At 50.1% G+C, this 57,671-nt stretch carries 45 protein-coding genes and 1 tRNA gene (2 of these 46 only partly in view); 29 read left to right on the top strand and 17 right to left on the bottom strand.

Translation table 11 applies throughout. The features are described from left to right. A protein-coding gene (locus tag SH451x_RS05980; RefSeq protein WP_479361534.1) for an SMP-30/gluconolactonase/LRE family protein crosses the window boundary here: on the top strand, positions 1-348 show its 3' portion. The gene continues 639 nt to the left of window position 1, outside the view; only the last 348 of its 987 coding nucleotides appear in the window; its start codon lies beyond the left edge, outside the window; the stop codon is at positions 346-348. 345 nt (positions 349-693) lie between these two features. Here SH451x_RS05980 and rpsG read toward each other — a convergent pair whose 3' ends face one another. The 3 genes from rpsG to SH451x_RS05965 all read right to left on the bottom strand — a co-directional run bounded on the left by rpsG (position 694) and on the right by SH451x_RS05965 (position 1,781). Beyond that, positions 694-1,164, bottom strand: a complete 471-nt coding sequence (rpsG, locus tag SH451x_RS05975; protein WP_479361533.1) for a 30S ribosomal protein S7 — start codon at positions 1,162-1,164, stop codon at positions 694-696. A gap of 82 nt (positions 1,165-1,246) precedes the next feature. Further along, positions 1,247-1,615: a 30S ribosomal protein S12 gene (gene rpsL, locus SH451x_RS05970; protein ID WP_479361532.1), complete on the bottom strand. Its 369-nt coding sequence runs from the start codon at positions 1,613-1,615 to the stop codon at positions 1,247-1,249. Between the two features lie 83 nt (positions 1,616-1,698). Further along, positions 1,699-1,781: transfer RNA gene (locus tag SH451x_RS05965), tRNA-Leu, on the bottom strand. 503 nt (positions 1,782-2,284) lie between these two features. Between SH451x_RS05965 and nusG the strand changes: the two genes are divergently transcribed. The 16 genes from nusG (at position 2,285) to SH451x_RS05885 (ending at position 22,936) form a co-directional block, all read left to right on the top strand. Beyond that, complete coding sequence (gene nusG, locus SH451x_RS05960; RefSeq protein ID WP_479361531.1) at positions 2,285-2,839, top strand: transcription termination/antitermination protein NusG; 555 nt, start codon at positions 2,285-2,287, stop codon at positions 2,837-2,839. 335 nt (positions 2,840-3,174) lie between these two features. Further along, a complete protein-coding gene (locus SH451x_RS05955; RefSeq protein ID WP_479361530.1) occupies positions 3,175-4,926 on the top strand; it encodes an archaeosortase/exosortase family protein in 1,752 nt (583 codons plus the stop codon). Positions 4,927-5,234: 308 nt separating this feature from the next. Next, positions 5,235-6,515 (top strand): nucleotide sugar dehydrogenase, encoded by a 1,281-nt coding sequence (locus SH451x_RS05950; RefSeq protein ID WP_479361529.1) that lies wholly within the window; start codon positions 5,235-5,237, stop codon positions 6,513-6,515. A 252-nt stretch (positions 6,516-6,767) separates the two neighbouring features. After that, entirely contained in the window at positions 6,768-7,937 is a 1,170-nt protein-coding gene (locus SH451x_RS05945) for a lipopolysaccharide biosynthesis protein (protein ID WP_479361528.1), read from the top strand. A 129-nt stretch (positions 7,938-8,066) separates the two neighbouring features. Then, complete coding sequence (locus tag SH451x_RS05940; RefSeq protein WP_479361527.1) at positions 8,067-9,419, top strand: hypothetical protein; 1,353 nt, start codon at positions 8,067-8,069, stop codon at positions 9,417-9,419. Positions 9,420-9,464: 45 nt separating this feature from the next. Further along, complete coding sequence (locus SH451x_RS05935; RefSeq protein ID WP_479361526.1) at positions 9,465-10,592, top strand: glycosyltransferase; 1,128 nt, start codon at positions 9,465-9,467, stop codon at positions 10,590-10,592. Between the two features lie 30 nt (positions 10,593-10,622). Further along, positions 10,623-11,177, top strand: coding sequence for an acyltransferase (locus tag SH451x_RS05930; RefSeq protein ID WP_479361525.1), 555 nt, complete (start codon positions 10,623-10,625; stop codon positions 11,175-11,177). A 48-nt stretch (positions 11,178-11,225) separates the two neighbouring features. After that, entirely contained in the window at positions 11,226-12,371 is a 1,146-nt protein-coding gene (locus SH451x_RS05925) for a glycosyltransferase (protein ID WP_479361524.1), read from the top strand. Next, on the top strand, positions 12,355-13,053 hold the full coding sequence (locus tag SH451x_RS05920) for a class I SAM-dependent methyltransferase (RefSeq protein WP_479361523.1): 699 nt from the start codon (positions 12,355-12,357) through the stop codon (positions 13,051-13,053). The genes SH451x_RS05925 and SH451x_RS05920 overlap by 17 nt, the downstream gene beginning before the upstream one ends. Positions 13,054-13,283: 230 nt before the next feature. Continuing rightward, positions 13,284-13,613 (top strand): LbetaH domain-containing protein, encoded by a 330-nt coding sequence (locus SH451x_RS05915; RefSeq protein ID WP_479361522.1) that lies wholly within the window; start codon positions 13,284-13,286, stop codon positions 13,611-13,613. Between the two features lie 14 nt (positions 13,614-13,627). Further along, positions 13,628-14,341: a class I SAM-dependent methyltransferase gene (locus SH451x_RS05910; protein WP_479361521.1), complete on the top strand. Its 714-nt coding sequence runs from the start codon at positions 13,628-13,630 to the stop codon at positions 14,339-14,341. A 4-nt stretch (positions 14,342-14,345) separates the two neighbouring features. Next, positions 14,346-16,028: an exosortase U gene (gene xrtU, locus SH451x_RS05905; RefSeq protein ID WP_479361520.1), complete on the top strand. Its 1,683-nt coding sequence runs from the start codon at positions 14,346-14,348 to the stop codon at positions 16,026-16,028. 101 nt (positions 16,029-16,129) lie between these two features. Continuing rightward, positions 16,130-16,984: a glycosyltransferase family 2 protein gene (locus SH451x_RS05900; RefSeq protein WP_479361519.1), complete on the top strand. Its 855-nt coding sequence runs from the start codon at positions 16,130-16,132 to the stop codon at positions 16,982-16,984. Between the two features lie 758 nt (positions 16,985-17,742). Continuing rightward, a complete protein-coding gene (locus SH451x_RS05895) occupies positions 17,743-18,432 on the top strand; it encodes a PEP-CTERM sorting domain-containing protein (RefSeq protein ID WP_479361518.1) in 690 nt (229 codons plus the stop codon). A gap of 143 nt (positions 18,433-18,575) precedes the next feature. Further along, entirely contained in the window at positions 18,576-19,871 is a 1,296-nt protein-coding gene (locus SH451x_RS05890; RefSeq protein ID WP_479361517.1) for a glycosyltransferase family 4 protein, read from the top strand. Between the two features lie 1,211 nt (positions 19,872-21,082). Then, a complete protein-coding gene (locus tag SH451x_RS05885; protein WP_479361516.1) occupies positions 21,083-22,936 on the top strand; it encodes an ABC transporter ATP-binding protein in 1,854 nt (617 codons plus the stop codon). A 47-nt stretch (positions 22,937-22,983) separates the two neighbouring features. On the opposite strand, the gene SH451x_RS05880 is transcribed toward SH451x_RS05885, so the two are convergent. Beyond that, positions 22,984-24,786 (bottom strand): DEAD/DEAH box helicase, encoded by a 1,803-nt coding sequence (locus tag SH451x_RS05880; RefSeq protein WP_479361515.1) that lies wholly within the window; start codon positions 24,784-24,786, stop codon positions 22,984-22,986. A gap of 99 nt (positions 24,787-24,885) precedes the next feature. Next, positions 24,886-25,491, bottom strand: a complete 606-nt coding sequence (locus SH451x_RS05875; protein WP_479361514.1) for a hypothetical protein — start codon at positions 25,489-25,491, stop codon at positions 24,886-24,888. 221 nt (positions 25,492-25,712) lie between these two features. On the opposite strand from SH451x_RS05875, the gene SH451x_RS05870 reads away from it, so the two are divergent. Beyond that, a complete protein-coding gene (locus SH451x_RS05870) occupies positions 25,713-26,171 on the top strand; it encodes a hypothetical protein (protein ID WP_479361513.1) in 459 nt (152 codons plus the stop codon). Positions 26,172-26,315: 144 nt separating this feature from the next. On the opposite strand, the gene SH451x_RS05865 is transcribed toward SH451x_RS05870, so the two are convergent. Beyond that, positions 26,316-26,714 (bottom strand): DciA family protein, encoded by a 399-nt coding sequence (locus tag SH451x_RS05865; RefSeq protein ID WP_479361512.1) that lies wholly within the window; start codon positions 26,712-26,714, stop codon positions 26,316-26,318. A gap of 196 nt (positions 26,715-26,910) precedes the next feature. Between SH451x_RS05865 and SH451x_RS05860 the strand changes: the two genes are divergently transcribed. From SH451x_RS05860 to SH451x_RS05850, 3 genes are all read left to right on the top strand, one after another. Beyond that, positions 26,911-27,303 (top strand): response regulator, encoded by a 393-nt coding sequence (locus SH451x_RS05860; protein ID WP_479361511.1) that lies wholly within the window; start codon positions 26,911-26,913, stop codon positions 27,301-27,303. A 99-nt stretch (positions 27,304-27,402) separates the two neighbouring features. Further along, on the top strand, positions 27,403-29,079 hold the full coding sequence (locus tag SH451x_RS05855; RefSeq protein ID WP_479361510.1) for a hypothetical protein: 1,677 nt from the start codon (positions 27,403-27,405) through the stop codon (positions 29,077-29,079). Between the two features lie 95 nt (positions 29,080-29,174). Beyond that, positions 29,175-30,983 carry a SulP family inorganic anion transporter gene (locus SH451x_RS05850; protein WP_479361509.1) on the top strand — a complete coding sequence of 603 codons (1,809 nt, stop codon included), beginning with the start codon at positions 29,175-29,177 and terminating at the stop codon, positions 30,981-30,983. Positions 30,984-31,249: 266 nt separating this feature from the next. On the opposite strand, the gene SH451x_RS05845 is transcribed toward SH451x_RS05850, so the two are convergent. Continuing rightward, positions 31,250-32,680: an undecaprenyl-phosphate glucose phosphotransferase gene (locus SH451x_RS05845; protein ID WP_479361508.1), complete on the bottom strand. Its 1,431-nt coding sequence runs from the start codon at positions 32,678-32,680 to the stop codon at positions 31,250-31,252. A 364-nt stretch (positions 32,681-33,044) separates the two neighbouring features. On the opposite strand from SH451x_RS05845, the gene SH451x_RS05840 reads away from it, so the two are divergent. The 6 genes from SH451x_RS05840 to SH451x_RS05815 all read left to right on the top strand — a co-directional run bounded on the left by SH451x_RS05840 (position 33,045) and on the right by SH451x_RS05815 (position 41,935). Further along, positions 33,045-33,785 carry an ABC transporter ATP-binding protein gene (locus SH451x_RS05840; RefSeq protein ID WP_479361507.1) on the top strand — a complete coding sequence of 247 codons (741 nt, stop codon included), beginning with the start codon at positions 33,045-33,047 and terminating at the stop codon, positions 33,783-33,785. Between the two features lie 130 nt (positions 33,786-33,915). Continuing rightward, positions 33,916-36,807: a Gldg family protein gene (locus SH451x_RS05835; protein WP_479361506.1), complete on the top strand. Its 2,892-nt coding sequence runs from the start codon at positions 33,916-33,918 to the stop codon at positions 36,805-36,807. A 59-nt stretch (positions 36,808-36,866) separates the two neighbouring features. Further along, complete coding sequence (locus SH451x_RS05830; protein ID WP_479361505.1) at positions 36,867-38,840, top strand: DUF4340 domain-containing protein; 1,974 nt, start codon at positions 36,867-36,869, stop codon at positions 38,838-38,840. A gap of 171 nt (positions 38,841-39,011) precedes the next feature. Continuing rightward, positions 39,012-39,557 carry a hypothetical protein gene (locus SH451x_RS05825; protein ID WP_479361504.1) on the top strand — a complete coding sequence of 182 codons (546 nt, stop codon included), beginning with the start codon at positions 39,012-39,014 and terminating at the stop codon, positions 39,555-39,557. Next, positions 39,558-41,153 carry an arylsulfatase gene (locus SH451x_RS05820; protein WP_479361503.1) on the top strand — a complete coding sequence of 532 codons (1,596 nt, stop codon included), beginning with the start codon at positions 39,558-39,560 and terminating at the stop codon, positions 41,151-41,153. Continuing rightward, on the top strand, positions 41,150-41,935 hold the full coding sequence (locus SH451x_RS05815; RefSeq protein WP_479361502.1) for a biotin--[acetyl-CoA-carboxylase] ligase: 786 nt from the start codon (positions 41,150-41,152) through the stop codon (positions 41,933-41,935). Before SH451x_RS05820 ends, SH451x_RS05815 begins: the two co-directional genes overlap by 4 nt. Here the strand turns inward: SH451x_RS05815 and SH451x_RS05810 are convergent. The 5 genes from SH451x_RS05810 to SH451x_RS05790 form a co-directional block, all read right to left on the bottom strand. Beyond that, positions 41,922-42,608 (bottom strand): RNA polymerase sigma factor, encoded by a 687-nt coding sequence (locus SH451x_RS05810; RefSeq protein WP_479361501.1) that lies wholly within the window; start codon positions 42,606-42,608, stop codon positions 41,922-41,924. The two genes, SH451x_RS05815 and SH451x_RS05810, sit on opposite strands and share 14 nt — an antisense overlap. Before the next feature lie 41 nt (positions 42,609-42,649). Then, entirely contained in the window at positions 42,650-43,594 is a 945-nt protein-coding gene (locus SH451x_RS05805) for a hypothetical protein (protein WP_479361500.1), read from the bottom strand. Positions 43,595-43,644: 50 nt separating this feature from the next. Then, positions 43,645-45,774 (bottom strand): serine/threonine-protein kinase, encoded by a 2,130-nt coding sequence (locus SH451x_RS05800; protein WP_479361499.1) that lies wholly within the window; start codon positions 45,772-45,774, stop codon positions 43,645-43,647. Positions 45,775-45,882: 108 nt separating this feature from the next. Then, positions 45,883-46,497 carry a hypothetical protein gene (locus SH451x_RS05795; protein ID WP_479361498.1) on the bottom strand — a complete coding sequence of 205 codons (615 nt, stop codon included), beginning with the start codon at positions 46,495-46,497 and terminating at the stop codon, positions 45,883-45,885. A gap of 179 nt (positions 46,498-46,676) precedes the next feature. Then, on the bottom strand, positions 46,677-47,525 hold the full coding sequence (locus SH451x_RS05790) for a hypothetical protein (RefSeq protein ID WP_479361497.1): 849 nt from the start codon (positions 47,523-47,525) through the stop codon (positions 46,677-46,679). A 577-nt stretch (positions 47,526-48,102) separates the two neighbouring features. Between SH451x_RS05790 and SH451x_RS05785 the strand changes: the two genes are divergently transcribed. Next, positions 48,103-49,257: a helix-turn-helix domain-containing protein gene (locus tag SH451x_RS05785; protein ID WP_479361496.1), complete on the top strand. Its 1,155-nt coding sequence runs from the start codon at positions 48,103-48,105 to the stop codon at positions 49,255-49,257. Between the two features lie 88 nt (positions 49,258-49,345). After that, positions 49,346-51,424 carry an excinuclease ABC subunit UvrB gene (gene uvrB, locus SH451x_RS05780; RefSeq protein WP_479361495.1) on the top strand — a complete coding sequence of 693 codons (2,079 nt, stop codon included), beginning with the start codon at positions 49,346-49,348 and terminating at the stop codon, positions 51,422-51,424. A gap of 74 nt (positions 51,425-51,498) precedes the next feature. On the opposite strand, the gene SH451x_RS05775 is transcribed toward uvrB, so the two are convergent. The 5 genes from SH451x_RS05775 to SH451x_RS05755 form a co-directional block, all read right to left on the bottom strand. Then, positions 51,499-53,130 (bottom strand): hypothetical protein, encoded by a 1,632-nt coding sequence (locus SH451x_RS05775; protein ID WP_479361494.1) that lies wholly within the window; start codon positions 53,128-53,130, stop codon positions 51,499-51,501. A gap of 21 nt (positions 53,131-53,151) precedes the next feature. Further along, complete coding sequence (locus SH451x_RS05770) at positions 53,152-54,681, bottom strand: secretin GspD/PilQ domain-containing protein (protein ID WP_479361493.1); 1,530 nt, start codon at positions 54,679-54,681, stop codon at positions 53,152-53,154. Positions 54,682-54,990: 309 nt separating this feature from the next. Then, the gene (locus SH451x_RS05765; RefSeq protein WP_479361492.1) at positions 54,991-55,518 is read right to left on the bottom strand and encodes a hypothetical protein; all 528 of its coding nucleotides are present in this window, start codon (positions 55,516-55,518) and stop codon (positions 54,991-54,993) included. Between the two features lie 454 nt (positions 55,519-55,972). Then, positions 55,973-57,331: a sigma-54-dependent transcriptional regulator gene (locus tag SH451x_RS05760; protein WP_479362887.1), complete on the bottom strand. Its 1,359-nt coding sequence runs from the start codon at positions 57,329-57,331 to the stop codon at positions 55,973-55,975. Between the two features lie 10 nt (positions 57,332-57,341). Beyond that, a protein-coding gene (locus SH451x_RS05755) for a sensor histidine kinase (protein WP_479361491.1) crosses the window boundary here: on the bottom strand, positions 57,342-57,671 show its end. It continues 1,338 nt past the right edge of the window; only the last 330 of its 1,668 coding nucleotides appear in the window; its start codon lies off the right edge, out of view — the gene reads right to left on this strand; its stop codon occupies positions 57,342-57,344.

Raw genomic sequence — 57,671 nt, 5'->3', positions numbered from 1 at the left:
AACCAGTTGTGGGTGCTCTCGCAAAACAGCGAACAGCTATTGCGTTACGATTCGTCAGGCAAGGAAACAAAGGTCGTTGAATCGCGAACTTTCCAGTTTCCCAATAACGTCGCAGTCGACAAGTCTGGCACGGCTTGGGTCAGTGACGGCTACGCGAAAGCAGTTTGGAAAATTGCGCCGGGTGCTGCCCCTGAAAAAGCCATCGAATCGGACCTGTTCCAAAATCCAGTTGGACTCTTCTGGGTCAACGAGGAACTAGCGGTGGTCGATCCACATGCAATGAAGGTCTTTGTCGTTGACGCTCAAAATAGTGTCAGGGAATGGATCACAATCTCCGATCCAAAATAATTCAGACTGACTGGAGCGCCGTCGGCTTGCATCCGGTGGCGGGCTAAGCGGCGGTCGCAACTGCCCAAGGAATCAGCGCCGAACGCAGTCAGTCTGCAAGCCACTGCCATAACAATTCGACAACCGCTCGCAGTCCAACTTTCCTCGGCGAGCTCGACAACGCAGCGGATTTCGGAAACCAATAACCAATCCTGCGAGCAGCTACAAAAAAAGCGAGCCGCAGTAGGCTCGCCATGTTTCAGGAGTCGCTAACGACTCGCTCGAAAAGCTAAATATGATTCTCGGTTTGAGCGGTTGCCGAGTTGGAAGATACTGTGCAACCCCGAATGCAAACCGCTAGCAAAATTACCAAGCAAAGTGAGCGAACGCTTTGTTAGCGTCAGCCATACGGTGCGTGTTTTCACGTTTGGTGATAGCAGCACCTTCTTTGCGGAACGCACCCAGCAGTTCATCAGCAAGCTTGAGATGTGTCGCGCGGCCTTTTTTGTCGCGTACGGCAGCAAGGATCCAGCGGAAAGCCAGCGATTGTTGGCGATTGCGATTTACTTGCATTGGAACCTGGTACGATGCACCACCCACACGTTTCGAACGAACTTCGATGTACGGCTTTACGTTTTCGATCGCTTGTTCGAAGACTTCGATTGCAGGACGATCAGGAATCTTCTTTTGAATTTCGTCCAAAGCGTCGTACAGCACGTTGTATGCAGTCGTCTTCTTGCCATCGTACATCAAGCAATTAACGAACTTTGCAGCCAGCAAAGAATTGAACTTCGGGTCTGGCCGGAGCGTGGTACGAGAGGCAGTGATCTTTCCCATAGATGTAACTTGATCGAAAACGACGAAAAGCAGTAAGGATGTACGGAGAACGGAACGTTATAAAATCAAACGGCGACCAACACTAAGGCTTCTTCGCACCGTAACGGCTGCGAGATTGCTTACGGCCAGTCACGCCCAGTGTATCGCGACTACCGCGAACGACTTGGTAGCGAACACCTGGCAAGTCACGGACACGACCACCGCGGATAAGAACAATCGAGTGTTCCTGCAGGTTATGGCCTTCCCCAGGAATGTAAACGGTTACTTCCTTGCCGTTGCTCAAACGAACACGGGTGATTTTTCGCAGAGCCGAGTTAGGCTTCTTAGGAGTCATCGTACGGACCAACAAGCAAACGCCTTGACGCTGTGGACATTTGTCCAAAACGGGGCTCTTGGTGGTCTTGCGTTGAACTTGCCGAGATCGGCGAACCAATTGATTGATGGTTGGCATGGAAAGCTTCGAAAACGTTTAACAAATTAAGTTTGCTGTGAGTCATTCCTGGAATGCTTCAGGAAATCCCCGCAACAGGCGAATACCAAAGGTGGGACTCGAACCCACACGGGTGTTACCCCACTGGATTTTGAGTCCAGCGCGTCTGCCATTCCGCCACTTTGGCCCGTAGACCGGCAGCAATGACGCCACTGGTTGCCCGGAAGGATCGAAGAGTTTAACCGCAGGGAGGCTTTTCGAGCAAGGGCTATAAAGCAGCTTTTTCAGGGAACTTTGCCTACTTCTTGACGCGATCGGTCCTAATCAAGTTTTCCAGGTCCATTGCTAGCAGTATCGTCATCACGCTGCAAACGTGAACAAGCTGCCCAGCATGTTTTATCAGCGCACGGAACGCCATTCGGACTGGACGCCCAGCAAGTGGCTGCGGAAAACTCCGAATGTCCATTAAACGCCATCTCTGCAGCCGTACCTTTTACGGGTTGCGCGAGTCCTGAGGATGCTTCAGCATTTTCGGCGATTCGAGGTGCGCACAGTCATGCCGTTTTGTTACTTTTTTGCGAAATCGCTCGACGCCACCAGACTCTGGGCAATAATTAGCTGTTGAAAGCCATCTGGAATCCGACTTTCAGCGGACATCAGGAAATTTGGCGCAATTTTAGGGACGGGTACATGCCTCTATTGGATGCAGAAATCGATCAATGGCCACCAATTCTTTTGATGGCCGACGATGCTGCCGAAAAGCCGTGGTGGGCGATGTATACCTTAGCACGCCACGAAAAAAAGCTCATGCGGATGCTGGTTGAACAGCAAATCGCTTTTTATTCGCCGGTAATCCGTCGCCGATATCGCTCGCCCAATGGCCGGCTTCGGGTAGCGTACGAACCGCTATTTACGAATTACGTTTTCGTCCAAGGCGAAGAAGATTCGCGTTACCGAGCGATTTGCACTGGTTGTGTCTCCCGCTGTTTAGAAGTTACCGATCGTAACAATTTTATCGACGACATGCGGCAGATCCACCAGTTGATCGCTACCGGCGAAGCTGTCGCGCCGGAAGCCAAAATCATCGCCGGCCAACTGGTTCGCGTTAAAAATGGTGTGTTTAAGGGATTCGAAGGGCGTGTGCTCCGACGGGAAAATGAAGTTCGGTTGCTTGTCACGGTCCGTTATATGGGACAAGGAGCAAGTGTTGCACTCGATGACTGCCAACTGGAAGTTATCGGTTAGCCACGGAGCGCAGCGGCAAGCCTACGGACGGACCTAGCTTACTCCGGCTGGCCGCTGAATCAGTCGTCGCTCCGACTTAGAAAAGCGGGTGGTCGTCGAACTTTACGAGTGTTTCGGCGACCAATGCTGGACATCTTGCCCAAATGGATTCGTCACCGAAATCTTCCGCGAGAAATCGTGAATGAAGTTTTCATGAACGGGTGACGAATTTGAATCTCAATATCTACAATGCTCGTAGAGATGGTAGTGAAAGTCACATCGTTCTCGAACCAATGCCAACTTGTCTATCTGGAAATGGGAATTGAAAGCGAATAGTATTCGCTTTGAGTAATCGAATGGAACTTACCACAGAGCAACTGTCTGCCTCCCAAGAGATCCCGACGACCGTCGAATCAGGTAATATACAAAGTTCTGAAGGGATCGATGGATTTTGGGTTACGTTCGCGGCCGTTCTCCCGTTGCTCGGCCTGCTGCCAATGCTGTTTGTCGAAGCGATCTTTCTTTGGAACCGAGCTCATTATCGGTACGTGCCACTGGCTCTCCTTGCCCTTCTGACGCTCATCTTCTTGCATTTCCGCCCCGCCGCCCCTGACAAAACGCGAGTTATGGCGGGCGCTATACTTACAGGGTTGGCGGGCCTATTCGGCGTCGCTTCGGTATACTTTTTCATTGCCACTTTGGCGCATCTCGCCGTAACGCTACTCCTATGCGGATGGCTGTTAGGCCAACTGGGTGAAACGCGTATTAGCCGCGTGTTGGCATTAACTCTGCTCCTCGCTTCCACAATCCCGCTCCCCTGGGGGCTCGACACAGCGACGACGGGAAGCTTGCAAGATGTTGCTGGCAGTTGGACAAGCGGCGCTCTTGATGCAATGGGCATCCTTCACTTGCACGAAGGGCAGTGGATAAATTCCCGATTCTTTCAGCTTCCAACCACGCGTGTCGGGGGCGGCCCCGACAGCGTATTCCTGCTCTTTTCCTTTGCCGCGTTACTCGTCGCCGCGCGGCGTCACGGAACACTTGCCGCCGCGATCATGCTGCTCAGTGTCCCCCTCTGGTTTCTATGTTACGGGACTCTCTCGCAACTGATCTTGGCAGTTTATGCAGATGGACAACAAGTCACTGCGCCCGATTTGCCGGTGCTACCTGTTCGTATTGGAGTGTTGATTCTGGTTGGCGTTGCAATGATACTTTTTGACGTCGCTACATCCTCACTGTTGCGGCCGGCAGCGTGGTCAAGCTCGGTCGACGACCAATGGCTTGAGGAAGAAGAGACGCTCGCAAGCAAGCCGCCGATTACTGAAACCAGCAAGGTGCCTGTCTGCCGGTTTATCTCGATCCCCGCAGCCGCGGCGATGTTCCTAAGTGGCTTGCTCGCGACTTACATGATCGCAACCAACTCCGACACCGCATTAAGTTCTACAGCGATCCCCGTCGCATCGCTGGCTAACATCGCCGTCGCCGACACACTTCCGGAGTCTCTTCAGGAGTGGCAGCAGAGCGACTACCAAGCGAGCATGGTGCAGGTGAAGGATGGCGGGATCGCTCCTGTTTTTGACTGGAAGTACGTCAGAGGTTTGGACCGCGTCGAGTTTGTTCTTAATGTAGGGCAAAAACCACCCGCTTTGATCTCGGGCTACGAGCAGCAAGGCTGGCGTGCAGTAGTTTGGTCAGACAATGAGCCAGATGCAGGGCAAGTCTTGCAGACTCCGAGCGGCGTCCCATATCGTTTTATGAGCCTACGCAATAGTATTGGCCAACGGGCGTTTATATTGGCTTCGGAAATCTCGACGGACGGGCAGATCACTGCAGGTGACGCTCAAGCGGCTGAAGAGTCGTCAGCTTTTGAATCGATATTCAGCAAACTTTCCAAAGACGAAGAGCAGGCGCAGCGTGTCGCATTCCATGCCCACTTGATTCATATCGCAGTTTCCGACCTAGCGACGCTGCCTCCTGATGTAGCCCAAATCTATGAACAGCTGGTAGCTCGGATCAGCCAAGAGACTGTAGCTGGTTTTGCCGCAGGCACAACGGAACCTCCCTTGACCGAGGCGTCAACTCAAGTTGCAGAGCCAAATCCGAATTGAGTACCTAATTAAAGACGCCGTTGCTTGGTCGGTCTGCAGTGCGTGCGTTTCGCTAAACCATGCAATTGGTACAACCGTACCGACCTGAACGATCGCCCTGCATATTGGTTAGCCATCGAGAAAACAGTGCCGTGCATCTGACTTTTCAACCAAGCTCCAATTAGCTTTGCAGCTAGAGCCCGACAGCAAGTTCCCAGGAAGGATTGTGTTAACGGTGTCGGCTCGATTTTGAAATCGAGCTGCCACCGACGGGCACGAAGTGCGCCTTGACGTGGCTCGGGCTTTAAAAATTCACATTTGAGACATCGATGATTTCTATCATAGGACTCGGCTACGTAGGTCTTCCGCTGGCTTTGCAATTTGCTCGCAGCGGAGTTTCCGTCGTTGGATTGGACGTTGACGCAGCCAAAGTAGCTGCGATTTCGAGTGGTCGCTCGTACATTCATCACATTGAATCGTCGGAGATCGAGGGGCAGGTCTCTGCTGGCATGCTTCGCGCATCGACCGATTTTTCAGAAGTGTCTCAGTGCGACGCTGTGATCATCTGCGTTCCGACACCATTAAATAAGAACCGTGAACCGGACATCTCTTATATTCTGAAGACCGGTGAGTCGATCGCTCCTCACTTGCAGCTAGGGACGCTGGTGGTCCTAGAATCGACAACTTATCCGGGGACGACGGATGAAGACCTGCGTGGGGTATTGGAGTCGATTTCTGGCTTAACAGCTGGCACAGACTTTCATTTAGCATTTTCGCCAGAACGGGAAGACCCAGGCAACCCTGATAGCAAAGTGTCGAAGATTCCGAAGGTGGTTGGTGGACTGACTCCCAAGTGCCTTGTGCTTGCCGTGAAGCTTTATAGTAAAGCTGTTGAGCGCGTGGTAACCGTGTCGAGTTGCCGCGCGGCAGAAGCGACCAAGTTACTTGAAAACATCTTTCGCAGTGTCAACATTGCGTTGGTGAACGAGTTAAAAGTCGTTTACGGTTCGATGGGCATTGATATTTGGGAAGTGATAGAAGCGGCCAAGACGAAGCCGTTTGGCTACATGCCCTTTTATCCAGGCCCTGGGCTAGGCGGCCACTGTATTCCGATCGATCCATTTTATTTGACGTGGAAGGCACGGGAATACGGTCACGCAACGCGCTTTATCGAGCTGGCGGGCGAGATCAATACTTCGATGCCAAATTACGTAATTGGAAAAGTCGCGGAAGCGTTAAACAGCGTCAAGAAACCCCTCAACGGCAGCCGCGTGCTATTGATAGGATTGGCCTACAAGGCCAACGTCGATGATGACCGCGAATCGCCCACTTATATTTTGCTAGACAAGCTCAAGAGTGCAGGTGCCGAGGTTGCATATTACGATCCTTACGTCCCTGTCATTCGCCCAAGCCGCGAGCATTCTCACTGGGCCGGGACCAAGTCGATTGAGTGGACACAAGAAACGGTCTCAAGCTTTGACGTAACGTTAATTTCGACGGCTCATAAAAACGTGAACTATCAAGAACTAGTCGACTGGTCAAACCTAGTAATCGACACCCGCAACGCTTGCGCGGGGATTAAGGGCCAGAAGATGGTTTTTCTCGCGTAGTAGCACACTGCCGGGTCGATTGAATCGTCACAACTGGACATGCCAAAATACGCATTTTCCAACGAAATGAACTAATCGCAGAATATGTCAGAATTGAAGCGACGATTAATCCGCGGATTTGGCGCAACTGCTGCGACGCAGTTTAGCAACGCAATGATTCAGTTCGCTAGCGTACCAGCGTTCCTTTCGGTCTGGAATATCAACTTATACGGAGAATGGTTAGCTGTATCTTCCCTTGCGTCGATAATTGCAATGAGTGATTTAGGTTTCACTGCTGTCGCAGCCAACGACATGACAATGGCAGTCGGAATGAATCAAAAAAACAAAGCAATTGTAACTTTCCAGTCAATGCTTGTACTTCTTCTGATTATCACCATTGTGGTCTTTAGCCTCATCGTCGCCCTCGTAAATACAATTGATTTTACTCAGTTAATGTCGCTGAAATCGATCACCCAGGGAGAGTTTACCAGACTAACAATTATATTAATTTTATTGGTCTTTGTTGGCCTACTTCATGGACTTATTGCAGCTGGATTCCGTTGTGATGGAAACTTGGCTATGGGAGGTTGGCTTACTTGCGCAACAGGAGTAGCAACTTGGATCGCTCAAATGATAGCGCTTTTCACTACACAGTCTATGACCTACGTAGCGATTGGCGCCTTGATCGCCTCGTTCTTGATGTTAATTGTTTCGGCGAGGCTATTATTAAGAACAAGCCCTTGGTTCATAATTGGAGTTCGACAGTGCGACAAGAACGTTTTACGTAGCCTGTTCATCCCTGCAATGGGCTACATGGCCTTTCCTTTCGGCTATGCACTAAATAACCAAGGCGTCCTCCAAATAGTTGCATGGATAGGAGGACCGACAGCCACCGTTATTTTCAGTACGCATCGCACATTGGCGAACACGAGCATCAATCTTATGAATATGATCAATCATGTAATGCGCCCTGAGTTTTCTCGCGCCTTCGCTGACGGAAGCATTGAGTTATTTCGTAAGCTTCATCGACTCGCATGCAGAGCATCGATCGGGGGAGCAATTGCTTGCGGCACAGCGATACTTCTCATTTCCGAGTACTTCATACCTTTTTGGACAAATAACTCAGTACAGTGCAATTGGCAACTTTCAATTGCATTCGCCGCAATTGTCCTGGCCCGAAGTTTCTGGATGACGAGTGCTGTCACAATGATGGCAACGAACAAACACATGAAAGTCGCCGCAGTGTTTGTTCTTGGAATGGCATTATCTTGCCTCCTTGCTCTAATTATGATGCAGTCGTTCCATTTACCGGGAGTGGCATTAAGTGCATTGGCAGCAGAAGTTGTGATGTCAATCTTTGTCATTTATCGATCGCTCAACCTGACAAACGATCGTTTTACAGACTTTTTCTACTTCATAGTCTTCGGAAAAATTGTCACATAATATATTTTCAGTAGTACGCCTGAAATGTCTTGATTTGCTTGAAGACATGCTATTCCAAAAAACGCTGATGGCAGCAAAAGGCATTAACGCTGCATTCACTTACACGCAAAGACGGCCGGTCATCTGCAGATGAACGAAATTCTTTTATTCATAGTACTTGTGTCGTTCATTGCGGTTATCTTACGTAGTTTTCGGGCGGAGCAATGGATTTTCAATACCGGTCTATTGCTAGGAATCTTTTACATTTCTGTAATACCTCTTTTTATACTTTTCATTAAAGGCAATTTGGATATAGGTAGCGGCGGAACAAGCTTGGGGCCATTGCGGCGAATTTCTTGGAGCAGAGACACATATGCTGTAAGTCAAATTTTGATCACGCTTCTACTTTTTGTAATTACTAATTTCGTACTCCTGACCATAGTTCAATCAAAATCTTTTCCGGGACAGAGAAATTCGTCTTGGTTGTCGAAAATCCCAAAAGCAAAACCGATAGTACTGATTTTTGTCTTTCTGATTTCGTGCATAGTTTTCTTTTACGCAAGTGGTCTCTCAACCGGAGCAGGCCATTGGGCTCGTACAAAAGACGACGTCTTAAGCGCTGGCGTTTTCGGTTCGCTTATTCTTTCACTTTTCGCTGGACTGAGGTTGGCGGCCTTGATTGCAGTGGCAGCCTCCTGGCAAAAATCCAACTGGAATTTTCGTCGAACTTTGATCGCGCTGGCAGTTTTGTGCGCATTTGACCTGTACGTGACAGGTAATCGGGTTTTTACACTGCAGTCTATTTTCTGCGTTGCAGTCATTCTTTACGAAAAACGACAATTTCTACATTTAGTAGTTACCGCGATGGGGGCCATTCCCGTGGGCTACGCAATGGTCCTTTTTGGTACGTTTCGCGCTTCAATGCATAAGTGGAATAGTGGCGGCATAGACGGGCTTGTAGAAGGGCTTCAGAATGGTTTCCGCGCAGTTAAACGGGCAGGAGATTATTCGCTCTTAGAATACGCATTCGCCGCTTGCGAAGGATCAAGCCTCAATATCTTTATTGGTGTTGTAAATGCGTTCCCGGAAAAATATAATTTTCTTATGGGTTCAAGCCTGATTAAGCCGCTCGTGTTTTGGATCCCGCGGAGCATTTGGCATGACAAACCCAACTCTATCTCAGTCGTTTTTGGAAATATCTTCCTACCGGGGGCAGGTGTGAGCTTAAACGGCACTTCGTTAGGCGAATATTATGCGAATTTCGGCATTTACGGTGGTATTGCTCTGGGTATTGTCAGTGTTCTGCTGTCAACATTGCTTGCTAAGATTCCGCTGGAATCGAGCATGAGGCATCTTCTGTGCGTCGTTCTGGGTTTCACGCTCGCCCGGCTTGACATGATCAACATTATTTTACCAGGTATAATAGCTTTATGCGTGCTCAATTTTGTCACGCTTGTGAACGAGCCACAGGCAGATGAATTCCAATACCTAGACGAAGCTTGATGCGTCCATCAACTGTCGATGTTGACACAAAAATCGATACAGACGATGAAGACACTTGTTGTATACCACTTCTTTGCTCACTACCGCGAGCCAATAATTCGTGAGTTGACCGAAAATAGCGAGCATGAGTTTGAGTTCTTGGGGGCTCGTACCGACCCATACGGTAGCATCCGGGCTGCAGATTTTGAAAGTAATACTCGCTTTCGAAGCGTCTCGACATATTTATTCCGACCGGTAGTATTGCAACCCCGTGTTATATGGTATGCCTTTTTCGGTTCGCATCAAGCGACGATATACCTAGGGGACCCAGCTTTTTTGACGACATGGATTGCCGCGATCATTGACCGAGCAAGACGGAGAAGAGTCTTGTTCTGGACGCATGGATGGACAAAGAAAGATGTCGGAGTAAAGCGGTTTTTACGCCGACTGTTCTATTCAATTCCCACGGGGCTTTTACTTTACGGCAACCGCGCCAAGTCCATAGGAGTCGCTGAAGGTTTCTCGAGTGAGTCCCTTTACGTAGTTTACAATAGTCTCGACTACCCGCTTCAAAAGAACACTCGTGAATCACAGACAGAGAAGGATCTGCGAGAGCTAAAATGTTCAATGTTTGGAGAAAGTGACGCGCCAATCGTCGGATGTGTCACACGACTCTCACCGCAACGTCGTCTTGACACACTAATCGAAGCGCTGGCATTGCTGAAGCAAAAAGGCAAACATTTGAACCTACTCTTGATTGGCGAGGGTCCGGAGAAAAAGAAGCTAGAATCTCTTGCCCTGCAAAATAAAATCAACGTCGTATTCACCGGTGCATGCTACGAAGAGAGCTTGCTATCAAGATACCTAATGCTCTGCGCAGTCTGCGTGGCACCGGGAATGGTTGGCCTAACCGCCGTGCACAGCCTTGCATACGGCGTACCGGTAATAACTCATAACGACCATGACTCTCAAATGCCTGAGGCAGAGGCTATAGTCGAAGGCGAGACCGGAGGGTTTTTCGAGCGAGACAACATTAGTCATCTGGCAAGCGTCATTGATTACTGGACTAGAGAAACTAAGCCTATAGCTGCTACACGGGCAGCTTGCATTGAAAGAATTGAAAGATTCTACAATCCTCAATTCCAGCGAATCGTTATTGATATGGCACTAAACGCCATTTCTGCACCCGATTGAACTATCAATCATTGACCGTCGCTCCTTGCCATGAAAACAATCCTTCGAAGGTTTCCAGAATATTATTTCGCCGCAAGGCAGTTTCTCTTTCGGGCGCGCGCCGCGCGAATGGGATGGAAGGAAGTACATCCGACTGCGTACATTGCAAAAGGAGCCGTTGTTCACCCAAGTGTTAGAATGGCCGAATACAGTTTCATAAATCGACACTGCTTGGTAGAGAGAGGAGTTACGATCGGCAAGTACAGCATGCTCGCACCACGTGCGGCAGTTGTCGCGTCGGACCATCTGTTCGACCGCCCTGGTACGCCTATTATTTTTAGCGGTAGACCTCAAATTAAAGAGACGAAAATCGGTGCTGATGTGTGGCTTGGCTATCAAGCAATTGTTATGGCGGGAATTTCGATAGGAGACGCCACTATCGTGGGCGCGGGTTCTGTCGTGACGAGTGATTTAGAGCCATACAGTATCTATGGTGGAATCCCCGCTAGAAAACTGAGAGACCGGTTCACAATAAGTGAGCGCAGGATTCATGAAGAAATGCTGTCACGTCCCGCAAGTCGTGGAGAGTATTGCGATTTGAGATAAGTTTTTAATCGGTTGAAACTTACTTCTCCATTCGCAAGATTTCCCCAAATGCACATCCTCCATATTGCACCTTGTTTTATTGACTTAAAGGCCGAAAGCGGCGGCGTGTCCAATATAGTACGCGAACTCGCGACGAATGCCGCAAGAAGAAACGCCAATGTTTCAGTTCTCTCGACAAATTATGAGATGGGAAAACAGAAGGGGATCTCAGGCACATGGCATGTTAATGGAGTCAAGCAGACTGTTCTTGACTGGAAAGGAATCACTAGACACGCCTTAGAATCCACATTGCGCCAAACTCTTGCAGAAGCTTCTTCGGAAAGTATTGTCCACATTCACACATGCTTCAGTTTTACGACCGAAAACTCTATGAAATTTCTTAAGCAATGTGGAGTGCCTTACGTTTTCACTCCACATGGCAAGCTTAGTAGTTCGATGATGGCAAAAAGACGGCTTTCAAAGATGGCTTGGTGGCACCTCTTTGCTAAACGAAAAGTCGCATCTGCGGCTCAAATAGTGGCATCGTCTCCATACGAAGCACGTGACATAAAGACTCTACTAACGAAGGTTTCAAGTATCTCAAGTGTACCAAATGGATTTACGCCGGCATCGACAGCACCTCCCGAAACAAAATTTGCGAATGAAAAATATATTCTTTTCCTAGGTTATCTTGACCCTAGAAAGCAGCCAGAACTACTCATCCGAGCATACGCTAGGTCAAAATGTAAAGAACACTTCAAACTTCTATTGGTTGGTCCAGACGCGTACGGCTACAGAGCGCGGTTGGAAGAGGAAGTGAGTCGACTTCGACTAACGGAGAAAATCAGATTCCATGGACCTGCTATTGGCCAGGAGAAGTGGGAAATACTTCGAGCTGCCAGATGTTTGTGCCTAGCATCGAAGGGAGAGGGGATGCCGGTAGTCCTAACTGAGGCTTTAGGGGCGGGTGTCCCAAGCTTGTCTTCGCAAGAATGCAATTTCAGGCACATCGCTGAACTGGGCGTCGGCATCACGCTTGAATCGTTCGACCTACGGCAATGGTCAGATGCAATCGATTCATTGTGTTTGGATAATCATTCGTGGCAGCAAATGAAACTATGTTGCGAGAAATTTCGCCCAGAATTCCAATGGAATTATATAAGTGACCGATGGCTTCAGGTCTATGAGGATGTGCTAAATGCGAGTCGAAACTAAATCTGATCTGGTAAGTCTGGTTGATTACAAAAGCGATGACTATCACCTTAAAAGGCATCCTGAGCTTATCGCTGATGATGAGATATCGATCGCCTGGTCTCACTATGCGGACCACACCTATTTCTCCAACGTCCATTCGGGACAATCTGTCCTGGAGTTTGGTGGTGGAATGGCAAATAATCTACTGACCGTTAAGCAGCGAGCAAGAGTTGTAATGATCGAGCCCGCTTCGATCGGACGACAATATGGTGAACGGGCGGGAATAGAATGCCACGAAGCAGCAAACACTTTGGAAAAATCTTCTTTCGATTGGATTCTGTGCAGGCACGTTCTAGAACATCTCGACCATCCGCTTGAAACCCTCGTAACCTTGCGCCACGTGCTTAAGAAAAAGGGTACTATTATTGTCGCGGTACCATACGAGCTTGCAAAAATGAAAGTAGATCGTAACGACCTGAATCATCATCTTTACACATGGAATCGACAAACAATTTACAACCTATTAAACCGGGCTGGCTACGAAAAAGTTGAAACTTATTTCGAATACTACGGGGGCCGAAGAATTCTCTTGCCGCTCTATCGCCGTTTCGGCGGTCGCGCGTACGCAGTATCGGTCAGAGCACTTGGCAGAATATTTCGATTCCGCGAAATCATTGCTTTGGGAAGCAACCCTATAACGTAAGCTCAAGCACTGTGAATTATACTACATCCGAGCAAGTAAAGCGCCTTTTATGGTTGCTCATTTGGTACACAATTTGGCAACTCTGCTGGCATAGGATCTATTTTTTACGCCCTCTCATACTTAAGTGCCTTGGAGCAGAGGCGGGTCGATTATCAAACATTTTCTGCTCTACTTGGGTTGAAATGCCGTGGAACTTAAAGCTGTCTACATTGACAACGTTAGGCCCCCGGGTGACCATTTACAACTTAGGAACTGTCTCGATCGGCTTAGGCACTGTGATATCACAAGACGCATATTTATGTGCAGGTACGCATGATTATAGAACTCCGGGAATGCCGCTCATGAAAGAAAACATTGAAATCGGTAAGCACGTTTGGATCTGTGCGGGAGCATTTATCGGACCCGGCGTGACTATTGGAGATGGTGCCATCGTGGGGGCACGTTCGGTCGTGATGAAGAATGTGGAGCCCTGGACAATAGTAGGTGGAAATCCAGCAAAAGTAATCAGTCTGCGGACGGATAAAAGCGCAACCGCAATCCATGACAGCGCTGCAACATGAAAGTAGATTTGCTAATGCCATATCGACAGGGAGCCAATGTTGACCGTGCTAGACCACACTGGTTTCATCGTGAGTACTGGCCACTGCATTACATATACATCGAATTGAAACAATTCGCATCAAAATATGGTGCCCAATTTTCAGGTAAGAAAGTTATCGATTTCGGATCCGGCGATTGCCCTTATGGAGAATTGTTCCGAAAATACGGTATCGATTTAACTCCGGCCGATATTCCTCCCACGTTGCCGCATCATTTAAGTATAAATGAAGAATCCGGTCGGATTGACAGCTTAGATGATGGTTCCTGTGAAGGGGTAGTCAGCACACAGGTCCTCGAACACGTAAAAGATGTTCCTGGCTATCTAAAAGAAGCATACCGCCTCTTACGTCCGGGAGGAGCAATGTTCCTGAGCACTCACGGCACGTTTAGGCTTCACCGACATCCAACTGACATGCGTCGTTGGACAATTGATGGACTAAAATATGAAATTGAAAGTGCGGGTTTTGAAATTGTCCGAATCGTCCCGAGAATTGGATTACTTGCAACCTGCACTCATATGCGTGCCATGATGTTTGGCCTTCTATCTCGCAACAAAGCTCTCCAGTGGATCCCGCCGATCGTATACCTGTTCTCGAATTTACGCATGGGACTAGAGGACATGATAACTCCGCAATCCACGATGGAATTGCTTCCCGAATTGCTCATAGTAGAGGCGGTTCGACGTTAATCCGATGGAACTTTCGCTTACTAAATTAACTGATGAAAGCAAGTACTGCGGGTTATTCACGAAATGGAATGTGTTTGCGATACTGTTGCCAATTCTCGGCGTATTGCCGCAGCTAGTGATGGAGTTTCATTTTCTTAATGATATTAAGCATCTCCAATTCTATCCTCTAGCGATAGCCGCTTCGCTCTACTTCTACTTTCAAGAATACAAATCAGGAAGCCACGGAGACCCTCTTTCAACCAGGCGCAAAGCATTCACATATGTTTTGCTTCTCCCGGTGTGGATCTTTGTATTTTTGACGTCGATCACCGATAGTCAATGGATTTCCCATCTAGCCTTTTCGACTGCGTTGCTAGTCTGGAGTATCGGAGCGTTTCCTGGCACAAGCCTTCCCGTGCTTGCTGGAATTGGATCTTTAAACTTTGTAACAATTCCTATTCCGTTTGGTTGGGATCATCGCTTAGTACAGTTTTTACAGAATGTTTCATCGACCTGCGCAAGCTCAATCGCTGATATCTTCGGAATAATCCATCTTCCAACGGGAAACGTCCTTCATCTTCCAGAGAAGCAGCTATTTGTAGAAGAAGCTTGTAGTGGCGTTGATAGCCAATACGCATTGATGGCTATTGCGTTGGTTATGCTCATAGTTCAACGCCCGCACAAGATCGTCTGCATTGTTACACTATTGACTGTGCCATTGATTGCTATTCTTGGAAATGTATTCCGAATTGTAAGTATCATTTTTGCGCTTCACTTTTTTAATATCGATTTAGCCTCAGGCATACCGCACACGGTGCTTGGACTTTTTACTTTTTCTTTTGCGGCCTGGATTCACTTTAGCTCTGTTCTTTTTATGGAATATATCCAGAACGCCACAGACAGAAAAGAAAGAGCTGGATTATTGCGTTCAGCGGAAGCCAAGAGCGAAGGGAATTGTAGCACACCCAACGTTCACGGCATTTTTTTCATTGTCGCACTTCCGGTACTATTAATGTCGTCGCTAGGATGGATTAGCACATATAAGAAGCTTTCAAACCACGTCGTGACAGACTTAAAGGCTGAATGGGTTGACAATCTACCAAAATCTCCTGATTTACCGCCCCAGATCCACAACTGGAAACTAGTTGGGTTTGATGTAATTACTCGAGAAGTAGGAAACTCCCAGGGCGAAAGGTCGCAAACTTGGCAGTACGCCAGTTCGGATTCGTCGCTTACTATCTCACTTGATATGATGTTCCGAGGATGGCATGCGTTATGGGAGTGCTATATCAATATTGGCTGGGAGCGGGAGTACACTCGTTTAATCTATATTGATGACGACAAGTCGAATCGCCGCTGGCCGATTTACGAGGTAGGCCTGAAAGGCAGAAATGGAAGATTCGGGATATTAATATTCTCATTATTTGAGAGAGATGGAACTCCCTACCTTCGATCAGGTAGAACAGAGGTAGTTCGTTCAATGAACTTCGCGAACCGCGTTAAACTTAGCTTCCAAGATCTTCTTTCGAACAGTTTCTCAGCTGTCGAAAACGATGAAACGTTACAGTTTCAGCTTCTCCACACCTCTCCCAAGATGCTAAACGAATCCGAATTGCACGAGCTTCGGATAAAGTATTGCGAACTGCGAGAATTGGTCAACAAGAAAGCGGTGGACGCCATTAATACAAATGCGGCGATAGATAAGTAGTACTATTCTTGATTTTCTATATTTCCTTTGCATTCTCGTCATCCTGGAAATTTCGGAATGATATCTATATTTTTTATATTGGACATTAGACGACCGTTTCTATGATATCCGCATTGATACTCACGAAAAATGAGGAGATAAATCTAGAAGACTGCATTCGGTCCCTGTGGTGGAGCGACGACATTGTCGTGTTTGATTCATGCAGCACCGATCGAACTTGCGAAATAGCAAAGTCAATGGGCGCACGTGTATTTCAACGCAAATTTGATAATTACGGTGCTCAACGTGAAGCTGCTAGCCGCGTTGACTACAAATATGACTGGGTTTTTGCCGTTGATGCAGATGAACGAGTCGAAGAGGAACTGGCGACAGAAATCCTTTCCGTTGTTAGAGAGAATACCGAGAATGTCGCGTATCGGGTTCGTCGTCGTGATTACTTTCTGGGCAGCTGGATAAAGAACTGTACACTTTACCCGTCATGGTTTATCAGACTTTACAGACCCGATTCAATCAGCTATCCAGAGCGTTCTGTACATGAATACCCGGACGTACGCGGGAAAGTAGGAGAATTGAACGGCCACTTAAAGCATTTCAGTTTCAATAAAGGCCTTGAGGAATGGTGGCTTAAACATGTGCGATACGCACGGTTGGAAGCTACAGAAAATCTGAAGGCCCTTCGAATGGATCGCTCAAGTATTGATTGGCTAGGTGTACTTGCTTTTCAAGATCCAGTCCGTAACCGTCGTGCGTTAAAAAGGCTAAGTTTCAGTCTTCCTATGCGGCCGTCATGCCGTTTTCTGTATATGTATGTGCTTCGCCGTGGATTTTTAGACGGCTGGGCGGGCTACCAATACTGTCGGATGATGTCAATTTACGAGGCCATGATCGTGCAACATCTTGCGGAACTTAAAGTTGTTGCGATCAACGCCAAACTCAAAGAGAACTCGGCGTCTTAGCGATTACACAAGTATCTGAAACGGGTCGTATCACCTAGGAGGGTAAGACTTTTTCAGGCGTCCGTCGCACGATGCAGAGAAAGGACAACTCTGTTGCGCGTCGCGGTCGTCAGCGGCCGATTGCGTATGCGCCATGTTTTTATAAACGCGGGATCATTAACGCGACAACGGAAGAACGGCTTGACGACTATTCGGGGCAACTCGGAAGGCTAATTCTGCCAGTGTTTAAGAAATAAGGGCTGAAAGGGTTTTCGAACAATGGCTTTGGAGTTGCACATACGCTTAATCCTTCTGTCTCGCATTCTTTTCACTTTCGTGCGTTGTTTGAGTCGTTCTGCCGTACGCGGGAGATCATCGAAAATTCACCGACAGTGAATTCGCTGGTAGTTCCTGCTATTTCCATGCGCATTTTGGCGGATCAGTTTCGCATTACGACGTGCCTCTGAAATCAACTGACCCGATTGAAGCGTTGATTCCATCGAATATTCCCGTCGCCATCGTGGATGGAAGAGAAATAGGACATCTGACAAGAATTGGGAGGAATTTTCGAAATGGAAGGGCGTCGGAGTGTGCCGTCCTGTGCCTTTTACGGTGCCGCTTCGAACTTAAACACAGGGGGACATTTCTTCGTCCATTTTACGCATTTTAACACTGTTCGGCTCCATCGCGGCAACTATCATATCCCTTGAAACGGCGGGTTAATCAGTTTTGGTTCCGGTTCCCAGGCGGTCAGATCAACCGCAATTTTCGGAGGTTCTATGAAGAAGTTTTTTCTAAGTCTTTGCGTTTTGACTGCGGCTTTAGCGTCCGCAGGCACATGCAAAGCCGATTTGATTTTGACGGGTATAATCGACGGCGGACTTACTGGTGGTTTGCCGAAGGCAATTGAACTTTATGCATCAAGCGACATTGCCGACTTGAGCACTTACACGATCGATAATGCAAATAACGGCGGCGCGTTTGATGGAACTTCCATCGCACTCTCCGGTTCGATTACGGCAGGATCGTACATATACGTCGCTTCGGAAACGACGGGATTTAATAGCTACTTTGGCTTTGATCCTCAGTTCACCGGAAACAGTCTCAATGTAAACGGCGATGATGTAGTCGGACTGTTTAACAATGCGACGCTTGTTGATGTTTTTGGAGTGCAAGGTGTCGACGGCTCAGGTCAGCCTTGGGATTATCTTGACGGGTGGGCATATCGAAATGATGACACAGGTCCGTCTGCTACCTTCAATTTATCAGAATGGACTTTTTCTGGCATCGACGTCACCGATGGAACAACTACCATTGGTCAAACAGGCATGCCTATCGGTACATTCACAACCGCGGCTGCTATTCCTGAACCTTCTTCGGTGGCGGTTTTGGCTTTGGCTGGAATCGGGGGCGTTGTTGCTCGACGCCGTCGTAAGAACAAAGTTGACTCGGATGCAACTGCTGCTTAGTTCTCGATAAACCTATTGTTCAAAAATCAAAACTCTGCGGTGCCCTTGCACTGCGGAGTTTTTTTATTTGATAACCCGATTCGCTCTCGCTTCATGTTGCACGTTTTGAAGATGCGACGAAATCTCTCTAACTTGTCAAATCAATGAAGCATTCCGTCGTCCTACTCTATCATTACTTCAATCCAGACGATGTCGTCAGCGCACGGTTGTTTTCTGATTTGGCCGTCGACCTACAGGCCCACGGTTGCGATGTCACTGCCATGCCGGCGGTTCGTAGCTGCCATGACGGTAACGCAGGGTACAGCAAGAGGGAATCCTGGGCGGGTGGAAAAATCCATCGCGTATGGCGACCCGCGTGGAGCCAGAAATCGAACAAAGGTCGAGTTGGTAACGCGATCTTCGTTCTCGCTGCTTGGACCTGGCGGGCTATCACTACTCCGCGTGACAAGCCGCAAACGGTCATCATTGGCACCGACCCTATCTTAGGCGTCCTGGCAGCAATCCCGTGGCGGATTTTTCGTCCCGGTATTCGAATCATTCATTGGTGCCACGATGTTTATCCCCAAGCCGCTGTCGCTGATAACTTACTCAAGCCCGAGTCAATGACGACTCGGCTGCTGAATTGGCTGCTAAGACGGGCTTATCGTCGCTGCGATGTCATCGCGGATCTCGGCCCTTGCATGCGACGTGTGCTGCAACATGCTAGCGGTGATGAACGGCGACTTCCGAAAAGCACCATGCCAGAATTAGTTGCCACTCCAAGCGAAGTCGCTCAACGGCAATCTCTTTCCAAGCGACTTTATATCACGCTGCCTCCTTGGTCCCTTGTCGAACCTTATGAAGTGCCACCCAAAATACCGGAGGTCCGCGCATTGCTCTTTGGAGATGCGAGTCTAGGTTTGCTTTACAGCGGGAATTTGGGACGAGCTCATCTGTACAAGCCGTTCCTACAACTTGCCCGTCTCATGCGAGACGATTCAACTGCGTTCTGTTACGGTGGGCGCGGGCCTCGATTTGACGAGCTGCAACGAGAGGTCTCGCCGGAGGATCAGAATGTGCGCTTTGCCGGATTTGCACCCGAAAGCGAACTCGAACAACGACTTGCAGCCGCAGACGTTCATATGGTGAGTCTTCAAGCAAGCTGGACCGGCACCGTCGTGCCTTCCAAATTTTTTGGCTCGATAGCCGCAGGACGACCAGTGCTCTTCGCAGGGTCTGACGACTCAGCGCTTGCCGTTTGGATCCGTCAATTCAAACTGGGCTGGATCATCAATGATAGTAACACTAACCAAATTGCCGAGGCGCTGCGATTATACGGCCGAGATGACAAAGCCCAGAACGAAATGCAACAGCACTGCCAAGTCGTTTACAGGCAATGCTTCTCCCGACTAGTCCAAGCGGAAGCTTGGCACCAGCTTCTTACGCGGGGAAACCCGTAGTCTGGCAACCGCTGCGCGATTCTCGCCGCGGCAGGAGTTGACCGAAATGCACGATCCTTATTCAGGACGCGAGCGACGTGTGGAGTTGAGCCGCGACGTCAATTTGGTTTCAACTATCTGTGCTGGGCGTGTATGGACGCGGCTGTCAGTCACCATGTCGTCGTCGAACATTCCTGCATCCGCGAAATCACCGATATGGCGACTCGTGTGGAGCAGGTGACGGCGCCCGCTCGCTAACGGACTAATCGTTGACGATGCTGTTGGTGACAGCGAAGTCGAACTATTGAACAACTGAGACATTGCAAAACCTTGAATAAGATCAGATGAGGAGATTTGGACACATATCCGATGGCTTGCATCGGTTCAGCTTGAAAATTTTGGTGCCCGCGTTGATATCGACTAGAGCCGGTACTATCTCTACCACGGACCAGCGGTTCCGCAAGTTCGGAAAACCCGCTGCGGACGATCTTAAATCTACGCGTTACACCCTGTTTTTCCAGGCAGTTTGAACTGTGTACGCCTTAAGCATATTCAAGCTCAAACCGTTTGTGCAGAGTCGCAAACTGCATTCCAAAAAGCTGCTGACATATAAAAAAAGCTTTGTGTCGCCAAGAAGCACCTTAAGGCGGGGCAACGGATTGTTAGCTACAATTTGCCCCCGAATAGCCGATTGAAAATATTTCCCTTGTGGTCGTAAATTTTGCATTTCCTGGCTCGAAACCGATCGATGTCCATTTCGAACCCTTGGCTGTCACGTGCTGTTTGCCCCTTTCAAAACACTGTGGATTGGGCAACTAGCCAAAAAGTTAATAACAAGATAATTTCCGTCGAGATGCTACAAACAGCATGCACGGCAAACTTAGCACCCACAAGTGTTCACGCATTGGTAAGACGATAACAGTCAGCGTGGCTTCGCGACTGGTTCGCAAGCGACTGCGACTCGGCACTCCTGGTCGTGACGTCTAGTCTTGGAACAATGGATTGGCCGCCGCGAGGTTCTTGTTACGGGAATTGAGGCCGAGCTTTATCGCTTCGGAAAACCCGCTCGACTGCAACTCGCAGGCGTCACCCTGCCGCTATAGATTATTGCGAAACAGACTTGGCAGTATGCGCAAACCTTGTCGTTTGAGTTCTAGCCATGCCGGCCAAGAGCTACCTTATTTTGGAAGGCATCTATTAACTAAATGCCGTTCGTGGAATACCATTTCACGATGGATGAAACCTTAAATGACAAGAATCGATCAGACTTGGCTTGGCTGATCGACGAAGCAAAGTCGCTTGCTTTGTGTGGCAAACAAGCTTGGCAGATGGTGCCTAAGTGGCATCGTCTTGCGTTGGGCGGCGCATCGACGATGATGGCGCTGAACTCGCTGGCAAACATCTACCAAGCTTTCTTGCTTGGAAATTTAGTCAACCGCATTCACGACGGCATCAAGGCCCAATCCCCAGCGAACGATCTGTTCTGGCAAGCCATGGGGCTCTTGGGTATCATCGCGTTATTATATCTAATGCGTGAGTCGTTTAACGTTCTGAGACGATACACCGTTGAAAATACCTGCACTGGTCTTAACCGCGATATGCAGCTGCGGGTAGTTCGCCACGTGATGCAGTATGAGATGCAGCAGCTCAATAGCGAAAAGCTGGGGACGCTGCATGGCAAGATATTTCGCAGCGTCGACGGGCTGATCCATTTTGTACGGTTGATGTTCCTCGACTTCATGCCCGCCATTTTGACGGGAGCGTTTGCATTAAGCGCCGCGGTGCTTAATCAGCCTCTGATGGGTTTAATCATGGTAGGCGTCGTACCACTCTCGGTCTTTTTGACGTTGAGACAGTTGAAAAGCCAAAAGGGAGTTCGCTTGCAGTTGATGCGTGACTGCGAAGATGTGGACGGAACAGTTGTCGAGCAACTCTCGGGTGTTGAGTATATCCGTGTTGCGAATACTTATGAAAAGGAAATGGATCGCCTCGGCTTTTTGACCGATCGGCGCCGACGACGCGAGCTGAAGCATCACTTTGAAATGTCGTTATTTGGTTCAGGCAAAGCGTTGAACGAAGGCTTCTTTCATTTGTGCGTTCTGGCCATGGCAACTTATATGGCGATCAACGAAACGATCAGCTTTGGAGACATCCTTACTTTTTCGGCGCTGTTCGGAAGTGTGATGAGTCCGCTTAACGAAATTCATCGTGTCGTGGATGTGGGGCATGAATCAAGTCTGCGAATGTCAGATCTTCGAATCATGCTGAATCTGCCGATCGACGAATCCTTTCAGACGAAAGCTCGGGAGCAGGCGCTTGTCACTAACGAGTCGACGATCATTGATGTTCGGAACCTTCGCGCGGGCTATAGAAACTCGCATGGAAAATGGAAGGAAGTATTGCACGACGTCAGCTTTACAATCGATGCTGGCGATTGCGTCGGAATTGCGGGGCAATCGGGGGGCGGAAAATCGTCGATGATCAAAGTGTTGCTACGTCTGCTGCATCCCAGTGAAGGCGAAGTACGCATCGCAGGTGTCGACCTGCGAGAATTGGATCGCGAATCGCTCGCGTCAAACGTGAGTTACGTGGGACAGAATCCATTCGTGTTTGCAGGAACAATCCGTGACAACATCGCCTACGGTTGCAATGATCCGAGCGATGAAGACGTCAAGAAAGCGGCCATCGCGGCTCATATTCACGGTGAGATTGCAGAGATGCCGGGAGAATATGACGCGCCGGTGAGTGAACGAGGCAATAATTTGTCAGGAGGTCAGCGTCAACGACTTGCCCTCGCAAGGTTGTTGTTGCGGAATGCTCCAGTGCTGATACTGGACGAGGCGACGAGTGCTCTTGATAATATTAGTGAGCGATATATTCAAAGTTCGCTTGGCGTTCGTACTGGTCGACAGACAATTATCATGATCGCTCATCGGCTTACGACCTTGCGACACTGCGATAAGATTTTAGTTTTTGACAATGGCCGAATCGTTGAAAGCGGGCCTTATGAAAAGCTAGTCCTGGCAAATGGAAAGTTTGCGGAACTACTGCGTGCCAGCGAAAGCGAGATGACGCATATCCCATAGTGAGTCTGCTTATGTACACACTGCTGACAGGGTTGAACAGAACTTAGCTAGGCGGCTTTCGAGTGTGGTTTGAAATCGGGTGTTTGTAAGTTAAACAAGCCGAAGATTTCTTTCTGGTTGAGCTTCAAGTCTTTCGGCGTGCCTGCTTGCGAGAACAGTTCGTTGAACAGCTGACGCTTGCCTTCCAGCACGGCGTGAATCCGTTGCTCGATCGTTTCCATCGCGATCATGCGTGTGACCGTTACGTGACTTTTGACTCCCAAGCGATGAGCGCGATTGATCGCTTGGTCTTCCACCGCAGGATTCCACCAGCGGTCAAACAGGAATACGTAGTGACAGAACTGTAAGTTGAGACCGACGGCTCCGGCACCGTAGCTCATCAAGATCACCGATTTGCTTTTATCGTTCTTGAATTGGTCGATGACCTTATCACGCTGCTTGGAAGGTATACGTCCGTGATAATGCATCGGGCCAAAGCGCTGAATCTTCTCAGAGATCCGATCGAGCGTGTTCACCCACTGGCTAAAGACGATTGCTTTCTGCCCACTGGCGACGACTTCTTCCAAGTCGGCTTCAAGCCGTTCAAGTTTACTGCTTGAACCGGTCTGTGGATCGAAATTGCAGATTTGCTTCAGACGTAACACGAGCTCGAACACGTGTTGAATTGTTAAGTCTTCCTTCATGTCGGCCAGACGGATGACGCCTTCTTCTTCCGCACATTTGTAGCTGCACCACTGGTCGGATGTCAGATCTAGCTCTGCATCGCGATACATTTTAGGCGGCATTTCGGTAAGGACTTTGTCCTTGGTGCGTCGCAAGATGTAGTCAGCGGTCGCTTTGCTGAGGCTGCGAAGGTGCATATCATCACGCAGATATCCGGGCGCTAGGAACTCAAAGATGCTCACGAGGTCTTCGATTGAGTTTTCGATGGGTGTGCCGGTGAGTGCCCATGATCGATTACGCGGGATCGATCGAACTATTTCGCTGGTCGTACTATTGCGGTTTTTGATGCGTTGAGCTTCGTCCAATACGACGAGATCGAAATCCATGTTGCTCTGATCCAGCAAATGATGGTCTCGCATCAGCAGTTCGTAATTGGCAATGCGAACGGGCAAGTGCGGGTGAGTCCAGCCAAACGAACGTTTCGCTTGGTCGCCTTCGATTACGGCGACGGGAATCTCAGGAGCCCATTGGGCGAACTCTCGCACCCAGTTCGTCACGAGCGGTTTGGGGCAGATCAAAAGCACTCGATTCAGTTCGCCGGCCATCAGCAACATGCGAATCGTCGTAATCGCTTGCATCGTTTTACCGAGCCCCATTTCGTCCGCCAAAATCGCGGCAGCTCGCGGGAACAGAAACGCGATGCCTTCCATTTGGTACGGAAAAGGCTGAAAAGGGAAGCTGAGCCGGGCGGAAGCGACGATCGATTCCAGCGGCGGTTGCAAGACGTAGAACAATCGATCTTCCAGCCGCACCAAATCCCCCGGCGGCCGCAATCGCGTTAGCTTACCCGAGGTGCTAGGCAAGTTTCTTTTTGCTTGCTCGGGCGCATCCGTGTACTCGATCGAAGTTGATACGGCTGTGTCAGCCCGAGGCTTGCCGGAATCGACAGGCAAATCTTTGGCATTCGCAGAGTTGCTGACTGAGTTCTTCCACGACGAAGCATCGGCAAACGTAAACCCGACGACTTTAGGAAGTTTCGTCCCGAGTGCAATCGGAAGCACGCGAATCGGTTGCTGCTCTTGCCACTGATCGTAGCATTCGGTTGCAACGTCAATCGTCGACTTGATCGCGATCGAATTCACCTGGATCGGTTGTTCGTCGACGTTCTCTGGCATAGCCTGGTTCATCTCAAAAGCCAACGGTTAACGTGAATGGAACCTTTGCGATTGATTCTCAAAACGTGCAATGTGTTGCGAGTAAACGACACGGGCAAAGTTGTGGAAATACTAGGCGGCCTTCGTTAATGGGTTCGCCTCCATAAGCGCTTCCACAATGCGTGAAAAAGGTTCAGCTGGATTGATCTGCGGCTTGAGATTTTCCCAGATCGATACGAATTGAGCTTCGTCGGTCTTGTATTCCTCTAAAGTCGATACGGTTGTATTCACCAAGCGGAAACGGTGAATAGCGCGCGGGAAACCGAGTGGCTTTATCAAGTTCGGCCCGCGTGTGGTTGAGTCCGTGACGTCAGTGAAAGCGAGTGTGTTTCCATCGCGACTCGTTTGCTCCGAACCAGCGTCTTCCAAACAAGCAATTGGTACCGAGTGTACGTGCCGCAACGTAAGAGCGGCAGTTAAGTCAGTCAAGATTGTTGACGGAGCCTGTTTGACTTTGCTGACGATGGCCAGCGATATTTGTTCACCTATGAGAAAATCGCTGAGCGAGTCACCGTACAGGATTGTTTGGGCACGCGACGGCTTTATCGGCAGCGAGCAATGGAACTCTAGCGGGCGGCCGACGGAATTCACCGTTAACAAGCCACCGAAGTAGCCAACCGATTCGTTGAACCGGACAGTTAAGAAGCCAAAGCAGTCTGCGTTGTTCTTTTGAGTCATAGGCTGATAAATGTTTCGAAGAGGTCACGTATGGAACTCTTCGGCTAATCGACCTTACCAAATTCATCGGTTTTTCCGGTGGTAGCGAAAAGGACCCTGCTTACGCAAATTATGCAGCCTTCGTATTTCCAATCTGCTCGACTATCTGCTGGCATAGACTATACTGAGGACCTTCTATAAGCGACTGACTAAAACGCGACTGCGAAAGTAAGGAATCGGATATGGGCAATGAATCCTCGCAATATTCACCAATGTTTAGCATTGATGTTGCTGCCCAATCGACGCAAAACCAGCCGCAACCCGTCGATGCCTCCATGGCGATCGTTGCGTTGCTCCGCCAAATGGTGCAAAGCCAAGAGCGCCAGAACAAATTGATCGAGCAACTGATCGCTTCGAACAATGCGGCGCAGAAGCAACGGGCCACCGAACTCCAGCAATGGCGGGATGCTAATCCTTATCTGGCCAAATCCTGCCGACGCGCTGCTGAATCATTGTCGCGAGTACAATCGCAGTTCATCGAACAAATTGCAGATGAAATCGAAGAAAATGAAGAATCGTTGATGGAAGGCGAGTTTATGCTCAGCGAATTCGTTGACCGCTTCGGTCCTCGATTGGCACATCTTAACGGCGTTCTGCAAGTCCTTGCACAGCTGAGCAGCACGACCGCGCCAGCAAACTAAGGAATTGTTCCGAAACAGTTTCCTATTCTAGCGGAACGGCGCGAGACGTCTGGCGTCGCAAAACCGGAGGGCTCGCGCCCAACGGCTACAATTGATTTGCGGAAGTTACGTCAAGACAATCATTAAAGCGAGATCGCGGCTGGTTCAGCTGATTTTAAATCGCAACGATTTGATCTGATGCTCTGGTAGATTAGCTTGCAAATGCTTGAGTATTTCGTTTTTCCGCATGGTCAGTTCTTGCATCACCAGCGGGCTATCGACAGTCACATGCAGCACGCCACGCTTGAGATTCCCGGGACGCGTGTAGCTTGACATCGGGTCACCGACGGCGGCTCGCCACTGTTGTTCGGTCATCAGCGACGTTTGTTCGGCGGAGATATTCCGCTGAATCGTCCAGCCTTTCACGATCGATTTGATCGTTTTCGCACGCGGAATGTAGGGATTTCCGCGGTTTTTGATATCCGCAATCAGCGCGGCTTCTTCTTGCTCGGGCGTTGGATCTGGGATTCGACGCGGTCGATTCTGGAACGGACTTGGTTGCATTGCTGCGAATCCACCTTGATATTAAGCGTCGGTTAAGGATAAAAATACAATTTGGCTTTGCAATGGAGCCGTTTGGAACGATAGTTGTGTTAGTGCGTCTAACGGCACGTGGATATGCCAAACTGGCTGTTAGCCAGCAGAAACATTATTCCCGCTGCTCCCCGTTTCGTGAAGTTCGGTTTTCGAGGCTGTAGGTATGAACTGCAGTTCGGCTGGTAAAACGCCATCACTTTTGGTCACCGATGACAACATGGACTTTCGCGGAAGCCTGTGCGAAGGCCTTCGTCGACGGGGTTATCTAACTGTCGAGGCGGCAGATGGCCTTGAGGCACTGTCGATTTTGCACGAGATTCGAGTCGACATTCTTATCGCTGACATTCATATGCCGCGGCTCGACGGAATTGAAATGCTGGCTGAAATTCGAAAATTGCCGAGCTACTTGCCGTGCATTTTGATGTCAGCCGAATTGGATGAGATGCTGATCGATCGTGCGAAGCGGTTTGAACCGGAATCGGTGCTGGCCAAGCCATTCAGTCTTGCCACTGTTTCGGATACGATCCGGCAGATTCTTGCGACACGTGCTTGCTGAACTATATTAGTGTCTACTATTGGCTCTCCGTCCGCCTTGCAATTAGCTGGGCGAAGTTGCGGCGAGCGGGTTTGAATCGCCGACCTTCTTTGGACTGCCATGACACATTCACGCGCTACGGAAAATTCGACATGTATTACGGAGCCGCGAATAGATCTTTGGCGAAGTAAGCGATTCGCTGTGGCAGCTCTCGTTAGCTGCTTGTGCGTCGGTTTTTCAGCGAGCGTGGCGTCGGCACAGCAATCCGGCCCGGTGATTCGCGTTGACCTTGCCAGCCTCCCAGCTGAAGTTTTGAATTGCAATGTTTGTCGGATGCGTCTGGGATTGCAACCGATTCCAGGCGGTGGGACGACAGATTTCGCTGAGCATGATCGTCAAGCGGCACTGTCGCAGGTTCAGCCCGCCTCGGCGTCTCTCCCCAGCACGCCGAATGCTCCATCGAAAATAGTCGAGCCAGCTTCCGAGCCTCAACTTGCTAAATCAGCGAATTCGGCTGAATCCGTAACAGCTGAAGTGCAAGAGAATTCACCTGAGAGCTACGAGAAAAATCCTGCACCTGCTGACACGCTGCTTGCTCCGAAACCCGACGTTACGCCAGCAACACCTGCCGAATCGAGCGCAAATCGCTTGTCTCAGTTTTCATCGTCAGCCGAAGCTCAACAAAGTGTTGCCCCCGTCGCCGATAATAGCTATAGCACACCGACTGTCGAAGGCGATTACCGTTTCCGTTCGCCTACTGCTGTCCAAATTGAACTGGAATTAGCGAAGAAACAGTTGGCGGAACGCAATGCTTCGATCGAAAAATTTAATCAGAACCAAGCGAACCTTGAAACGCAGATCAGTCAATTAAGCCTGACCAATCGACAACTTCAAGCTGCACTTCAAGCGAGATCGGATTCGGCAGAGAAAGCAACGTCGCAGCTTCAGAAAGTTGCGACGGAGTCTTCGGAAAAGATAAGCCAGCTTCAAAGAGAGCTTGATAACACAAAACGGGAACTGAGCGTAGCTACTGGCAAGCTAAAGTTGCAAGGACAAGAGCTTGAGGTAGCTACCAAGTCAGAATTGGAATCGCTGCGAACAAAGCTGACTGAAGGTGAAGCTGCGTTGCAGAAGGCAGTTAGTGAGTTAGAGTCGATGCGTCGTCAGCGAGATGGCTTTGAACGAGAGTTGGCAACGGTCCAAGAGTCGCTTCGTAAGAACGAAAATCTTGAAGGGCCAGTCGATGCGAGCGACGATCGCACTGCAAGGTTAATTGCTGCGGCGCGTGAAAAAATTGCCAAGCTGAACGAATCGAACGCCGCTCTGACAAAAGAGCTAGAAGTGTTCCGTCAACAAGGAACAGCTTCCGCCACAACTGTTCAAGGTGTATCCATGGAGCAGTTCGGCGAGATGCGAACGCAGCTAGAGCAGCAAGCCGCGATTTTCATGGAAGCCCAGACGAAATGGGATGCCGAGCGTGCGAGCCTTTTGAGCGAACTCGCGAAAGCTAAATCCGATGCAAAACCGACCGACGTCAGTCAACAGGCGGAAGCGGTCGTTCAGGAGAATGCAGAAATGAAGGAGGCGGCGACAACGCCAGCACCGGACGCATCATCCGAAGACGAACCCACCGCCCCGACGTCTGTAAAGGGTAATGAGGCAATCAAAGAGGCAACTAGTGAGTCAGGCAGCGAGGCGAGCAAGCCGGAAGCTACTGCACCCGTCGCGGGGCCGAAGAAACCTTCACGTGCACCTCGGAAAACGGACGAAGACAAACAAGAACGCCGCGACTTCTAAATTGAATCGCTCAGCAACTCACTTATGAAATATTGCTGTTTGCTTGGCAGTGCAAAGATGCAATCATTCGGTATGGAACACCGTGGGCAAACAACATGATTTCTGAAGATTCCCGGTCGTCGTTCGGCTTGGCAACGCTGTCGAAGTGGGTGCCTGCGATAGGCGAATTGCGAACGTATAGTTGGCTATCATTTCGCCGCGATCTGTTCGCTGGTCTCACTGTCGCCGCCGTCGCCGTTCCGCAAGCGATGGCCTACGCGACGATCTTCGGCATGCCGGTCCAGTATGGGTTGTACACAGCAATCGTCATGACCGCCGTAGGTTCGCTGCTGAATGGCTCGCGACACCTGATCAATGGGCCAACCAATGCAATTTCGATTGCAATGCTAAGTGCATTGGCGGTCGTTCCAGAAGACCAGCGAATCCCAGCTGCCTTCATGATGGCGTTGGTGATTGGGCTGATTCAAGTTGCGATCACTCTGTTTCGGCTCGGCGATCTCTCGCGTTTCATATCCACAGGTGTAATTGTTGGTTTTACTTGCGGAGCTTCCATCCTCCTGCTGCTTGATCAGATTAAAAACGTGGTTGGATTCAACTACAAGGCCGATCCGCATGATCACTTCTTGAAGCGTTTTGGCGAAACGATGTGGTTTGGGGGACCGATTCATTGGCCGACGGCTGGTTTAGCAGTGTTGACCATTTTCGTTGTAATTTTCTGCCGTTGGTTAAACCGACGTTGGAAAATGGGCTTGCCCGAGCTCTTGTTAGGTATCATCGCCGCAGGGTTTACTGTTTACGCACTAGGCTTGAATGCGGAAGGTAGTGGCATCGCGTTGGTAGGTACCGTCCCGACTACATTGCCAAGCTTTAGTTTGCCGATGCTCGATTTTACGTTGATCACGCAGCTGGCTGGTAGTGCGACGGCGATTGCGTTTTTAGGGTTGCTGGAAGCAATTGCGATGGCAAAATCGCTTGCGAACAAGACGGGGCAAAAACTGGATATCAACCAGCAGTGCCTGAGTGAAGGCGTAGCAAACATGACGGGCAGCTTTTTCCAATGCTTCCCAGGCTCGGGCTCACTTACTCGTTCTTACATCAACCATGCCGCTGGCGCTGTCACGCAGTGGTCTGGCGTTATCTGCGCCGTTGCCGTCGGTATTACGATTCTGATTCTAGGTCCATTCGCGGCGTACGTACCCAAGTCAGCTCTTGCCGGCGTTTTGATTCTGACTGCGTTTCGGATGGTTGAGTATGGTGCGCTGCGTTACCACTGGAAGGCAACGACGTTTGATCGGATCATCGTACTTGCGACCGCTTTGTCGGCGGTCTTTATCTCGATCGAGTTTTGCATCTTGATTGGGGTTTTGCTTTCGTTCTTGCTGTACGTTCCGAGGGCGGCTCAGATTTGGATGAGCGAGTTGACGATCACCAAAGATCGAAAAATTCGAGAGTTGAAAGCGAGTGATCCACACAGTGAGTATTTGCGAATCTACAACTTTGAAGGTGAGCTCTTCTTTGGCTGCGGTCCGCAATTTGAAAAACAATTAGAACAGATTGAACAGGAGTCGGGCGACCAAGTTTGCGTAGTCATGCTACGTATGAAGCGACTGCGTAATCCGGACGCGATGTGCTTGGAGTTGATAGAGAAGTGGGTGCACCGTTTGCAGAAGAGAGGCGTTGTGATTCTGTTTTCCGGTGTACGCCCAGACCTCTATTCGGCGATGAAGAATGTGGGGCTTGACCAAGTCATCGGCACGGAACATCTGTTCTTTGAAGCGCAAGAGATCTACTTAAGCACGATTCAGGCACTGGAAAAGGCATATGCGATTTTGGCTGAGAAACGTTGCCCTGGTTACGAAAGCAACAAATCGCCCAAGAGCCAGGATCTGGATTACGAGATCTAGTTGGAGGCAGCATCAATGCGCTCGCGATCTCTTCCGTAGCTGCGTTCGCCTAGAACGCGGGTGAAGTTCGCTGCGGTTCCCATTACGCCACCGGCTTCTAGGCGAAGCCAGCTACGATGCGCTTGGGCGATGCGCTCGCGATCTCTTCCGTAGCTGCGTTCGCCTAAAACGCGAGTGAAGTTCGCTGCGGTTCCCACTACGCCACCGGCTTCTAGGCGAAGCCAGCTACGATGCGCGTGGGCGATACGATGCGCCGTCCTATCCGCTTAATATGCTTCGTGCTTCCACAAAACACGAACGGTGCGGAACAAGATCCGAATGTCCATCCACAGTGACCACTCTCGCAGATAGCGATGATCAAAGTCGATCCGATCCTGCATCTTTTCAATCGTATCGGTCTCGCCTCGAGATCCGAAGACCTGGGCCAAGCCTGTAATGCCGGGCCGGACTTTGTGACGCATCATGTAGCCGCGGATAAGCTTGCGGAATTGTTCATTGTGAGCGGTTGCGTGAGGACGAGGACCGACCAACGACATACTGCCAAAAAGGACGTTGAAAAGCTGTGGTAGCTCGTCCAGCGAAGTGCGTCTTAAAAACGCACCAACTTTGGTAACACGCGGATCATTCCGAGTTGCTTGAACCACCACCGGGCCGTTGTCACAAGTTGTCATCGAGCGAAACTTCCAAACCAAGATCTCTCGACCGTCTAAACCGTATCGCTTTTGTCGAAAGATGACTGGTCCAGGCGAAGACAGTTTCACTGCCACTGCGCAGGCAGCCAGGAGTGGGCTTAACAAAACGATGGCTAGAGCCGCGAGTATAAAATCAAAACCTCGTTTGACCCAGCCGTCGACACCGTAAATCGGTGTTTCGAAAACACTAACTACCGGCAAGCCGCCGAAATCGGTCCAGCGCGAATGCAGCAATTCGAACACGAAAAAGTCTGGGACGATATATACCGAAGCGGTCGTGTCGCCTAGTTCGGTCAGCAGATGTTGGATTCGACTTTCAGCGCGCATCGGCAGCGTGATCAGCACAGTGTCGATTTCGCCCGCACGAGCTGCAGCGACTAACTCGTTCAGTTTGCCTACGTATGGAGGCAGATTTTCAGGAAGCATCTTTCGACGGTTGTCATCGCGGTCATCGTAGAAGCCCACGATCTTAAATCCATTCCCGCCCGCTTCGCTCGCAGACTTGGCAACATGGATCGCAAGGTCTCCCGTCCCGGCAATAGCAGTACGTTTGGTGCCGATACCGCGACCAAACGCGAATTCTACGACAGCGCGTGTCAACATGCGGAACCACATCAAGAACAGGCAGCCAGACACGAACCAAATCGCGGCGCTAGTGCGTGAATAGGATTCTGCGACGCGCAAGAAGAAGCCCAAAATCGCCGTGAATGAAAGCGAGCAGAACCAAGCGCTCGCCACCATCGCCAGTTCCATTTCTGTACTGACCACACGCGATGTACGGTAGATGCCGAACAATTCTCCGCATACGAAGAACGCAAGGATCGTAACCACGGCCGTCGACCAAGTCGCCGAATGGAAATCTTGGTAGGAAAGGTACTGTGCGAGGTAAGCAGTGGAAACGATTGCGATGCCGTCGACCAAATGTGACAGGGCGGGCATCCAAGAGTTAGTTTGGCGAATCTGATAGGGCTGCATGATGAAGCGGCAGATGTATGTGAAATGCACCCGGGCTGGCTTGCCGGAGATCGTGCTGCCAAAAATAGGGTGTGAACGGGGAAAAGTAGGTCATGTCTCGGTGCCGAGCAAGTAAAATCGCGAGCTCGCTGCAAACCTGTTCAAATGTTAGCTTTGTAAATTCGAGCGAGTCGAAAAAGGCGTCAGAACCGGATTTTCCAGAACCGCGGCGCCGTGAACCTGGGCCGGAAAGCTTGCGTAACCAGAAATTAGCGATGGGCAACCCAAATGAGGCACTGATGGCAACAGGTATCGCCTTCGGCACTGGCAAAGCCGGTTTAAATCGCTAAACTTTCGCCATTCAAACTGGATGAAAACACTTTCCGCGTCATTTTAACTGAGGGATTCAATCAAGATGGAGTCGGATAGCGGTAGAAAGCCAATGATCGAGGCGATCGGGCTTTCCAAGTTCTATGGCCCTTTTGCTGCGGCTCGCGATATTAGCTTTGTGGTATCGGAAGGCGAGCTGGTGGCGTTTCTCGGTCCGAACGGTGCTGGCAAAAGCACCACAATGAAGATGCTCACAGGGTATTTGGCTCCCAGTGAAGGCAACGCCCGCATCGCGGGCCACGACATGTACAACGACCGCATCGCCGGTTCCAAGCGGTTAGGATATCTCCCTGAGAACGGACCGCTCTATCCTGACATGACACCGACGAGCATGCTGAACTTTTTCGCTGACGCCCGTGGAATGGATGCAGGCTATAAACGCGAAAGAATCGATGCAGTCATCGAACTTTGCGATTTGACGTCGGTAGTGCACAAGGCAATCAGCAAACTATCCAAAGGCTTTCGGCAGAGAGTCGGAATGGCCCAAGCATTGTTGCATGAGCCTGACGTATTGATCTTGGACGAACCTACGGCAGGTTTGGATCCAAATCAGATTCGAGAAGTTCGCGCAACAATGAATAAGTTGCGAGAGACGAAGACAATTCTACTATCGACGCACATCTTGCAAGAAGTCGAAGCGATGGCATCCAGAGTCATCATGATCAACGAAGGCCGTAAAGTCTTTGAGGGCAGCGTCGACGATTTGCGCGCGGTCCAAGGCGATTTGGCTGAAGCATTTCACCAATTGACCACCGCCCCAGTTTAGTCAAATTAGTGGTTATGAATGGCCGCGTTTACAAGGGCAGGGTCGCATGCAGCGGCAAGCCTTCATTTAAATCGACCGCGGCGTTTTGGACATCCGAATAATCTAGTTATTACTTAAGAACGTTTCGAAAATGGTTTGGTTCGCAATACTTAAGCTGGTCTGCTACGACATCTTCTTTTTAGCTCTCTTGCTTGGTCTAGTACTGTTGCTCGCCGCCGGGCGCCGCGCTGCGTACGCTGTACTCAAGCGGAACTTTTTGGGTTACTTTGCCAACCCAACTGGCTATGTCTTCCTTTGCTTGTTCGTCCTGTTGACGAGTATGGCCGCGTTCTGGCCGCACGCGTTTTTCAGCGATAACATTGGATCGCTTGGGCAGCTTAACAAGTGGTTCGTCTATATTATGCTTTTCTTTATTCCCGCGATTACGATGAGTATCTGGGCGGAAGAAAAGCGACAAGGCACCGACGAATTATTGCTAACATTGCCAGCAGATGATTTCGATATCGTCATGGGTAAATACACTGCGGCGGTTTCGATCTTTACGACCTCTCTGCTCTTCTCGCAGATCTCGACATTCATCGTCTTGTTGTCGTTGACGATGGGCGAAGTCGATACGGGACTCTTCTTCGTCAACTACCTTGGCTATTGGTTTATTGGATTGGCGATGATTTCGATCGGCATGATCGCATCGTTCCTAACCAGCAATCTAACTGTCGGTTTTATCCTTGGCGCACTATTCAATGCCCCGCTTGCTTTCGCTCAACAGTCAGATGTCATCGCGCCAAACAATGTCGCTTCCCGTTGGCTCAAGAATTTTTCGCTACTCGAACAGTTCGACAATTTTGGACGCGGTGTGCTCAGTTCTGCTTCGATCATCTTCTTTACCTTGATCGCCGCGTTTGGACTTTATCTATGTATGGTATTGGTCGGTCGACGTCATTGGAGCGGCGGGAAAGACGGACACGTGATGTTCTTCCACTACCTTGGCCGCGCTGCGTTGATTGCTGTCGTGGTGGTTGCTGGTAGTGAGCTACTACGCAATTTTGACTTGGTGCGAGTCGACGCTACGGAAGGACAAGTGAGCTCGCTTTCTGATACGACACGGAAGATGATTCGCGAACTTGAAGCAGAAAGAACCATCGTAGTTGATGCTTTTCTGTCGGCGGAAATGCCCGAACAATATGCCAAGGTTAAATATGAAGTCATCTCGCTGCTAAAAGAATTTGCGTCGACGGCCAGCCGAAACGCGGTGCCAATCGAAGTGCGGATCAACGGCGATATCGAACGCCGCAGTGAAGACGAAGAGATGGCGAAGGAACAATTCGGCATCGAACCACGAACAGTCCAAGTCCGCGAACGAGGCGTGCTAGCGGATCGACCGATCCTACTGGGAGCTGCCTTCCGAAGCGGTTTGGAAAAGGTCGTTGTGCCATTCTTTGAGCTTGGTGTGCCGGTTGAATATCAGTTGGTGCAAGCTCTTAATACTGTTAGCCGACCCGTGCGGAAGAAACTGGCTGTACTTAAGACCGATGTGCAAGTGATGGGTGGCATCGATATGACAGCGATGCGGCAGGTGGCTCGTCAACAAATCATGACCGACTTGGAAAAGCAGTATGAGTTGGTAGAAGTCGACGCGAGTAGCCCAATTGATATTGAACAGTACGCTTGCATGCTGGCCGTTCAGCCTTCGTCGCTTAACCCAGACCAAATGGAAAATTTTGTCGCGGCAGTCGCTGGCGGGCTTCCAACGGCGATCTTCGAAGATCCCATGCCAGTTGCATTTCCCGGTTTGCCTGGCACTGGAGAACCCAAACAAGCTGGTAACCCCATGTTCGGCGGCGGACAACCTGTTCCGAAAGGTGACATCCGTGCGTTATGGAAGACATTGCAAATCGATATTCCCGGCAAGCCTAGTATGACCGGCAGCATCAATCCCGATTTGGTTTGGCAGCGTTACAACCCATATCCGATGCTGAAGAACTTACAGCAAGCAACAAACCAGTGGATCTTTATTCGCGACGACACGGCTGAAAGCGATCTATTGTCCGAGCAAAGCGAGATTACCGCTGGGCTTGAAGAACTGATGTTTCTTTATGCGGGTGCAGTTCGACCGCAAGATGATGCTACTCTCGACATTTTGCCCCTGGCGGTAACATCAGATCAGTCAGGCTTGGTTCCCTTTGACGACGTGAACGCGAGAACTTCCGACTTTGAAAGAATTCGCATGGCGGAAGGCCCCGCAATCGGCGGTCAAAACATTGCGGTACTTATCAAAGGTGCAACTGCAGGTTCAGGGGATAGCGCAGATTCAAAGACCGATGAAGCTGCGGAAGGCGAAACGAAAACCGCCGAGCCGACTGCCAAGCCGATTAATGTTGTTTACGTTACCGACGCCGACTGCATGTCTGATGTGTTTGTAAGCATTCGAAATCAGCCCGATGCTTACGGCGATATCAATTTCCGGATGCAGAACGTGTCGTTTGTTTTGAACATCATCGACGTTCTCACTGGTGAACTCGATTATCCGAAAGTTCGTCGTCACGTTCCAAGCTATACGACCTTACGCCTTGTAGAGCAAGAGTCTGATGCAGCTCGACAAGCGGCAACGGAGCAGAGCCAGGCGTTCAGCGAAAAATACAAACAGGAAGTTCAAGCTGCCGAAGCCGAAGCAACCAAGGCAGAAGAAGAGTTTCGCAAGAAACTAACCGACCTGCAATCCAAAGGTGTTGCAACTGTCGACCAGCAGAAAGCATTGCAGCTAGCGGCACAACAGCTCCAAACAACGGCTGCAACGCTACAGCGAAAATTGGACGTTCGCAAGGAAAGCTTGGAGCGGGAACGCGACGAACAAATTGCGAAAGTGGAAGCGCAGACCGATCGTCAGATTCGAGACATTCAAAACTACTATAAGATGTTAGCCGTATTTATTCCGCCAATTCCACCTCTTTTGGTCGGCATCGCGGTTTTCGTATCGCGTCGTCTACGTGAACGCGAAGGCATTAGTAAAACGCGTTTGAAGTAGTCGTTCGTTGATCCAATTTGTTGTTAAACAAAAACCCAATTCGATTTGAGATTTGAACTGTGAACGAAATTAGCAAGACCGGAATTTTTGCTGGAGCTGCTGCCGTACTCTCATTGCTTGCGTACGTAACAGAAACTCCGACGACTTCCAACATCGAACAAGTGGCAGAGGAACGTGTTGGGGAAGTACTCTTTCCTAACTTTACGAAACCGCTGGATGTGGCCACGTTGAAAATCGTAAACTACGATCAGGACTTGGGGCAGCTTGAACAGTTTGAAGTAACTCGCGATCGCAAGAGCGGGTTGTGGACGCTGCCTTCGCACGATTCGTATCCTGCCGATGCCGAAGACCAGATGAGCAATGCGGCGAACGCGTTGATTGGTGTCAAAATATTGGCCCTCGCATCCTCGCTGCCTGAAGACCAAAAGCTGTTCGGAGTCCTGGAACCAAATGCAGAAAAATTGAGTGTTGGTGATGTCGGCGTCGGCCAGCTGGTTCGAATGCAAGACGAGAACGGCGAACGAATCGCCGACTTGGTGATTGGCAAGAAGGTTAAGGATTCGGAGACTCAGCGTTACGTTCGCATCTCGACGAATGACCAGATCTATGTCGCGGAAGTCGACGCCAAATCATTCAGCACAGACTTCAAGCAATGGATCGATAAAGACCTCTTGAAGCTCAGCAGTACCGACGTCCGGAAGTTAGACATCCGCGATTATGACATTATCCGGACGGCACAAGGCGGCCAAATGAGCCGCGAATTCGAAGCAATTGTGCGGTTCGACACGGCCGACGGGAAATGGCAGCCGGAAAAAATCATCAATTACACCGGAGGCGTTGAAGAGCCGCGTGAATTGGCTGCAGATGAAGAACTGAATAGCAAACAGCTCGATACGATTAAAACCGCGCTCGATTCGTTGCAATTGGTCGACGTGGCGCGTAAACCTGTGGGGCTTGCCGCCGACTTGAAGGCCGACCAAGCATTGCTGAAAGACACGGCTAGTATCCAATCGTTGGTTACGAAGGGCTTTTTTCCTCAGCCCGCTCCAGATGGTAGTACCGAACTTTACGCTTCGTCGGGTGAACTGTTGGTGAGTTTGCAGGATGGCGTTCAGTACTTGCTGCGGTTTGGTAACACGACCAATGCAAAAATCAAATCTGAGGGTGCTGAGGAAGGCGAAGAGTCGACCGAGGCGGATTCTACCGCAAGCGATATTTTAGATATCAGCCGATTCTTGCTTGTAACTACAAAAGTCGATGAGTCGATGATCCCTGAAGTGGTGCTTGAAGAAGTTCCACAATCAGTTGAAGAGCTTGAAGAAATGGACAGAGCAGCCGCTGCATCCGCTGTCCCCGCCGCCCCGCAACCAGAACAGACGGAAACCGGCACTGAAGCCGAGGATACTGCTCAGACAGCCCAACCAGAAGAGGGCGCCGAGTCGAATGGAGATGATGCCGCTACGGAGTCATCTGTGGATGAACCTGCCTCTGACACAGTAGAGCCAGCTTTAGATCCTGCTACAGTCGATGAAGATTCTTCTCCGGCGGAAGAAAGCACGACACCTGAATCGCAACCTCAGAGCCGAACCGGAAATCGCGATTCTACAAAGTTCGTTGCTTTTCAAGCCGAAGAGGCCCCGGCAGTAAGCGAAGTTCCCGCAGACACGCCAGCTGCCGACGTTGCCGGTGAAGCTGAAGCTACACCTGCTGCTGACGCTGCTCCTGCGGCAGAGCCATCGCAAGAAGAAACCGCTGAAGAAAAACAAGAACGACTGCAAGCGGTGCAGGAAAAGATCACGAAGGCCAATCAAAGAAAGATTGACGAACGCGACGAAATGCTGGAAGCAGCGAAGAAGCGAGTTGCGGAGCTTAACGCAAGATTTGCCGAGTGGTACTACGTTATCGGCGAGAGCCAATATCAGAAACTGCGAATCGAGTTCGGTGATTTGATCCAAAACAAGAACGCCGCGAACGCTCCATCATTCTCGCCCCCACCGGGAGGGGATTTCAACTTCAACCCGCTCCAAAATTAAGCTGGGATGATAACCACACACTCAGGCGAGCATCACATGCTCGCCTGTTTTCTTTTGGCCCCGCCTCGTGAAGCTGGGACGCCCCTCTTCGTAGCTAGATCGCGTATAATGAGATCGCCTTCACAAGGTCATCGCCGTGTGCTAAATCGATTCTTTTCTCAGTGGTGAATCATGTTCGACTCCATTCTAGAACATCCGTTTGTCGTTGGAGTCGTCGGCATTTTTGTGTCGTTGATCATCCTATGGGGTTGGTTGCAAACGGCGAACAAGGCAGCACTATACCTTGGGTTGAGCGCCTTACTTTTGACTGTTATTTTATTTGTTCTCGGCAATTCGATTGAGACGGAGAACGAGAAACTTCTACGTTGGTTAAACGCGACTGCGAGCGAATTAGAGGCCAACCAGTTGGATCGCGTGAAAGCAAAGATACATCCGGCTGCCAGTAACAATATTCGCGAGCTCGCAGGCCGTGCAGAGTCTTTGGTCTTTTCCCAGGCACGCATAACGCGCGTGCACGAGATCGATTTCAAAGGATCAGCCCCCTATGATCATGCCGTGGTCAAGATTAATGTCGCCGTCGATGTTAATTACAGCGGTTCGGTGCAAAAGATCCTGCGATATGTGGAACTTACGCTCTATCGCGTCGACGGGCGATGGTTGGTCTACAATGTTCGGCATGAAGAACCAACCTACGGTCTGAAACTGCACGATGACTAAATGTTGGCTGAACAAGCCATTACTCACGACCTACTTCACTTATTCAATGACGCGCGTTCGAACGTCCTGAACTTCTACCAAGTCAATCCTATGCGACATTTCCACTCCAAGCTTTGCTTAAGAATTTGGTTGAGCCTAACTCTTCTGCTGGTGGTTCACGAACATCGAGTAGTTCACGCGCAAGCGATTGCCACAACGCTTGTACCGCCCAAGCCGAATATCATATTGATTATGGCCGATGACTTGGGCTTTGGCGAGCTTGGCCACTATGGCCAACAATTAATTCGAACTCCGCGCATCGATGAACTCGCAGCCAGAGGTATGAGCTTCACTCAGTTTTATGCAGGCGCAACAGTTTGTGCGCCGTCGCGATGCACTTTAATGACGGGGAGGCACAACGGCCATGCTACCGTTCGAGGCAATGCGCCGCGGTCAAATTCGATCGCACAATCGTTGACGGATGAAGATTACACGCTGGCCGAATGTTTGAAAGAGCGTGGATATGCGACGGCATGTATCGGAAAATGGGGACTTGGAGAACTCGATCAACCAGGGCATCCGCTGCGACAAGGCTTTGACCGATTTTTTGGCTACCTGAATCAAGTTCACGCGCACAACTACTACCCGACCTACCTGTATGACGGGTTTGAGCCGCTTCTGTTGCAGAACAAGGTCACATTCGCGACCCCTGAGCTTGGCGATATCGGCGGCGGTTATGCAACAGAAAAGCTGCAGTATTCTCAGGATCTTTTCGTTGATCAAGCAATAGGTTTTATAACCCGTCCACGCTCTGAACCTTTCTTTCTCTACCTCGCGCTAACAGCTCCCCATGGAAATAACGAAGCGAATCGCATGATTGGAAACGGCGCCGAAGTACCTGACTGGTCGATGTACGATGATAGAAGTGGCTGGTCAGAAAACTCAAAGCAACATGCGGCTATGATAACCCGCATGGATGAAGCAGTCGGACGAATCGTTGACCAGCTTAAACGACTTGGTCTGGCGGAAAACACGCTCGTAGTTTTCACGAGTGACAATGGTCCCCACAACGAATCAAGCCATCAACTGGAACTGTTTAATCCGTCAGGCCCTTTGCGCGGAATAAAGCGTGCTTTGTACGAAGGTGGCATTCGCGTCCCAATGATTGCTGCTTGGCCAGGCATGATTGCTCCAGGCACAGTCTCTAACCATATCGGCTACAGTGGTGATTTTTTCCAAACCTTTGCCGAACTAGCAGGCGGACCTTCGATCGTTCCAAATGGTCCAATCGATAGTATTTCCATCGCTCCAACGTTACTTGGTGATCAAGTTTACGATAACGTAAGTGCGGCCCAGGAAGAACACGAGTATCTTTACTTCGAGTTCTATGAACAAGGCTCGCGTCAATCGGTTCGTTTTGGTAACTGGAAAGCGATTCGCGAACCGATGTTAACTGGCGAGGTCGAGCTGTATAACCTCGCAGACGACATTGGAGAAACTAAGAACGTCGCTTCACTATTCCCGGAAATAGTCACACAAGCGGTTGCGTACATGAACGACGCGCACGTCAGCAGTCCGCGTTGGCCCACTCCTGTCAGTTCGGCGAATGTACCGTGAAGCGAGACTGGCCGCCCACTATAACTGTGCTGGACACCGTAGATTCAACGAACTCATTCATCAAGCGAGAAGTTGAATCAACAGCCGGTTCTATAAAGCTCCCATGGCTTGTGGTTGCTCACGAGCAGACGGCTGGTCGCGGTCGGAATTCGAAGAGTTGGCTAAGCGATCAGAATTCTCTTACATTTTCCATCGCCTGGACGCCGGATGATATTACACCTATTCCCAGTGAATTGCTCGCAACTTTGCCACTGATAACGGGATTGGCCGTTGCAGAGGCGACTCGATTATTCGTGAAGGGTGACGTCAAAGTAAAATGGCCCAACGACGTATTCATCAGCGGAGCGAAAGTAGCCGGGATTTTAATTGAGTCAGTCCGCCCTGCAGCGATAAACGAAACCATTTTCGTAATTGGCATCGGTATCAATTGCGACGTTGATCTAATGGCAAAAGATGAAGCAGTTGCGAAGCGTGCGACAAGCATCCGTCACCATCTTAAGCACAATTTGGCCTACTCCAGTCAGGAACTGACTACGAGCGTACTGACAAAGGTCCTTGATTGCTTGCAGGTTACCTTGCGCGATTTGAGCGTTTCGAATATGAACCTCAATGCAAACTGGGAGAGAAATTGCTTTTTGCTAGGACGATGGATCGAAGTTCGCGCAGCGAATGCAACCATCGAAGGCGAATGTTTGGGTATCGATGAAAGGGGGGCCTTGATCATTCGCGATCCGAACGGGCATTGGCAAACCACTCTCTCCGGCGAAGTCATCCGTTACTAAACAGATCGGGAAAGATCTCTTTCGAGAGCTCCAAACGCGATAGAAGCGTCTTCGTTCGAGTCAGAAAATCTGCTTTGTAATTCGCGACTTGTTGCTCGCTGAGGTTCAGTCTGGCTGCGACTTCTTTATTTGATGTTCCACACACTATCAGCATTTCAATACACATCAGCTTCTGATAATCGCCCTTCGATTTCCATTTTTCGATCTGGTCGATCAGTACATCCAGAATTGCTTGAGTTTCAAAACGCTGACGTTCGTTGCTGCGCGCGATCGACGAGGCAACTCGGAGCGTGCCAACGGGATCGACAGCGATCCCAGAGCTCGAATCTCCAGTAGTTGGTTGTTGCAGTGAAAGAGCGCGACGACGTCCACTTCTGCGAAGATGATCGGTAATCTTGAAGCTACAGATTTGATACAGATAGGCTTCGATCGATCTTGAGCCGTCAAAGTTCGGCAAGCTGCGGTAGAAGCCAACAAATGTCTCTTGGACAATGTCTTCTGAAGTATTTCGATCGTTGACGCGGGACGTTGCAAACGCGAGCAACCGCCCTTCGTACTGATCGATCAGCAGCTGCCATGCGCTGTCGTCCCCCTCTCGAATTTGCTGCAGCCATAACAAATCGGCTTTTTGCTGACGAGTCGTGTGAGAGTGCGGAGACGTGTCGTCAGGCATTGGTACAAATTCTCAATGATGAGGCATGCGCCTAAATTTACTTATCCAGTGCGTCCGCTTCGCGCTCGCAGACCAACATGCAGTATTCCACATGCAGCCATGATAGTGAACATCGATAGCGCAACTCGCAACGACCGCTGCTTCCATTCTAGCTGCTTTTGCCACTCTTGCATCTGGCGGCGGACTTCAGGTCCCACGGTAATTCTGGACCATAGCTGGTAAGTTGTAACGTTGTCAACGTCACGAGCGGCGAGAAAGTTTGCGTCTTTATCAACCAGTTTGTCTACCACCCACTGACCATCAATACGATTCAACGCCTGTGGAGATATGCCAAGCGTCTGTTGGGCATAGCCACTAAAACGTTGCCAGGCGGCGGCTTTCAAATTGTCGTTGCACGCTTCCTGACTGTCGCAAGGAAGAGTACCAAAACTCAACGTATGAACTTCCCCAGATGTCGTATCTCGAGCGATCCAGTCTGGCCGGTCTTTGGGTAGAAGTGGGTTCGACAAGTCTTCAAGCAGTGGGTTGTCGAGCATCGTTTCGTCGGTAACTTCACCAACGACTTCTTCTGTTCGAGGTTCGCTTGAGTCCAATCCAGCTGATTCGTCGATGACTTCGGCTTGTGCTTCGGCGGCTTCAACAACAACGACAGCCTCTGCTTCTGCTTCCACTTCCGCTAGTACTTGCTCTTGCGCAACTACTTCATCTGCCCCCTCCGAAGACGAGGCTTCGGCGGCTTGACTTTCCGCAGATGACGTTTCTTCGGCATCCAACGCTTCTTCGACCGGTATGAATCCGTTCGCGGCGTTGACGTCTTGCCCTGCTAGATGGTACGCACCTTCTTCGCTTTTTGGCGATTGCACCGACATAACAAATTCATCCACAACATTGTGTGAATGAAGATACCGATTCACGCCAACCCATCCAAACACGAGCAAAACGATGAGAAATGGAAAACCTGATTTTTTTGTTGTACAGCCGCACATAGTTCTTTACCTCAGAGGATACTTACGTCATAGCGATCAATTCGCTGTGATCACTTCGGGCTCTCGACAAAAGTCTGGATATAAGTTTGATTTCGATTCCAACCGGTGTAGTACGATGAAATCTGCAGCACGATCGCCAACGATCCGGCTAGCGCTGCGGCCCAGTGTGTCGGGAAGTAGAGAAAATTCGTGATGAAAAAACAGAGCACGACTGCCAGCACTGTCGATGCGATGCTCAAGCGGTGTTTTCGAACTCGATCGGCCAAACGCCACCAGCGAATCGCACCAAATAACACGGCGAAGAAGCTGAGGTAGGCTGGAAGCATTGGTCGCCCCGCATCGAAGAAGCCTTTGAAGGTGTGTTGGGTCGCTTGAATATGTTCAACGATCCGTGAATTTGTCGCTTCGGCATCGTGCAGCACTAGAGAACGGTACGCGTCGTTCCAAGGCACGGACAGATAGCTGTCCATACCGTAGGCGAACAAACCTACAGCCAAACCAAGCGTCATTTGTGTGAAACGAAATCCTATCCAGTCTTCTGTTCTCCCTTCCCAGAGCTTGCTCAGGAGAAGTATTACGGCAGAAGATGCCCAGATGACGCTCGCCAGCCAAACGCTCAGCGGTAGAAACGTCTCAAGTGGTAATGTACCTGTTGCCAGTACGATCAAGCAGCCAATAATTGCGAGTACCGTGGTCGTAAGGCCGGCGGCGACGACGCTTCCGGTCCATTCGGCAAGCCGATCCCAGGCGGATCGACCAGCAAGCACATGTCGCTGGGCAGCTTGCCACTTTTTGAATGGCAGACGCACCGGTGGAGCGTAGGGCGCAACCGGCAGTGGCTGCGTCGGCGGATACGCTTGTGTCGGGTAATTGAGCGGACTGCCGGGCACGGCCATGGAGGCATTGAAAATTGCTTGTTCGGTCTGCCTATACTGCTCTGGGCTGCCAGGCACAGGCGGCGGGTAGGCCGCGCGAGTCGCAGCAAATTTCTTACTGGCAGTCCAATAGCGGATGAAATAATAGGACGGATAAAAAATCGCAGTCCAATACGCGATGCTTGACCAAAAATTCGCGGTATTGACCATAACAAACGCTAGACCTACGAGCACACCGACCTGGGCAGGCGAACTTTCGAGGTTCTTCCACCATCGAGCCATGTCTTGGACCGCTTTGATAACCGCTGCGGCAATGGGTTCTTCAAATTTGAATGCGGACTCGCCAGCGGCTTGGTACCCATAGCGAGCAGCCTCAGGGGATTTCGCAGCATAACGCGGGTCAGGCTTATATTGCTGCCCTCGCTTCTCTTGCGCAGTCGCTTGATCTGTACCGGAGAAGTGCTTTTGAGAATTGCTCTTCACGCCCAATTCTTGCAACATTTCGGCGACGTCGCTATGACGCTCGGCAGGATTCTTTGCGAGTGCCTTGGCGATCACGCTCGCATATGGCTCCGGCAATTGCCGAATGTCTGGCGCTGCCGTCATGTGCTTTACAATGATCTCTTGAACGCTTTCGCCATCGAACGGAACTTTGCCGCTCAGCATTTCAAAAAGGATGACGCCAAGCGCGTATATATCAATTTCTTTACCGTAGTTCCCGCGCGAGATCTCCGGTGCCATGTAGTGAAAGGTACCTACGCTATCGGTCTGGCCAGCCCGTTTGGAAGCCGATATGAACTTGGAAAGTCCATAGTCGCCAATCTTAACAAAGCCCGACTCCAAAAAGATGTTAGCTGGCTTCAAGTCGCGATGTACAATCCCTTGCGAATGCAGGTAAGCAACACCAGAAGCCAACTGCACAAACAGCTCCATCGCTTCGTTGGTATTTAAGCCGCTTACATTTGCGTCGAGTAGATCACGCAAAGTTTGACCGGCAATATACTCCATGACGATCCAAGCTTGATCTTCATCAATCTGGCGTACATCGTACAGTTGCACAAGATTTGGATGCCGCAAGTTCAAGCAGTGCTTAGTTCCACGGACTTCGATCTGAGCATTGCGAACGATGCGTTTGATGGCGACCTCTTTGCCGGCTGCCGTCGTTGCAAAATAAACTTCGCCGAAACCACCGATCCCTAGTCCACGCTTGATCGTATAACCTTCCAGAGGTTGATCTCCTGCCGACCAGAAGAAACCTGATTTGCCTCCACCGGCGTCTTTTCGCAAGTCATTTGTGATAATCATCGATTTTCTCGCTTACTTGGCGGAAGACATGTACCAAGTCGATTTAGGCAACGGACTCAGAATCAATTTCAATTGTATTAAACGTGCCGCAAATCGGCAGTCGGAATCTTAACAAACGCGAGTTTCAGTCGACAAAGTCAGCTGAATCCCCTCGGCCTTAAAACGCTTCATCGGCACAAGCGTTTCTTTGGAAACTCTTGCTGAAGATTGTTTTGTAACCGCAGCCGTCCGTGGTGAAATAGCCCACTGGTCATCGGAACGAGTCAGCATCCACTCGCGATCCGAATGCGGATTCACGATATGAGCATGCGACGAGTTCCCAATCAGGCAGCAATGACTCATCAAAACGACGCCGTCGACGTGATGATTCCAGCGGTGCCGCGTTGTAAGCGTAAGCATCGCAGTGTGACTGTATGGGTTCGGTTTGCGAAACAGCAATCCGACCTTCCCTTGCACATCGATCACATCGCCCGTCTTGATAACCGTCGGACGCTCGATCAGCAGCTTCCCAACTCGAACGCCATCAGTTGTCGGATATAGCAAGGTGGTTTCATCGATGGTTGCAATTGAAAACACTCTCGCCGGAATATCCGCAAACACGGCCGCGTCAATGTCCGCCGCCCCCATCGCCGATCCGAACACAAAACTACTAGCGTCGCACATCGCATAGCCGCCGACACCATCAATCCACAGGCAAATGTCGTCCGTTTGTTTTGTTGTCATTGCTATCATCGCAAACTCAAATCCACAAAATCGCACCCGAGCCAACTTCAACGTACCATACCGCTTTCGCAGTGCTTCTCCGAATGATGTATCACTTTGGGAATCAGCAGCTGACAATCGGTATCGCCAGCTGCAGTTCTTAATTGACTAGCAGACAAACAAGTTGAATCGACTGCATCTTACAGATTCGACAGTTCGACGTCGATGTTTTCTAAGCTTGCACCCGATTTAGCGTCGACCATAACTTCTGCTTTTGTCGTCGTATTGCCGTCGAAGTAAGCTGCGATTTCCGCCAACACGTCGGTATCTTCAACTTCTTCTACCGGGATGAGGCCAAGGGCGATTCCTTCATTGCCAGCAAGCCTTTCTTCAACATCGATACGCGTTGCAATTTCCGAGAGCAGCTCGCGTGTCTTGCTCAACTGGCTTGAGTCAAGCGACAAGGCTGAACTTGTTTGCGCTACTTGAACCATTGTCATCCGGGCTTCAAGATTTTCAACTTCGACCTCTAATTGACGCTTTGCAGCCAACATTTCATCCAAGTTGTTGCGAGCTGCCATTAACTTTTGTTCACGAGCGATCAAAATCTTCTCCATCTGATCGACCGTGCTTTCTTGCGACTTGAAGGACGCAAAACGGGCGGATAAATCATCACGGACTTGAACGCCACTGTAAGTGCGGCCAGCATAAACATAGTGCGGCTTGCTTTGCGAGAGGTCATCACGCAGTCGAATGATTTGGCTCTTGGCCTTGGTAAGTTTTTCGCGTTTGGACAAAACCTCGGCCTTGAGCTTCTCGATCTCTACTTCCTCGCGGGCAATCACATGCATGTTGCCGGTGATTTCTGGCGTAATATGTTGGATCATATCGCGGCAGCGTTTGATTTCGACTTCGACCGGAATCTGACTTTTTACTTCTTGTCGGATCGAATGAACACCTGTCCGAACATAGCTTGCGACCGAAGAGCCAAGCAGCAGGACACTCGTCCCTCCGATAATCGCAGTACCAATGAAAAGCTTTTTGAGCATTTTCGCCTTCCCCTATTTAAACAACGGCAAACGCTTTAAAAATCCAGGTCGATGGCGAACTCACCACGCTGGAGACCGTTGAAAAGTGACGGTCATAGGGGCTAATTCGCGAGTCCACTTGCGATCTTGGAGTGATTTTTGAAAAACGGACGATCCGTAGACAGTTTTCATAAAGGCGTCGAAATCAACCTAATCGGAAAAACTGTAAGAATTTATAAGGTGACCAATGGCACGTCAGTATTGAGCACTTTGATGGCGATTTTGAAGGTAACCATGCCACGCAAACCCAGTAAAGGCGTAGGCAGCGTCATTGCTGCGAGATAAAGTAGCACACAGCCACCGCGAAATATGTTATGTTCTATTTGGCTCCCTTGACCGAGCACCGAGCATCCATGCACAATGTTAAGATCGACGCCAAAAAGTACGAACTTTCCCCCTTGGCGACTAGAGTAGTGCTAGTACTCTTAATGGGAAGAACTTCAAACGACCTGCAATGATACTTGGCTTATTTAATGGCGGAGCCTAGGGCTTGTGATCGTAGTGTTAAACTCCTCTGCCTCCTCAAGAATGCGAAAATATGCGATATGCGTTTCGTTTAGCTGAATTGCTTGGCCATACCCCAGACCGACGCAAGCGGCCTGGGACAATCAAAGCGATTGTGGAATACACCGGCCTGGATCGTCATCAAGTAGCGGCGCTTCTAAAGAATGAAGCAAAATATATCCCGATCGAGGCTTTGTCGCGTTTGTGCGACTACCTGATCGAGCACGGATATGCTTCCCCCGAAGAACTGCCTGGCGCTTTGTTTGCCGTCAAGCCTGAGAATTTTTGGGAGCTGCTGGCGCGGCGGCGTCGTCTTGAAATTTGCGTGGGCGTTCGCAAGCCACCCGATGATGACAAAGCCGACACAGCTTGGATTGTCGCTAGTGACATGGTTCTCGCCGGCGAGGTGCTCAATGGCGTCTCAACTCTGGGCGGAACGGCAAAGGCAATATCTGCTGAAGCAAGCGGTAAAGTTCGAGAATTGCCAACGGGTTTAGAAAACCTCAAGCAGTCGCTCGTCTGGAGTCCGGGAACAATGTCCGACGCCGTCGTTCAAGAGAGCGCCAAGTCGGTCTTTGAAACGTTTGGCGAAGTTGACGGCGATAAAGCTTTTGTGTGCCTTGGCAGTATGAAAAGCAATCCTGCCGTTGACCTTGTTATCGGTTCGGCATTCGGTTGCGAACCGTTTGTACCGCAAGACAATGTGGAAAAGGCCACCGATCGAAGCGTTCCATTCTTCCTGCGATACCGCGAAAACGATCCGCATCCGCCGTCTGCATGCGCGGGTATGCAACTAAGTAAGAATGAAAAAGCAGATCAACCTGGGCTCTACTATGAAGACGCCAAAGGACAGTGGCAGTACGCTGGCGGGGGCACTCGCAGCCAAGACGCTGCTTTAGTGTTCTACATCTATCGCGAATCGCTTGGTCGATTAGAGATGATTTTCAGCGGCTTTTCGGGTAGAGCTACTCGTTTGCTGGCACGTACGCTGGCGCATCAAGCGGAAGTGTTCTGGCCGCCAATCTACGACGAGAACTACCTTCAAATTGGTGCTTACATAGTTCAGTACGAAGCGGCTGATGAAACCGATTCGCCGGAAGATATCCTGCGCACTGATTTGTTAGCCGAATTTAAAGTGTTGCCACTCCCTGGCGAAGCAATTACGCGTCGATTAAATCGCGTTTCTTAAAAACCGCTCGACTCTTTCAACGGCGAGTTCCGACTGGACTCGCCGTGCCTACTTCGGAAGTGTAAGCGTTGAACAAGGAGGAGTCTAAATGAGCAAGCAGTTCCAGATCGATAGTCGCTTTCAACCGGCAGGCGACCAACCTCAAGCGATCGAAGCCCTCGTCAACGGTATTCGCCAAGGTCGGCGTTATCAAACACTGATGGGGGTTACTGGTAGTGGTAAGACGTTTACGATGGCGAACGTTGTCGCCGCTGTGCAGAAACCAACTCTCGTGCTGAGCCATAACAAGACACTGGCAGCGCAGCTCTATGCTGAATTCAAAGAGTTCTTTCCGCATAACGCCGTTCATTACTTTGTAAGCTATTACGACTACTATCAGCCGGAAGCGTACATTCCGCAGCGTGATATTTACATTGAAAAAGATGCGTCGATCAACGAAGAGATCGACCGTTTGCGACTTGCCGCAACCAGCGCTTTGGTGTCACGCCCTGATGTATTGATCGTTGCTAGCGTTTCGTGCATTTACGGGTTAGGCTCTCCAGCCGATTACAAGAAGATGGTCGTGCCGTTGGCTGTCGGTGAACGCGTCGAACGTGACGATATCCTACTAAAGCTGATCGAGATTCAGTACGAGCGGAACGATATTGCATTTGAGCGAAGTCGATTCCGTGTCCGCGGCGACACATTGGAAATCTGGCCTAGTTACGAAGAATTCGCTTACCGTATCGAAATGTGGGGCAGCGAAATTGAATCGATCGCGATTATCAACCCCGTGAGCGGCCAGTCGGTGGAGAACGTTCGCGACATAGCGATCTATCCTGCAAAACACTTTGTGACTCCTGAAGATCGTCTGATGAATGCCATAGCGATCATACGAAAAGAGCTGGAAGAACAGCTCGAAAAATTCAAATCGGAAGGCAAGCTACTAGAAGCTCAACGATTGAACGCGCGTGTCAGATTTGATATGGAAATGCTTCAGGAAGTTGGGCACTGCCCAGGTGTAGAAAACTACTCGCGACCACTTTCTGGTAAGGCTCCTGGCGCTACCCCTGACACTCTTTACGATTTCTTCCCGGATGATTTCCTGCTGCTTGTCGACGAGTCGCATGTGACGACGCCGCAAATCAAAGCGATGTACGCCGGCGACCGCAGTCGCAAGACAACTCTTGTTGACCATGGCTTTCGTTTACCTTGTGCGCTCGACAATCGGCCGATGAAATTTGAAGAGTGGGAAACAAAGATCAACCAAGCAATCTTCGTATCTGCCACGCCCGCCACCTATGAACTTGAAAAAAGCGAAGGCGAAGTCGTCGAACAGATTATTCGTCCAACTGGCTTGCTGGACCCGATCATCGAAGTGGTGCCTGCACGCGGTCAAGTCGTGCATCTTCTGCAACAGATTCGCGAGCGGACCGCGATGGGAGACCGCGTGTTGGTAACAGCGCTGACCAAACGACTTGCGGAAGACCTATCGGCGTTTCTGTCGGACAACGATGTTAAGTGTCGCTGGCTGCACAGCGAACTGGACGCTTTTGAACGCGTTGCTCTACTCAAAGATTTGCGTGAAGGGCGCTGTGATGTGCTAGTCGGTGTCAACTTGCTCCGCGAAGGGCTCGATTTGCCCGAAGTTTCCATGGTCGCGATTCTAGACGCCGACAAGGAAGGATTTCTGCGCAGCGAGACCTCGCTGGTCCAGACGATCGGTCGTGCCGCTCGAAACGTCAATTCGAAGGTAATCCTGTACGCTGACACGATCACTGAATCGATGCGAAACGCCATCGAAGAAACGGATCGTCGACGTCGGCGACAAGAGGAATACAACAAAGAACACGGAATTACACCACAAACTGTGCGGCGAAATATTACTGCGGGCATTCAAGCTGCCGCAGACGTGCGAAAGAAAGTTCGTGAACTGGTGAGAAAAGAAGTTCCCGGAGAAATTATCACCGAGGAGTTTATTAAGAACCTTGAAGAGGAAATGCTGCATGCCGCAGAAACGCTTGAATTCGAGCGTGCCGCTTCGCTGCGTGACAGAATCCTGCGATACAAGGACATGATTGGGCAGCCTTTAGAACAAGACGCTGACGAGGAGCGATCGCACGTAGGTCGTCAACGCAAAAAAGGTAAACCGTCAGCTGGTCGTCGCGTCCCCAAACCACGTGGCTAACACGAAACTAGCTAAGAATGGCGTTGCAGGCCCCCAGTGTTTGCCGAGCCATAGTTCAACGAAACTCCTCAATCTCATTGTCCGTTCTTGATCAATTTTCCAGAGACGGCGTCATTGCCTACTTGAATTAATTGTCGGGTCTTTACTGGTTCGCCATCGGTGTAAACCTCACAGTAGATCTCGTAATTGCCGGGCCCCAGCTGTTGCAGTAGGGGAAAATCCAATTCGAGTTCTGAGTTCGGTTTGATCCAGCGTCCAAAGCCAGCCATCATTGTCCAACGCTGACCTGCTTCCGAGAGTATCACGAGTTTTGCATCGACCGGGTGATGCGATTCACCTTCGTTGTAAAGCGTAGTGCGAAAGCCAGGCTTGTCGGCATCATGCACCCAACGCAATATGTCCAACCGCATTTTGGCAGGTGGCAATTTGTCGAATAAGATGGCGAGAGGAACTTCACCTTTACGATCAAAATCCTCTTTGTCGATGCGACTGGCGACATCGATTTTTCCGTAGATAAATTTGACGGGTGATTCGCGGTTGCTGCGGAGTGTGGCAGAAATCTTGCGCCTGCTATTGGGGGCAAGCGTAAACGACGATGGTTGGATCATCATGTCGTTGATAGGGTTGCCGTTCCCGTCGCTAGCCTCAAGCGTAAGCGTCTGAGCTTTATCGCTCGAGTTGATGAACTCCAACGTTGCCCGTCGCTGACCACCTCGCGCTTGCGAAAGTTCCACTTGGCCAGGCGACAAATAAAGTCGATCTCCCACCATCGCAGTTTTAACTTCTTGAGCTGGAAAATCTAGCGAATTGACAACAACTGGAAATGTTTTTCTCTGAATAATTCGATTGTTAACAATCAGTTCTATATCCACTTTGTATTCGCCGCTTGGAACAGCCTGTTCAACAAGCGAACCCATGCGCACCGCCGATTTTGGAAACAACCGACCAATCGTACGCGAATCGTCGGTCAGCGACTCTCGGACTGGCATGGCAAGGCTAAGACGCTTGAATGACCGATCACTAGGTGAATTGTAAAGCCGTGCGTTCATTGAAAACTCGAAAGCCGATTGCGTATCGTTGCTGACAATAGCAATAAGTTTTGGCAAGCCATCGACGGCAGCCAGTCGAACTTCATTAATCTTCAACGCCGTGGCAGCTTCTCCCGGAACACCCTCAACGTTCAAATCGACGCGAACAATGTATTGTGTAACGAAACGTATTCCGGCTTTTGTTTCGTTCGCCTTCGTATTCGAATTCGCCAGTGGATCTTCCTGTCCAATTTCCCGAATCATAATTCCAAGCGAATAGAAATCGGTATTTCCGCTTGGGACTTTGACCAACCCTTCAATGAAATAAGGAGTATCTCGCTGAATCCTAACACGTCCTTGCGTCGAAAGTTGCAGTATTTGCTGGTCCGTGTTGCCTTCTACATGCAAAACTTTACCATCGAGGTCCTGACGCAACATAATCGGCAGTATTTCCAGATCAGCGTCACGACTTGATGATTCGACTTTGAAGCGAAACGGAATGACTTCACCGCGCCTGCCGGAGTATCTTTGAACAAGCGGTTCAACGTGGAAAGTTGGCTTGAAAGTGTCCTGCACTTTGATTGACATTTGAGAATTCTGCGCGAAAACTTTTTCAACGCACTGCACACTCAGCAAAACGTAGAACGCTAAGACGTTCAACAGCACCAGTGACTTCATTGCATTCCTTTGCATTTTGCGTTATTCGCAGACTTCCAGCGCGACGATTTTCGGAGAGATGAAGATCGCTACTTCCGCTTCTTGTTCTTGCTGCTCGATTGTTCGAAAAAGATTACCGACAACTGGCAGGCTTCCGAAGAACGGGACTCGGTTGACTCGGTCAACCGTTTGCCGTTGCACCAATCCACCGATCACAATCGTTTGCCCATCATTGACGTCAACATTCGTCGTCACAGTTCGACGATTGATAATTGGATAGGGACTGAGCGAAAGATTACTCGCAGTTTCGTTCGAGCGTATATCTTCACTGACTTCGGCTTTGCTAATCTGGACCGAAACGCGGTTTCCGCGAATGCGCGGCGTGATATCAAGCGAGATGCCCGCTTCAACCTTCTGTACATCTTGACGAAAAAGTACGTTCGAGTTGGAGGGTTGCAGGCTAAAGAAAGTCTCGCGGGCAATGGATATGGTTGCCTTTTCGTTGTCCTTCGTGGTTACTCGTGGTGCAGCACGAATAGAAACGTAACCTTCTTGAGCTAACAGTTTGATAAAGGCGCTCGTTACTGCAAAATCTGAGAATGCATTTCCAGCGCTCTGCGGGCTTCCCTTACCAGAGAATGTCAGACCGCTGAGACCAAAATTCAAGGACTCAAGCCCATCAACTTGTGCTACATGATTCCAGTCTACGCCAAAACGAAAACCGCGATCAGGAGCGCTAACACATACGATCGCTTCTAGTTCGACTTGCTGAACAGGCTGGTCGAGCTCTCGAAGTCGGGTAAGTATTTCTTCGCTTGCCACTTTCGGGGCATCAATTACGACTAGGTTTCGATTGTCAGAAACTTGGTAAAACTGCGACATGCGAGGCGGCAGCAATGCCAGCAACTCGGTTGCCTTATGAAATCGCGGCGCGTAAGTCGTTCGAAAGCTAACGTAGCGAAACAGCGGCGAATCTGGGTCTGGTGGCGCTATAATGTAGCTGCCATCGTGAACTGCATACTCAAGGCCCAGTGGCATGAGAATTTTCTGTAGCGCCTGGTCAAAGGGCTCATTTTGAATGTGGGCCGAAGTAACACCGCCAATGCTATCGTCGATGACTACGGATTTGTCAGAATATGCTGCGAGAATCTGGATCGCTTCGCGAATGTCGGTTTGTTCGAAAAGCTCGGAGATGAGCTTGCTGTCCGGCAGTGCCTGCTGAAAACTGGCTGAAGCAACTTTGGATGAACCGTTGCTTGCAACATCTGAAATTGAACGCGATACGCTTGTGTCGCCAAGATCGATCGGTATGAACTCGTCGGAGAGCATTTCTGAATGCTGCTCGTACGGACCTAATTGCTCGAAACTCTCCATCTCATTGAGTGGAACTTCGTCGCACGAAAGCAGTTCTGCGTTATGATCGTGCGATGCCTTGACCGCTTCTCTATATAATTCGTCTACACTTTGGCGGCGAATATCGCGAGGCGCAGCGCAGCCGCTAACGACGAAGGCCGTTAAGCACACTTGCGTCACCCATACTCGCGTAAGTCGGATCAATGTACAGTCCACCACGATCGAACCCCATTGGCTCAGATCGAAGAGCAAGCTACGGTAGAATTTCTAGTTTCCCAGTGAAACTTTAATAAACCTTGCCGGTACTGTGCGGATATACATTCCAAATGCGGCAGCCCGCAAGAGTGATCTTCGGAATACCGTAACGCCGAGGAAAGAGACCTCTAGAAAACCAGAAACGGCCTTGCCTGCGAATCCCCCTTCGCACGCAACGCCGTTTTGGCAAGCGTCGTTAAACGCTCAGTTATATTTGCTGTTTTGCCGAAGCCACGCAGCTTTACAGCATGCTAGCCGGTAGTTACAAGCGAACTAATTCGCAACGACTGTACCAACAACCGTCATCGCGTAGTCACCAGCAGCAAACACACCGTATTCATCAGTGATAAAGGTAACGACCAAATCAAAGGTCGCATTGCCGGCGTCGTCCGATTCAGCAACCACCGAGGCCGTTTCATCGGTACCAACGTAGTCGGTTTGGTCGGTCGCTGTCGTAACGCTCCACGTGCCCGGTCCCGACGAAGTGTTCAAAGCTAAATCAAGTTTAGCATCACGCTTGTAGCCACTATCAGTTGTGTGAACGAACGCTGTCGATGTTGAAAAAGTGACAGTCACACCCGTAGCAGAGTTAGCTGAGACTTCCCAGTTTTGAGTTCCGAAGACTTGAGCGTCATCGGTTTCGTCGTGAGTTAAAGTCTGAGCTACTGGTGCAACGATCGTAAGCGTTTCTGGAACGGTTACGGTGTGCGATTGTGAATCCGTGTCAGCTGCATTGGCCAAGCTTCCAAAGGTTAGGCATGCAAGGCTGGAAAGAACAAAGCAAATCTTTTGGATTTTCATATTCGAAAACTCCCGGTCAATCCTGATACAAGAACAAATGTGGCTTCGATAAGTTTGCGATGATCAACACGTGTTGCTCATCGGCGATGCGAAACCATAAGGCAGGACTTGCAATTGGCAAAAGGATTTCGGGAAAACGAAATCGCAAATATAGAAACAGCCCCTACAATCAATACAACCAGAGCTATGTGTAAAACCGCAGGCGTTTTACTGTAAGGCTGAACGGTTGTATTCGTTACCGAGAGCTGACTAAGAGTTTGAAGTGGGAATGCTTTTCGGACTTGCTATTGAAACAGTTCCTCGATTGAGACATGCAACTTCGAAAGTCGTCGACCTTGTACGGTCAGCGACGTCTGACAAAACCTAACACTGTTCTAAGTATTTGAAAGGACGCTTGCGCCCTTTTGCAGTCGTTGGCATCATTTGCACACAGGAAAACTTAAGGTCCCGTGGCTCAGGCGGCTTTACGAAGCGACAGTTCATTTTGATTCAATTTGTTGTACAGCGTTTTCAGGCTGATTCCTAACTCATCAGCCGCTGCGGCTTTATTGCCCGAATGGCGTTCGACTGCTTCCAAGATCGCAATGACCTCCAACTCCTTGAGGCTCATTGGGCTCGAGGTCCGAAGCTCTTTTCTCAAACGGCGATCGCTAAAGTGACGAGGCAAATGTTGCGGCAAGATCGGCAGTCCATCGCACAGAATCGTGGCGTGCTCAATCACGTTCGCCATTTCCCGAACGTTTCCCGGCCACTGATGCGCTTTCATGATGTCGAGCGTTTCGTCTGCAAAGATCGGATCCTTGTCAGCGTTTTCCGGATGAAATCTCAGATAAATGTGCCGTGCGAGAAGCTGGACGTCTTCGATTCTCTCGCGCAGCGCTGGTACTGAAATCTCGAACGCATTGACGCGAAACATAAGGTCTTCCCGGAACGTTCCTTGCTCGACCATTTCTTCCAAGTTCCGGTGCGTCGCACAAACAACGCGCACGTCGACGCGCAAAGTTTGATTGTCTCCGATTCTGCGCACATCGCCACTTTCCAAGACTCTCAGCAACTTCGCTTGCATGGAAAGCGGTAGTTCGCCGATCTCGTCAAGAAAAATTGTTCCGCCCCGCGCTGTCTCAAAGAGCCCCTCGCGATCCACATCGGCTCCAGTGAAAGCTCCCTTGCGATGCCCGAACAACTCGCTTTCGATCAGATTCTCTGGCAGAGCGCCACAATTGATCGCCACGAAAGCTTTGTCGCGCCGCAAAGACTGATCATGGAGTGCACGAGCGACAAGTTCCTTTCCGCAACCGGTTTCACCACGAATCAACACGGTCGAGCTAGTGGGAGCAACCTTGGCTATGAGCTTGTGCACGTTCTTCATGCTTTGGTGATCACCGATCAGCCGCGGCCCTGTCGCGTTGTCGTTCGGAGATGCTTTTTGCAACGCTATATATTGTCGTCGCAATTGACGGCGTGCTGCGATCTGGCTGAGCAACTGCTCTAGTTCACTCAGTTTGCATGGTTTTGATAGATAGTCGACGACACCGAAACGCAACGCGGCAATCGCCGATTCTAACGATTGCTTGCCAGTGAGCACGATTGCTTCAGTGGCAGGCGAGATCGTGTGCGCGCGCCGGATGACTTCGATACCATTCATGCCCGGCATATCCAAATCAACTAGGACGCAATCAAATGTATCCTTTTGCAATGCTGCTACCGCAGTATGGCCGTCAGGGCAAACGGTGACGCGATGGCCCATTTGCGGAAGTTCCATACGCATCAATTCTTGAAGCGATTTTTCGTCATCTGCGAACAGGATCGACAGGCTTTTCTCGTCAAGCGGCTGCGACACTGTTTTTTTGTTGTAAGGACTCATGCTCAATTTTTGCTGCTATGGTAGGAATTTGAACTTCAAACTTTGAACCTAGATTCTCGCCGCGAGAAGAAGCGAGAATTCGCCCTCCGTGATCGGCAATAATTCGGCTGGTAATAGGTAGCCCCAGCCCTGTCCCGCGTCCATCGCGTCGCCGCGTAAAGAACGGCTCGAACAGATGGTCACGGACCTCTTCAGTCATCCCGCAACCGTTATCTTCAATCGTCAAGTGAACCCATTTCTGGCCTGTCTGGACCGAAACGGTTACCTTCTGGTCTTCGCGTTCGGTCAG

The sequence above is a fragment of the Njordella aestuarii genome (assembly GCF_056494165.1).
Note: the sequence above shows the minus strand (reverse complement) of the source record. Positions and strands in the feature narration are given on the sequence as shown.

Bases quoted from the DNA above. Each gene is read 5' to 3' on its own strand.
- SH451x_RS05895 (WP_479361518.1), top strand. From the start codon at position 17,743: ATGAAGAAGTTTTTTCTAAGTCTTTGCGTTTTGACTGCGGCTTTAGCG.
- SH451x_RS05930 (WP_479361525.1), top strand. From the start codon at position 10,623: ATGAAAACAATCCTTCGAAGGTTTCCAGAATATTATTTCGCCGCAAGG.
- SH451x_RS05805 (WP_479361500.1), bottom strand. From the start codon at position 43,594: ATGTGCGGCTGTACAACAAAAAAATCAGGTTTTCCATTTCTCATCGTT.
- SH451x_RS05800 (WP_479361499.1), bottom strand. From the start codon at position 45,774: ATGATTATCACAAATGACTTGCGAAAAGACGCCGGTGGAGGCAAATCA.
- rpsL (WP_479361532.1), bottom strand. From the start codon at position 1,615: ATGCCAACCATCAATCAATTGGTTCGCCGATCTCGGCAAGTTCAACGC.
- SH451x_RS05890 (WP_479361517.1), top strand. From the start codon at position 18,576: ATGAAGCATTCCGTCGTCCTACTCTATCATTACTTCAATCCAGACGAT.
- SH451x_RS05860 (WP_479361511.1), top strand. From the start codon at position 26,911: ATGAACTGCAGTTCGGCTGGTAAAACGCCATCACTTTTGGTCACCGAT.
- xrtU (WP_479361520.1), top strand. From the start codon at position 14,346: ATGGAACTTTCGCTTACTAAATTAACTGATGAAAGCAAGTACTGCGGG.
- SH451x_RS05920 (WP_479361523.1), top strand. From the start codon at position 12,355: ATGCGAGTCGAAACTAAATCTGATCTGGTAAGTCTGGTTGATTACAAA.
- SH451x_RS05865 (WP_479361512.1), bottom strand. From the start codon at position 26,714: ATGCAACCAAGTCCGTTCCAGAATCGACCGCGTCGAATCCCAGATCCA.
- SH451x_RS05940 (WP_479361527.1), top strand. From the start codon at position 8,067: ATGAACGAAATTCTTTTATTCATAGTACTTGTGTCGTTCATTGCGGTT.
- SH451x_RS05820 (WP_479361503.1), top strand. From the start codon at position 39,558: ATGTTGGCTGAACAAGCCATTACTCACGACCTACTTCACTTATTCAAT.
- rpsG (WP_479361533.1), bottom strand. From the start codon at position 1,164: ATGGGAAAGATCACTGCCTCTCGTACCACGCTCCGGCCAGACCCGAAG.
- SH451x_RS05765 (WP_479361492.1), bottom strand. From the start codon at position 55,518: ATGAAAATCCAAAAGATTTGCTTTGTTCTTTCCAGCCTTGCATGCCTA.
- SH451x_RS05785 (WP_479361496.1), top strand. From the start codon at position 48,103: ATGCGATATGCGTTTCGTTTAGCTGAATTGCTTGGCCATACCCCAGAC.
- SH451x_RS05825 (WP_479361504.1), top strand. From the start codon at position 39,012: ATGTTCGACTCCATTCTAGAACATCCGTTTGTCGTTGGAGTCGTCGGC.
- SH451x_RS05925 (WP_479361524.1), top strand. From the start codon at position 11,226: ATGCACATCCTCCATATTGCACCTTGTTTTATTGACTTAAAGGCCGAA.
- SH451x_RS05945 (WP_479361528.1), top strand. From the start codon at position 6,768: ATGAGTGATTTAGGTTTCACTGCTGTCGCAGCCAACGACATGACAATG.
- SH451x_RS05935 (WP_479361526.1), top strand. From the start codon at position 9,465: ATGAAGACACTTGTTGTATACCACTTCTTTGCTCACTACCGCGAGCCA.
- nusG (WP_479361531.1), top strand. From the start codon at position 2,285: ATGCCTCTATTGGATGCAGAAATCGATCAATGGCCACCAATTCTTTTG.
- SH451x_RS05855 (WP_479361510.1), top strand. From the start codon at position 27,403: ATGACACATTCACGCGCTACGGAAAATTCGACATGTATTACGGAGCCG.
- SH451x_RS05885 (WP_479361516.1), top strand. From the start codon at position 21,083: ATGGATGAAACCTTAAATGACAAGAATCGATCAGACTTGGCTTGGCTG.
- SH451x_RS05880 (WP_479361515.1), bottom strand. From the start codon at position 24,786: ATGAACCAGGCTATGCCAGAGAACGTCGACGAACAACCGATCCAGGTG.
- SH451x_RS05795 (WP_479361498.1), bottom strand. From the start codon at position 46,497: ATGACAACAAAACAAACGGACGACATTTGCCTGTGGATTGATGGTGTC.
- SH451x_RS05870 (WP_479361513.1), top strand. From the start codon at position 25,713: ATGGGCAATGAATCCTCGCAATATTCACCAATGTTTAGCATTGATGTT.
- SH451x_RS05955 (WP_479361530.1), top strand. From the start codon at position 3,175: ATGGAACTTACCACAGAGCAACTGTCTGCCTCCCAAGAGATCCCGACG.
- SH451x_RS05835 (WP_479361506.1), top strand. From the start codon at position 33,916: ATGGTTTGGTTCGCAATACTTAAGCTGGTCTGCTACGACATCTTCTTT.
- SH451x_RS05840 (WP_479361507.1), top strand. From the start codon at position 33,045: ATGGAGTCGGATAGCGGTAGAAAGCCAATGATCGAGGCGATCGGGCTT.
- SH451x_RS05875 (WP_479361514.1), bottom strand. From the start codon at position 25,491: ATGACTCAAAAGAACAACGCAGACTGCTTTGGCTTCTTAACTGTCCGG.
- SH451x_RS05950 (WP_479361529.1), top strand. From the start codon at position 5,235: ATGATTTCTATCATAGGACTCGGCTACGTAGGTCTTCCGCTGGCTTTG.
- SH451x_RS05790 (WP_479361497.1), bottom strand. From the start codon at position 47,525: ATGCTCAAAAAGCTTTTCATTGGTACTGCGATTATCGGAGGGACGAGT.
- SH451x_RS05900 (WP_479361519.1), top strand. From the start codon at position 16,130: ATGATATCCGCATTGATACTCACGAAAAATGAGGAGATAAATCTAGAA.
- uvrB (WP_479361495.1), top strand. From the start codon at position 49,346: ATGAGCAAGCAGTTCCAGATCGATAGTCGCTTTCAACCGGCAGGCGAC.
- SH451x_RS05775 (WP_479361494.1), bottom strand. From the start codon at position 53,130: ATGAAGTCACTGGTGCTGTTGAACGTCTTAGCGTTCTACGTTTTGCTG.
- SH451x_RS05810 (WP_479361501.1), bottom strand. From the start codon at position 42,608: ATGCCTGACGACACGTCTCCGCACTCTCACACGACTCGTCAGCAAAAA.
- SH451x_RS05910 (WP_479361521.1), top strand. From the start codon at position 13,628: ATGCCATATCGACAGGGAGCCAATGTTGACCGTGCTAGACCACACTGG.
- SH451x_RS05850 (WP_479361509.1), top strand. From the start codon at position 29,175: ATGATTTCTGAAGATTCCCGGTCGTCGTTCGGCTTGGCAACGCTGTCG.